Origin of the sequence: Streptomyces sp. A0642, assembly GCF_004795105.1 — a bacterium.
GTDB lineage: Bacteria > Actinomycetota > Actinomycetes > Streptomycetales > Streptomycetaceae > Streptomyces.
Window position 1 is genome coordinate 454,436 of the sequence record NZ_SSBL01000003.1, and the last position, 57,671, is coordinate 512,106.

38 protein-coding genes and 2 pseudogenes (2 of these 40 running past the window's edge) are annotated in these 57,671 nt (G+C 71.5%); 14 read left to right on the forward strand and 26 right to left on the reverse strand.

Annotated features, from left to right (window positions below; genetic code table 11):
• Together lpdA and E6R60_RS09110 are read right to left on the reverse strand one after the other, a co-directional pair.
• On the reverse strand, nt 1-1,096 hold the 5' portion of the coding sequence (gene lpdA, locus E6R60_RS09105) for a dihydrolipoyl dehydrogenase (protein ID WP_136325922.1). The gene continues 308 nt to the left of window position 1, outside the view; 1,096 of the gene's 1,404 nt are visible here — the first part of the coding sequence; it begins with the start codon at nt 1,094-1,096; its stop codon lies off the left edge, out of view.
• A gap of 192 nt (nt 1,097-1,288) precedes the next feature.
• Nucleotides 1,289-1,846, reverse strand: a complete 558-nt coding sequence (locus tag E6R60_RS09110; RefSeq protein ID WP_136325923.1) for a TetR family transcriptional regulator — start codon at nt 1,844-1,846, stop codon at nt 1,289-1,291.
• A gap of 113 nt (nt 1,847-1,959) precedes the next feature.
• On the opposite strand from E6R60_RS09110, the gene E6R60_RS09115 reads away from it, so the two are divergent.
• The 5 genes and pseudogenes from E6R60_RS09115 (at nt 1,960) to E6R60_RS09135 (ending at nt 27,182) form a co-directional block, all read left to right on the forward strand.
• Nucleotides 1,960-2,652: an SDR family oxidoreductase gene (locus tag E6R60_RS09115; protein WP_136325924.1), complete on the forward strand. Its 693-nt coding sequence runs from the start codon at nt 1,960-1,962 to the stop codon at nt 2,650-2,652.
• Between the two features lie 508 nt (nt 2,653-3,160).
• Nucleotides 3,161-3,882: pseudogene (locus E6R60_RS09120) on the forward strand (NADP-dependent oxidoreductase); the annotation flags it as partial.
• Nucleotides 3,883-4,383: 501 nt separating this feature from the next.
• A complete protein-coding gene (locus E6R60_RS09125) occupies nt 4,384-4,602 on the forward strand; it encodes an MbtH family protein (RefSeq protein ID WP_136325925.1) in 219 nt (72 codons plus the stop codon).
• Between the two features lie 399 nt (nt 4,603-5,001).
• The gene (locus E6R60_RS09130) at nt 5,002-19,641 is read left to right on the forward strand and encodes a non-ribosomal peptide synthetase (protein ID WP_136325926.1); all 14,640 of its coding nucleotides are present in this window, start codon (nt 5,002-5,004) and stop codon (nt 19,639-19,641) included.
• Nucleotides 19,638-27,182, forward strand: a complete 7,545-nt coding sequence (locus E6R60_RS09135; protein ID WP_136325927.1) for a non-ribosomal peptide synthetase — start codon at nt 19,638-19,640, stop codon at nt 27,180-27,182. The genes E6R60_RS09130 and E6R60_RS09135 overlap by 4 nt, the downstream gene beginning before the upstream one ends.
• Nucleotides 27,183-27,607: 425 nt before the next feature.
• Here the strand turns inward: E6R60_RS09135 and E6R60_RS09140 are convergent, their stop codons facing one another.
• The 10 genes from E6R60_RS09140 to E6R60_RS09180 all read right to left on the reverse strand — a co-directional run bounded on the left by E6R60_RS09140 (nt 27,608) and on the right by E6R60_RS09180 (nt 35,997).
• Nucleotides 27,608-28,822, reverse strand: a complete 1,215-nt coding sequence (locus E6R60_RS09140) for a glycosyltransferase (protein WP_136325928.1) — start codon at nt 28,820-28,822, stop codon at nt 27,608-27,610.
• A complete protein-coding gene (locus tag E6R60_RS09145; RefSeq protein ID WP_136325929.1) occupies nt 28,819-29,619 on the reverse strand; it encodes a MerR family transcriptional regulator in 801 nt (266 codons plus the stop codon). The genes E6R60_RS09140 and E6R60_RS09145 overlap by 4 nt, the downstream gene beginning before the upstream one ends.
• A gap of 519 nt (nt 29,620-30,138) precedes the next feature.
• Nucleotides 30,139-30,921: a sulfite exporter TauE/SafE family protein gene (locus E6R60_RS09150; RefSeq protein WP_136325930.1), complete on the reverse strand. Its 783-nt coding sequence runs from the start codon at nt 30,919-30,921 to the stop codon at nt 30,139-30,141.
• A gap of 613 nt (nt 30,922-31,534) precedes the next feature.
• The gene (locus tag E6R60_RS09155; protein WP_136325931.1) at nt 31,535-32,293 is read right to left on the reverse strand and encodes an SDR family oxidoreductase; all 759 of its coding nucleotides are present in this window, start codon (nt 32,291-32,293) and stop codon (nt 31,535-31,537) included.
• A 24-nt stretch (nt 32,294-32,317) separates the two neighbouring features.
• Nucleotides 32,318-32,509 carry a hypothetical protein gene (locus tag E6R60_RS37260; protein WP_240802465.1) on the reverse strand — a complete coding sequence of 64 codons (192 nt, stop codon included), beginning with the start codon at nt 32,507-32,509 and terminating at the stop codon, nt 32,318-32,320.
• The gene (locus tag E6R60_RS09160; protein ID WP_240802466.1) at nt 32,452-33,693 is read right to left on the reverse strand and encodes an MFS transporter; all 1,242 of its coding nucleotides are present in this window, start codon (nt 33,691-33,693) and stop codon (nt 32,452-32,454) included. Before E6R60_RS09160 ends, E6R60_RS37260 begins: the two co-directional genes overlap by 58 nt.
• A gap of 124 nt (nt 33,694-33,817) precedes the next feature.
• Nucleotides 33,818-34,402 carry a TetR/AcrR family transcriptional regulator gene (locus tag E6R60_RS09165; protein ID WP_136325932.1) on the reverse strand — a complete coding sequence of 195 codons (585 nt, stop codon included), beginning with the start codon at nt 34,400-34,402 and terminating at the stop codon, nt 33,818-33,820.
• Nucleotides 34,403-34,435: 33 nt separating this feature from the next.
• Nucleotides 34,436-35,008, reverse strand: coding sequence for a hypothetical protein (locus E6R60_RS09170; protein WP_136325933.1), 573 nt, complete (start codon nt 35,006-35,008; stop codon nt 34,436-34,438).
• Nucleotides 35,009-35,249: 241 nt separating this feature from the next.
• Nucleotides 35,250-35,426: a hypothetical protein gene (locus tag E6R60_RS36620; RefSeq protein WP_168713566.1), complete on the reverse strand. Its 177-nt coding sequence runs from the start codon at nt 35,424-35,426 to the stop codon at nt 35,250-35,252.
• A gap of 211 nt (nt 35,427-35,637) precedes the next feature.
• Complete coding sequence (locus E6R60_RS09180) at nt 35,638-35,997, reverse strand: helix-turn-helix domain-containing protein (RefSeq protein ID WP_168713567.1); 360 nt, start codon at nt 35,995-35,997, stop codon at nt 35,638-35,640.
• Between the two features lie 107 nt (nt 35,998-36,104).
• Here E6R60_RS09180 and E6R60_RS09185 point away from each other — a divergent pair, with 107 nt between their 5' ends.
• Nucleotides 36,105-36,509 (forward strand): STAS domain-containing protein, encoded by a 405-nt coding sequence (locus E6R60_RS09185; RefSeq protein WP_346766064.1) that lies wholly within the window; start codon nt 36,105-36,107, stop codon nt 36,507-36,509.
• A gap of 419 nt (nt 36,510-36,928) precedes the next feature.
• Here the strand turns inward: E6R60_RS09185 and E6R60_RS09190 are convergent, their stop codons facing one another.
• A complete protein-coding gene (locus E6R60_RS09190; protein WP_240802467.1) occupies nt 36,929-37,264 on the reverse strand; it encodes a hypothetical protein in 336 nt (111 codons plus the stop codon).
• A 380-nt stretch (nt 37,265-37,644) separates the two neighbouring features.
• Nucleotides 37,645-38,892, reverse strand: coding sequence for an MFS transporter (locus tag E6R60_RS09195; protein WP_136325937.1), 1,248 nt, complete (start codon nt 38,890-38,892; stop codon nt 37,645-37,647).
• An 85-nt stretch (nt 38,893-38,977) separates the two neighbouring features.
• Here E6R60_RS09195 and E6R60_RS09200 point away from each other — a divergent pair, with 85 nt between their 5' ends.
• Entirely contained in the window at nt 38,978-39,433 is a 456-nt protein-coding gene (locus tag E6R60_RS09200; RefSeq protein ID WP_136325938.1) for a helix-turn-helix domain-containing protein, read from the forward strand.
• Between the two features lie 726 nt (nt 39,434-40,159).
• Here the strand turns inward: E6R60_RS09200 and E6R60_RS09205 are convergent.
• From E6R60_RS09205 to E6R60_RS09220, 4 genes are all read right to left on the reverse strand, one after another.
• Nucleotides 40,160-40,513 (reverse strand): STAS domain-containing protein, encoded by a 354-nt coding sequence (locus E6R60_RS09205; protein ID WP_136325939.1) that lies wholly within the window; start codon nt 40,511-40,513, stop codon nt 40,160-40,162.
• Entirely contained in the window at nt 40,510-41,799 is a 1,290-nt protein-coding gene (locus tag E6R60_RS09210; protein ID WP_136326033.1) for a SpoIIE family protein phosphatase, read from the reverse strand. The genes E6R60_RS09205 and E6R60_RS09210 overlap by 4 nt, the downstream gene beginning before the upstream one ends.
• 2 nt (nt 41,800-41,801) lie before the next feature.
• On the reverse strand, nt 41,802-42,602 hold the full coding sequence (locus E6R60_RS09215; protein WP_136325940.1) for an alpha/beta hydrolase: 801 nt from the start codon (nt 42,600-42,602) through the stop codon (nt 41,802-41,804).
• A gap of 421 nt (nt 42,603-43,023) precedes the next feature.
• The gene (locus E6R60_RS09220) at nt 43,024-43,749 is read right to left on the reverse strand and encodes a class I SAM-dependent methyltransferase (RefSeq protein WP_136325941.1); all 726 of its coding nucleotides are present in this window, start codon (nt 43,747-43,749) and stop codon (nt 43,024-43,026) included.
• 607 nt (nt 43,750-44,356) lie between these two features.
• Between E6R60_RS09220 and E6R60_RS09225 the strand changes: the two genes are divergently transcribed.
• The gene (locus E6R60_RS09225; RefSeq protein WP_136325942.1) at nt 44,357-44,752 is read left to right on the forward strand and encodes a hypothetical protein; all 396 of its coding nucleotides are present in this window, start codon (nt 44,357-44,359) and stop codon (nt 44,750-44,752) included.
• A 727-nt stretch (nt 44,753-45,479) separates the two neighbouring features.
• Here E6R60_RS09225 and E6R60_RS09230 read toward each other — a convergent pair.
• Nucleotides 45,480-46,046 (reverse strand): TetR/AcrR family transcriptional regulator, encoded by a 567-nt coding sequence (locus E6R60_RS09230; protein ID WP_136325943.1) that lies wholly within the window; start codon nt 46,044-46,046, stop codon nt 45,480-45,482.
• 86 nt (nt 46,047-46,132) lie between these two features.
• Between E6R60_RS09230 and E6R60_RS09235 the strand changes: the two genes are divergently transcribed.
• The 3 genes and pseudogenes from E6R60_RS09235 (at nt 46,133) to E6R60_RS09245 (ending at nt 47,948) form a co-directional block, all read left to right on the forward strand.
• Complete coding sequence (locus tag E6R60_RS09235; RefSeq protein WP_136325944.1) at nt 46,133-46,594, forward strand: nuclear transport factor 2 family protein; 462 nt, start codon at nt 46,133-46,135, stop codon at nt 46,592-46,594.
• A gap of 205 nt (nt 46,595-46,799) precedes the next feature.
• A pseudogene (locus tag E6R60_RS37265) lies at nt 46,800-46,996 on the forward strand (hypothetical protein); the annotation flags it as partial.
• A 91-nt stretch (nt 46,997-47,087) separates the two neighbouring features.
• The gene (locus E6R60_RS09245) at nt 47,088-47,948 is read left to right on the forward strand and encodes an alpha/beta hydrolase (RefSeq protein ID WP_136325945.1); all 861 of its coding nucleotides are present in this window, start codon (nt 47,088-47,090) and stop codon (nt 47,946-47,948) included.
• Nucleotides 47,949-48,241: 293 nt separating this feature from the next.
• Here the strand turns inward: E6R60_RS09245 and E6R60_RS09250 are convergent, their stop codons facing one another.
• From E6R60_RS09250 to E6R60_RS09275, 6 genes are read right to left on the reverse strand one after another with little or no spacing between them, the layout of a single operon-like run.
• Nucleotides 48,242-49,474 (reverse strand): cytochrome P450, encoded by a 1,233-nt coding sequence (locus E6R60_RS09250; RefSeq protein ID WP_136326035.1) that lies wholly within the window; start codon nt 49,472-49,474, stop codon nt 48,242-48,244.
• 12 nt (nt 49,475-49,486) lie between these two features.
• Nucleotides 49,487-50,695, reverse strand: a complete 1,209-nt coding sequence (locus E6R60_RS09255; RefSeq protein WP_136325946.1) for a cytochrome P450 — start codon at nt 50,693-50,695, stop codon at nt 49,487-49,489.
• Nucleotides 50,692-51,318 carry an ATP/GTP-binding protein gene (locus tag E6R60_RS09260; protein WP_168713568.1) on the reverse strand — a complete coding sequence of 209 codons (627 nt, stop codon included), beginning with the start codon at nt 51,316-51,318 and terminating at the stop codon, nt 50,692-50,694. Before E6R60_RS09260 ends, E6R60_RS09255 begins: the two co-directional genes overlap by 4 nt.
• On the reverse strand, nt 51,296-51,622 hold the full coding sequence (locus tag E6R60_RS09265; RefSeq protein WP_168713572.1) for a DUF742 domain-containing protein: 327 nt from the start codon (nt 51,620-51,622) through the stop codon (nt 51,296-51,298). The genes E6R60_RS09260 and E6R60_RS09265 overlap by 23 nt, the downstream gene beginning before the upstream one ends.
• A gap of 23 nt (nt 51,623-51,645) precedes the next feature.
• A complete protein-coding gene (locus E6R60_RS09270; protein ID WP_136325948.1) occupies nt 51,646-52,074 on the reverse strand; it encodes a roadblock/LC7 domain-containing protein in 429 nt (142 codons plus the stop codon).
• A 2-nt stretch (nt 52,075-52,076) separates the two neighbouring features.
• A complete protein-coding gene (locus tag E6R60_RS09275) occupies nt 52,077-53,435 on the reverse strand; it encodes an ATP-binding protein (RefSeq protein ID WP_136325949.1) in 1,359 nt (452 codons plus the stop codon).
• Nucleotides 53,436-55,157: 1,722 nt separating this feature from the next.
• Here E6R60_RS09275 and E6R60_RS09280 point away from each other — a divergent pair.
• From E6R60_RS09280 to E6R60_RS09290, 3 genes are read left to right on the forward strand one after another with little or no spacing between them, the layout of a single operon-like run.
• On the forward strand, nt 55,158-55,571 hold the full coding sequence (locus E6R60_RS09280) for a phage holin family protein (protein ID WP_136325950.1): 414 nt from the start codon (nt 55,158-55,160) through the stop codon (nt 55,569-55,571).
• Nucleotides 55,568-56,035 (forward strand): DUF3618 domain-containing protein, encoded by a 468-nt coding sequence (locus E6R60_RS09285; RefSeq protein WP_136325951.1) that lies wholly within the window; start codon nt 55,568-55,570, stop codon nt 56,033-56,035. The genes E6R60_RS09280 and E6R60_RS09285 overlap by 4 nt, the downstream gene beginning before the upstream one ends.
• Nucleotides 56,032-56,298, forward strand: coding sequence for a DUF4235 domain-containing protein (locus E6R60_RS09290; protein WP_136325952.1), 267 nt, complete (start codon nt 56,032-56,034; stop codon nt 56,296-56,298). Before E6R60_RS09285 ends, E6R60_RS09290 begins: the two co-directional genes overlap by 4 nt.
• Before the next feature lie 543 nt (nt 56,299-56,841).
• Here the strand turns inward: E6R60_RS09290 and E6R60_RS09295 are convergent.
• A protein-coding gene (locus tag E6R60_RS09295; protein WP_136325953.1) for a chlorophyllase crosses the window boundary here: on the reverse strand, nt 56,842-57,671 show its 3' portion. The gene runs 94 nt beyond the window's last position; only the last 830 of its 924 coding nucleotides appear in the window; the start codon falls outside the window, past its right edge; the stop codon is at nt 56,842-56,844.

The window sequence follows — 57,671 nt, forward strand, 5'->3', positions numbered from 1 at the left end:
GCTCGGTCAGCCCGAACGAGGCGACCTGCGGCTGGCTGAACGTCGCGCGGGGCATCATCCGGTAGTCGCCCAGCGGCATCGTCTCGGCCCCGGCGAGGGTCTCGGCGGCGACGACGCCCTGCGCCTCGGCGACATGGGCGAGTTGGAGCTTGGCGGTGACGTCGCCGATCGCGTACAGGTGCGGTACCGAGGTCCGCATGTGCTCGTCGATCGCGACGGCGCCCCGGTCGGTGAGGGCGACGCCCGTGTTCTCCAGGCCGTATCCGGTGGTGCGCGGGGCGAAACCGACCGACATGAGGACCTTGTCGGTACGGATCTCCGACCGCTTGCCGTCGGCCGTGGTGTACGTGACCGTGACGGAGGATCCCTCGTCCTTGACGGCCTCGACCTTGGCGGAGGTCAGGAGGGTGACGCCGAGCTTCTTGTACTGGCGCGTGATCTCCTTCGACACCTCGGCGTCCTCGTTGGGCAGGGCCCGGTCGAGGAATTCGAGGATCGTGACCTCGACACCGTAGTTGCGCAGTACGTAGGCGAACTCCATGCCGATCGCTCCGGCGCCGACGATGACGATGGAGGCGGGCAGCTCACGCTGAAGGATCTGCGTCTCGTAGGTGACGACGTTCTCGCTGAGCTCGACGCCCGGCAGCAGCTTCACGGTGGAGCCGGTGGCGATGACGGCGTCGTCGAAGGTGACGGTCTGCCTCCCGCCGGCGGTGAGGGCGACGTCGATGGTGCGGGCGTCGGTGAAGGTGCCGTGGCCGTCGATCTCGGTGATGCCGTTCTTCTTCATGAGGAAGTGCACGCCTTTGACCCGGCCGTCGGCCACCTGCCGGCTGCGGTCGTAGGCCGCGCCGTAGTCGAAGCTGACGTCGCCCGAGATGCCGAACTGCGCGGCCTGGTGGTGGAAGGTGTGGGCGAGTTCGGCGTTGCGCAACAGTGCCTTGGAGGGAATGCAGCCGACGTTCAGGCAGATGCCTCCCCAGTACTGCTTTTCGATGACGGCGACACTCTTGCCCAGCTGGGCGGCGCGGATCGCGGCGACGTAGCCGCCGGGCCCGGCGCCGAGGACGACGACGTCGAAGTGCGTGCTGCTCATGGACGTTCTCCTTCTTGTTGCCCCGGGTCATCGTCCTGCCGGCGGCAGGCAGTCACATCGCGGGACGACGAGCCGCCCACTGTCCCGGTCTGGTGGAGGGGCGGCTCGTGCACGCTGGGGTCAGGCGTGGACCAGGGGCGGGCAGTGGGTTGTCCCGCCTCGCCGCCGCCGTACAGGGTAGCCGGGAGGTGATCAGTCTCCTTCCGTCAAAGCCGCGTGCGCGGCCTCGAGAATCTCCTCGGAGAGGGGGGAGCCGTTGGTGGCGCGGGAGAGGACCAGCGCGCCGAACAGGGTGCAGAGGCGGACGAGGCCGTCCTCGTCGTCGGTGGCGAGGAAGCCGGCGAAGCCGGCCACCCCTTCGGCATAGACACGACGGGCCTCCGGCCCGCCGCCTTCGCGCGCGATGTCGCCGGCGAGCGCGGCGACCGGGCAGCCCCCCGCCGCGTCGTCGCGGTGCTCGACGGAGAGGTACGTGTCGATCAGCGTCTGCTGGGCCGCCCCGCGCCGCCCGTCGTGCTCGAGCCCGGCGGTGTAGCGCTGCGAGAGCTGGGCGAAGGCGTGGGCGGTGGCCTCGTCGACGAGCGCCTCCTTGGAGGCGAACTGCTTGTAGAAGGCGCCGTGGGTGAGGCCGGCCGCTTTCATCAGGTCGGCGACGCTGACCTGTGTGCCCTGCTCCCGGAACAGCCGGGATGCGGTGTCCACCACCCGCATGCGATTTTCCTGCGCCTGTGCCTGCGATACGCGGCCCATGACCGCCTCCCATTTGGATGTCGACTGGCATCTATCATAGGCCTGTGTTTAGATTGGATGCATAATCTAAATCGTGCGGGTGGCCCGAGGCGCCTGCTGGACCAGGAGCGGACATGGAACTCGACAATGCGGTAGCGGTCGTCACCGGCGCCAACCGGGGGCTTGGCCGGCACCTGGCCGCCCAGCTCATCGAGCGCGGCGCGAAGGTGTACGGCGCGGCCCGGCGCCCCGAGACGGTCGACGTGCCGGGCGTCATCCCGCTGAGGCTGGACGTCACCGACGAGGCGTCGGTCAAGGAGGCCGCACGCGTGGCGTCCGACGCGACCCTGCTGATCAACAACGCGGGCGTCTCCACCGGCGCGACCCTGATCGGAGGCGACACGGTCGAGGTCCGCCGGGAGATGGAGACGAACTTCTTCGGCCCGCTCGCCGCGACCCGCGCATTCGCCCCCGTCATCGAGGGCAACGGCGGCGGCGCCGTACTCAACGTCCTGTCCGCCCTGTCCTGGTTCCACCCGGCCGGTCTCGGCTCCTACGCCGCGTCCAAGGCCGCAGCGTGGGCGCTGACCGACGCGACCCGTGAGGAGCTGGCACCGCGCGGCATCACCGTCTCGGCGCTGCACGTCGGCTACATGGACACCGACATGGCCGCGGCCGTGCCCGCCGATCAGAAGGTCGCCGCCGCCGAGGTCGCGGCCCAGGCCCTGTCCGGCATCGAGACCGGCCTGCCCGAGATCCTCGCGGACGAGACCAGCCGGTACGTCAAGCAGAGCCTGTCCGCGGCACCCCAGCCGAACGCGGGCTGACGCTCACCCCTCCACCCCGGCGCGGCCGCCTCCCCGCCCCTCGCGCACGGACCTCCCGTGTGTGGCACGGCCTTCGGACACCGGACCCGACCGCGTGTCTCCGAGTACGCGCTCGGCATCGCGAACTCCCGCCCAGCGGGTGTTCCGGGTGCGCGAGCGCGCCACCCGTTCCGTGGCGGCCGCGAGCGCCCCCATCATCGGCCCGCGACCTCTCCCGGCTCCGCAGTCACCTCGGCGCCTTCGATGTCCAGCTGACCGACGAGCAGGACACCCGTCCGATGCCGGAGCAGTGTCGCTCGGCGTGCCGTACGAGGGGAGCGCCGCCTCCCCGGACCGGCTCCAGGGAGGCGGCGTCGATCGCGGCACCGGCCCCGTGACCTGAGGGGGGAACGCGGGAGCGCGCGGTGCGCCCGCGCCGCAGCCCGGAAACAACACAACTGTCTCGTACGGGAGAAGCCCGGCGCGAGTGGAACCCCGCCTTCTCACGGACGGGAACAGAACGGAGACGATGAGGAAGGCCTTCATGGTCGAGAAGTACGGCGGCCGGGCCGGGATGCGCGCCGCCGAGGTACCCGAACCGGAGGTGGGTGCCGACGACGTCCTGGTCAGGATCCACGCGGCCGGCGTCAACCCGCTGGACCTCAAGGTGCGCAAGGGCGACTTCAAGGCGTTCATGCCGTACCGCCTTCCGCTCGTGCTGGGCAACGACCTCGCCGGGACGGTCGTCCGGGCCGGCCCGTCCGTCACCCGCTTCGCGGTGGGCGACGAGGTCTACGCCCGCCCGGACAAGGACCGCATCGGGACGTTCGCCGAACGCATCGCCGTCCACCAGGACGACCTGGCGCCCAAGCCGGCCACCCTCACCATGGCCGAGACCGCCTCCCTAGCTCTGGTCGCCCTGACCGCATGGCAGGCCCTGGTCGAGCGGGCGCGGATGCGGCCGGGCCAGAAGGTCCTCATCCACGCGGGCGCCGGCGGCCTGGGCTCCATCGCCGTCCAGCCGGCCAAAGCGCTGGGCGCGCACGTGGCCACCACCGTGAGCACCGCCAAGGTCGGCCTGGCCGGCGACCTCGGTGCCGACGTCGTCGTCGACTGCCGCACCCAGGACTTCGAAGAGGTCCTCGGGGGTACGACGTCGTCCTCGACAGCCTCGGCGGCGAGAACCCCGCCAGGTCCCTGCGCGTGCTCAAGCCCGGCGGCCTGGCCATCAGCGTGGCGGGACCGCACCCGACTTCGCCCGGCCGGGCAGGGGTGGGGCGCGTGACCGGCGCACGGGGGCGCGGCGGATTTTGTTCGTGCCGGAGAGTCTGCGGGCGCACGCCGACGGTTATCCGGATTCGTTCGGGTCGTAATCAGTGATACGCGCACAATAGGGGCACCGGGTGGCTGGATGTTTCCCCTGAGGGCGCGTTGGCATATGTCGGGGGCGAGCCGGGGAGTGGTTGCCGGATTGCGGACTCGCAGGCAATGGGCTGGATTTCGCGTCTTCGGCCGTTGAGGGTCCTCTATTGTGATTGCACGGGACGGGTCAATCCGGGCAAGTCTTGGTGGGCCCGTCGGCGCGGCCTCCCTGTATCCAGGTCCACCGTAATTCCGTCGTGCGTGGCCGTTAGTGCTCCGCAACGGGGGGTAGGCGGGGGCGTGGACGGAGGGAATTGATCTGCGCAAGCGTGTCCGAAAATCGCTGATGAACATGTCGTGGAAAGCGTGAGAACGGGACAGGGGGCGGTCGTGAGCAATCCTTTTGATGACGAGTCGGGGCGGTTCGTGACGCTGGTGAATGGTGAGGGTCAGTACTCGCTGTGGCCGGCGCATCTCGACATCCCGGGCGGCTGGAGTGTGGGGGGACCGGAGGGATCGCGTCAGGAGTGTCTGGATGCGATCGAGGCCGCATGGACGGACATGCGACCCGCGAGTCTGGTGCGGGCGATGGAGGCCGGCACGGGATAGGGCCTCCGGGCCGCGAGAGAGCCCCGGGTCGTCGGGGGTGTCCGCTCGCCTCTGGGTGTCTGCGGGTTCTGAGACTTCTGCCTGATCGAGTGTGCTCACATTCGGGCAAAATCGATCAGGTAGAAGTGGTCATCGATCATATCGTGTCCGCAAGATTTCATGCCGCTTTCATATGGCTGTCGTGAATCACCGGTTGACTTCCGCGTGATTCCTCTCTGATTCATGAAGGCCGCGAAGTGCCTTGCCGAGTGCCGGAGTCGGCAAGGATCCCGGTGCTGCCCTCTGTCATGGGCGCCGCGTTGTGCCCGGCCATTGCCAGCTATGCGTGCTGCACCGGAGTGGTCGGCTTCGGCCTGCCTTCTTCGTCCCCCGAAACTCTCCCCAAAGGTGTGACTCGGCATGCGTGAAAACGACTCCCCCTCTTCCCGCACGGCTCCAGCAGAGCCCTTTGGGATCACTGCGGCTCAACAGGGCGTCTGGTACGGGCAACTGGTGGATCCGGACAGTCCGAAATACAACATCGGGGAGTGCTTCGAGATTCGTGGAGGCCTCGACGAGCCGTTGTTCGCCGCGGCGCTGGACCGGGCTGTAGCGCTGTGCGACAGCCTCAACGTGGAGTTCGTCGTCAGTGGCGAGAGTGTCCGTCAACAGGTCGTCCGCCGCCCCCTGGCGGGAACCAGCCGGCTCCGTGTGGTCGACCTGTCCGACGCCGAGGATCCCGTAGGGGAGGCCGAGCGCTACCTCGCGGACGACATGGCGACCGTCCACGGGCTCGACGCCCCTCACTACCACTTCGCGTTGCTGCGCCTCGGCCGGCGACTGCACTACTGGTACGTGCGCTTTCACCACATAGTCGTCGACGGCCTCGGCGGCGCCGTCTTCGCCCGCACCGTGGCCGACCTCTACGCGCGTGCTGTGCGCGGAGAGAACCTGGCGGAAGCCGAGCTGCCGGCCGCGCCCCTGCGCGACCTCGTCGCCGACGAGGTGGCCTACCGCGGCTCGGAGCGGTACGAGTCCGACCGGGCGTACTGGACCGGCCGGTTCGCGGACCTGGCCACCGACCGCGTCGTCGGCCCGCCCGGTGCCGGGGGCGAAGCGGACGCACACGGCGGCCGGGCGCTCATACGCCGGCCCACCGACGCTCCGCCGCCGGCGGCCCTCGCCGGACCGGACAGCCGGCTGCACACCGGTGAGACGCTGCCCTTAGCCGTCTTCGACAGCCTGCGCCGGCTCGCCTCCGCCAACCGCACCACCTGGAGCGCCGTCCTCGTCAGTGCGGTCGCAGCCTACGTCGGCCGGGTCACCGGAACGCAGGAAGTCACCGTGGGCCTCGCCTCCAACGGCCGGCACGGCGGTCTGCGGCACATCGTCGGCATGACCGCCAACATCCTGCCGCTGCGCCTGCCGGTCGCCGCCGACATGACAGTCGGCACGCTCGTTCGCGCCGTCGCCGACGACATGCGCGGCGCCCTGCGTCACCGCCGGTTCTCCCGTGAGCAACTCGCCCGCGAACTGAACATGACCGACGACGCGGCCCGCCTCACCGGTGTCGTCGTCAACATCATGGGCTACGACTACGACCTCGACTTCGCCGGAAGCCCCGGAGCCTCGCGCGTGCTGTCGGTCGGCCCGGTGGACGACCTGTCCCTGTTCGTCTCCGAACGGGGCGAGGGAAAAGGGCCGTTGATCGGGTTCGATGCCAACCCGGAGCTGTACCGTCCCGAGGACGTGCGGCTGCACCAGCATGCCGTCGTCTCCTTCCTGACGGCTCTGGCCGACGCGGACCCCGACACCCCCCTGCGCGACGTGCCGTTCCTCGACGAGACCACCGCCGCGGCCCTCCATGCGCAGGGGCGCGGCACCGCCCTGCCCGTGGAGACCGTGTCCACGAGCCTCCCGGAGGCGTTCGGCGCACAGGCGCGCCGGACACCGGACGCGCCCGCGGTGGTGGACGGCGCCGTCACGCTCACGTACCGGGAGCTGGCGCGGACGGCCAAGGACCTGGCGGGTGCCCTGGCGGGCTGGGGCGTCGGCGCCGAGGACGGCGTCGGCGTCCTCGTGGGCCGTTCGGCGGCCGTGGTGTCCGCCACGCTCGGCGCAGTCGGCGCCGGAGCGGCGTACGTGCCCATGGACCCCGCCTGGCCGGCCGAGCGGCTCGCCCGCGTGGCCGAGGCCGCGCGTGTCCGTGCTCTGGTGGTCGACGAGGCCGCTGCCGGTCAGCCCTGGGTGCGGGAGACGGCCGCCGACCTGCCGGTGATCGTCGTCGACGCCCTGGGCGGCGTCTTACGAGGAGCGCCCTCACGGCCGGGCCCGCTGCCGTGTCTGACCCGCGGCGACCGACTGGCGTACGTGATGTTCACCTCCGGCTCCACCGGCCTGCCGAAGGGGGTCGGCGTCACGCATGCCGACGTCCTCGCGCTGGCGGCCGACACCACCTGGAAGGACGGCGTGTGCGACGCGGTGCTGATGCACTCCGCGTACGTCTTCGACGCCTCCACGTTCGAGACCTGGGTGCCTCTGCTGAACGGCGGCCGCGTGGTGGTCGCCCCCGGAGGCGTCGTGGACGCGCGGGTGCTGCACGACACGGTGGAACGGCACGGTGTCACCGCGCTCTTCCTGACGACGGCCCTGTTCAACGTGGTGGCCGAGGCGGATCCGACGGCGTTCGCCGGACTGCGCATGGTCGCCGCGGGCGGTGAGGCGGCCACCCCGGACCTGATGCAACGGGTGGCGGCCGCGGTGCCCGGGGCACTCGTCCTGCACGTGTACGGCCCCACGGAGACCACGACCTTCACCGCCCGCCACCCGGTCGCCGCCGGCACCGCGGGCGTGCCGCCCATCGGCCGGGCCCTCGACGGGATGGGTCTGTACGTCCTGGACGACTCCCTCGCCATGGTGCCGCCCGGCGTCGTGGGGGAGCTGTACGTGAGCGGCCACGGCGTCGCCCGCGGTTACCAGGGGAGCCCCGCGCCGACCGCCACCCGGTTCGTCGCCGACCCGTACGACCCACACGGCGGCCGGATGTACCGCACCGGCGACCTCGTGCGCTGGACCGCGAGCGGCGACATCGAATACGTCGGACGCGCGGACGGCCAGATCAAACTCCGCGGGTTCCGCATCGAACCGGCCGAGACCGAGAACGTCCTCCTCACCGACCCGGATGTGCGCGGCGCCTGCGTCGTGGTCCGCGAGGACATACCCGGCGACCGCCGGCTCGTGGCCTATGTCGTGCCCGCCCCCGGCGCCACGCCGGAGGGCTCCGCCCTGGCCCGCCGGGTCGGGCGCGCCCTGCCCGCGTACATGGTGCCCTCCGCGTTCGTCTCCCTGGACGCACTGCCCCTCAACGCCAACGGCAAGGTCGATCGCCCCGCCCTGCCGGCCCCTCGGGCCGTCACCACCACGGGCCGCGCACCGCGCACCGCCTACGAGGAGGTCCTGGCGGGCCTGTTCGCCGATGTCCTCGGCCTGACCGAGGTCGGCGTCGACGACAACTTCTTCTCCCTGGGCGGCCACTCGCTTCTCGCCACCCGCCTCACCGGCCGGGTGCGGACCGCCCTGGGCGTCGAAGTCGGCCTGGGCACGCTCTTCGACCATCCCACGGTCGCCTCCCTGGCCGCGGCCCTGGACTCCGGCGCCGCGGCCCGGCCCGCCCTCCGGCCGCAGCCACGGCCCGAAGCGGTGCCTCTCTCCTTCGCGCAGCAGCGCCTCTGGTTCCTCAACCGGGCCGAGGGGCCCGGTGACACGTACAACATTCCGCTCGTCCTGGAGCTGGACGGCCCGCTGGCCACGGACGCCCTGCGCGACGCTCTCACCGACGTGGTCGTGCGCCACGAGAGCCTGCGCACCGTCTTCGTCGAACACGACGGCATCGCCCGTCAAGAAGTCCTCGACGCGGACGCTGCCGCAACGCTCGTGCCTCTCGTCGTCGAGCACGCGCCCGCCGAGGAGACCGCCGGTTCCTGGGCAGACGAGAAGCTGCGCCGGCTGACCACCATGCCCTTCGACCTCACGGCCGACGGCGCGGTCCGCGCCCATCTGCTCCGCCTGGGCCCCGCCCGCCACCTCCTGGTCCTCGTTCTCCACCATGTCGTCGCCGACGGCTGGTCGCTCGCCCCGCTCAGCCGGGACCTGGGCACCGCCTACCGCGCCAGGAGCGAGGGCACGGGCGCGCCCGACTGGGCCCCGCTGCGCGTGCAGTACGCCGACTACGCCCTCTGGCAGCGCCGGCTGCTGGGCGACGATCGCGATCCCGACAGCCTGGCCGCGTCCCAGCTCGCCTTCTGGAAGGACGCCCTGCAGGGCGCGCCCGACCTCCTGGACCTGCCGCTCGACCGGCCCCGTCCGCCTGCGCCCAGCCACCGCGGCGCCGCCGTGCCCTTCGACCTGCCCGCCCCCGCGCACGCCGCACTCATCCGGCTCGCCCGGACGGCAGGGTGCACCCCCTTCATGGTGCTCCAGGCGGCTCTCGCGGTGACTCTCCAGGCGCACGGCGCGGGCTCCGACATCCCACTGGGCACAGCGGTCGCCGGACGCACCGAGGAGGCCCTCGACGATCTGGTCGGGTTCTTCGTCAACACGGTCGTCCTGCGGGCCGACCTGTCCGGGGACCCCACGTTCCGCGAACTGCTCGACCGGGTGAAGGAATTCGACATAGCCGCCTTCAGCCACGGCGACGTCCCCTTCGAGCGGATCGTGGAGGCCCTCAACCCAGAGCGGTCCGGCGACCACCACCCCCTCTTCCAGACCATGCTGGTCCTGCAGAACCAGGAGCAGGCGGCTCTCGACCTGCCGGGCATCACCGTCCGCGACCGGTCCCGGCACCGCGGGGGCAGCAAGTTCGACCTGACGTTCTCGCTCACCGAAGTCACCCACGTCGCCGAAGACATCGAAGCCGCCGAAGACATCGAAGGCACCAGATCCGCGGGGAGACCGGCCGGGGAAACCGCCGAAGCCGCCCGGCCCGGCGAGACCACCGAGCCGGCAGCGCGCGGTGCCGCGGACACCCGGCACGGGGCCGGAGGCATCGGCGGGTACCTGGAATACGCCACCGACCTCTTCGACGCCGCCACCGCCCGCGCGCTGTGCGTTCGCTTCGCCCGCCTCCTCACCCTCGCCGTGACCGACCCCGACCAGGCCATCAGTGAGCTGGACCCGCTGGGCCCGGGGGAGCGGGACCGTCTCCTGGCCCAGGGGTGCGGCGAGCAGCAGCCGCCGCCCGTGCGAACAGCCCCCGAAGCGGTCCGGGAACAGGCCGTGCGTACGCCCGACGCCGTGGCCGTGCGCGACGCGCACACGAGCCTCACCTACGCCGAACTCGACGCCCGGGCCGACGCCCTCGCCCACGTCCTGCGTGAGCGCGGCGCGGACCGCGAGAACCGGGTGGCCATCGCCGCACCGCCGTCCGTGGACACCGTCGTCGCCATGCTGGCCGTACTGCGGGCCGGTGCCGCCTACCTGCCCGTCGACCCGCAGTATCCGCCCGCCCGGATCAGCTACATGATCGCCGATGCCCGCCCCGTGCTGCTGCTCACCACCAGAGACGTCCACGCGGGCCTGCCCCCCTGCGACCTTCCGTGGATAGCCCTCGACGGCCGGGAGGCCCGGCCCGCACACCCCGCCGGGCCCCTCGGGGACGCACCCGGCCCGGCGGACCCCGCCTACGTCATCTACACCTCGGGCTCCACCGGCCGGCCCAAGGGCGTCGTCGTGTCCCACGCCGCCCTGGCCCATCACATGGCCTGGATGGCACGGCACCTGACGGTCACGCCCGACGACCGGGTCCTCGCACGCACCTCCTCCAGCTTCGACGCTTCCGTGTGGGAGGTGTGGCTCCCGCTGCTGAACGGCGCCGAAGTCTGTGTGCTGCCGGACGGCGCGAACACGGAACCCCACAGCCTGGTCTCCTGGATGAGCCGGTTCGGCGTCACCGTCGCCCAGTTCGTGCCCTCGCACCTGACCCTCGTGCTCACCGAGGCGGCACACGCCGCGCCGCTGCCCGGCCTGCGCGCCGTGCTGTGCGGTGGCGAGCCGCTGCCGCGCACCCTCGCCGACGACATCGCCGAACTCTGGCGGGCCGAGGTGCACAACCTCTACGGGCCGACCGAGGCGACCATCGACGCGACCGCCCACCGCGTGACCGGCCCGGAGAACAGCCGGCAGCAGGGCAGCGTCCAGGACAGCCGCCTGGAGGGCAGTGGCCCGGAGAACAGCGGGCAGGAGCACAGCCGCCTGGACAGCAGAGGGCAGGCGGAAGGGGCACCGTACGAGGCCGTGCCGATCGGCCGCCCCGTCGACCGCATGCGCGCCTACGTCCTGGACAGCCGGCTGCGGCCCGTACCACCAGGGGTCACCGGCGAGATGTACCTGTCGGGTCCCCACCTCGCCCGCGGATATCTGGACCGTCCGGGCCTGACCTCCGCTCGCTTCGTCGCCGACCCGTTCGACGGCACGGGCGCGCGGATGTACCGCACGGGCGACCTCGTGCGCTGGAACCGCGACGGTCTGCTCGACTACGTGGCACGCGCCGACGACCAGGTCAAACTCCGCGGATTCCGGATCGAGCTGGGAGAGGTCGAGGCCGCGCTCCTGGCGTGCCCCGGTGTCACGGCCGCCTGCGCCGTGATCCGTGAGGACGCGGCTGCCGGGCGCCGCCTCGTCGCCTATGCCGTCACCGGCGACCCGGCCCCGCGCTCCGGCGACCTGCGTGCCGCCCTCGCCGAGAGTCTGCCCCCCTACGCGGTGCCGGGGGCCGTCGTCATCCTGGACGACCTTCCGCTTCTGCCCAACGGCAAGGTGGACCGGCGGGCCCTGCCGGAGCCGTCGGCGGGGACCGACCCCGCCGACGGCTCCGGGCTGCACACGCTCCGGGAGGGCCTGCTCGCCGGCATTTTCGCCGATGTCCTGCAACGGCCCCTCGTGAAGCCGCACGACAGCTTCTTCGACCTCGGCGGGCACTCGCTCCTCGCCATGCGGGTCGTGAGCCGCGTCCGGGCCGTCCTGGGCGCCGAGATCGCCGTCCGCACCCTCTTCGAGCATCCGACCGTCGCGGGCCTGGCCCGCGTCCTCGACCTGCAGGGCCGCGCCCACCCGCCGGTGGTGGCCGCCCCACAGCGGCCCGATCCGCTGCCGCTCTCCTTCGCCCAGCAGCGCCTGTGGTTCCTGAACCGGCTCGAAGGCCCCAGCTCCGCGTACAACATCCCGCTCGTCCTCGAACTCGACGGCGCTCTGGACACCGATGCCCTGCGCGCCGCCCTGCGCGACGTCGTGGAGCGGCACGAGGCGCTCCGCACGCTGTTCCCCGAACGCGACGGCGTCCCCAACCAACTGGTGCTTCCCGCAGCCGCGGTGACACCCCGTCTGCCCGTCGTCAGCACGGCGCCCGCGGACCTGGAGGCGGCCGTCCTGGCCGCCGTGCGTGAACCGTTCGACGTCGTCACGGATCCGCCGCTGCGGGCCCTGCTGCTGCGCTCCGCACCCGGCCACCACGTACTGGTGCTCGTCCTGCACCACATCGCGGGCGACGGGTGGTCCCTCGCCCCGCTCACGCGCCACCTCGGCGAGGCCTACGCCGCCCGTCTCACCGGCCGCGAGCCCCAGCTCTCGCCCGGCACTCCGCTCCAGTACGCCGACTACACCCTCTGGCAGCACGCCGCCCTCGGCGACGGCGGCGCACCGCAGAGCCTTCTGCGCAGGCAGCTCGACCACTGGAACACCGCCCTCGCGGGCCTTCCCGGGCTGATCGACCTGCCGCTGGACCGGCCGCGTCCGGCCACCACCGACCCGAGGGGCGCCGTCCACACCTTCGACGTACCGCCTCCCCTGTACGCGCAACTCCTGCGCCTGGCGCGCGAGTCGGGAAGCAGCCTGTTCATGGTGCTGCAGGCGGCGGTGGCCACCCTGCTGCACCGCCACGGCGCGGGCGACGACATCCCGCTCGGCTCGCCCGTCGCCGGCCGCACGGATGAGGCGCTGGAGGATCTGGTCGGCTTCTTCGTCAACACGCTCGTGCTGCGCACGGACCTGTCCGGCAACCCGACCTTCCTCGAACTGCTCGAGCGGGTCAGGGAGTTCGACCTGGCCGCGTATGCGCACCAGGAGGTGCCCTTCGAGCGCGTCGTGGAGAGCGTCAACCCCGTCCGGGCGCGCGATCACCACCCGCTGTTCCAGACCATGCTGGTCCTCCAGAACCAGGAGACCGCCCGCCCCGACCTGCCCGGTCTCACCGTCGTGGACCGGCTCGTCCACAACGGGCTGAGCAAGTTCGACCTCACCTTCGCCTTCCACGAGGAGCGGGGCGAGGCCGGCCTCACCGCCGGGATCGAGTTCGCTACCGCCCTCTTCGACCGCTCCACCGTCGAGGCACTCGCGGACCGCCTGATCCGGCTCCTGGAGCGGGTGACCGCGGAGCCGGCTCTTCCCGTCGCGAGCCACGACCTCCTGACGCGCGGCGAGCACGCCCTTGTCGCCGGCTGGGGGACCGGCCGGGGCCTCCCCGCCTCCGACGCCGGCACTCTGCCCGCCCTCTTCGCCGCGCAGGCGCGCCGCACCCCGGACGCGGTGGCCGTCGCGGGCCACGGCGGGGCCCTCACCTACGCCGAACTCGACCGGATCTCCGCCGATCTGGCCCGCGCCCTGGCGGGCCTCGGCATCGCCCCGGAGTCAGGCATCGGGGTGCTGCTCACCAGGTCGCCCGCTGTGGTGTCGGTGTCGCTCGGAGCGGTCCGTGCGGCCGGCGCCTACGTCCCGCTGGACGCGCGCTGGCCGGGGGAGCGGCTCGAACAGGTCGCCGGGGTGGCGGCCGTGCGCGTCCTCGTCGTCGACGAAGCCGCCGCCGCCTCCCCGTGGGTGGCCGCGATGGCCGAGCAGGTGCCGGTCGTCGTCGTGGACCGGCTCGGCCGGATCCTGCGGGGCGCGCCGGAGCGGCCCGGCCGTCCCGCTGTGGTGCCGGGCCCCGGGACCCTCGCCTACGTGATGTTCACCTCCGGCTCGACCGGACTGCCCAAGGGCGTCGGGGTCACGCACGCCGACGTGGTGGCGCTGACGGCCGACTCGGCCTGGCAGGGCGGCGCCGCCGACGTGGTTCTGATGCACTCCGCGTACGTCTTCGACGCCTCCACGTTCGAGATCTGGGCCCCGTTGCTGCGTGGCGGCAGGGTGGTGATCGCACCCGAGGGCGTCCTGGAGGCCGCCGTCCTCGGTGACGCCGTGCATGAGCACGGCGTCACCGCCGTCTTCCTGACGACCGCCCTGTTCAACGTGATCGCCGAAACCGATCCGGGCGCCTTCGCCGGCCTCCGGCTCGTGTGCGCGGGGGGTGAACTGGCCTCCCCGGACGCGATGCAGCGCGTGGCCGGCGCCGCGCCGGGCGTGCGCGTCCTCCATGTGTACGGGCCCACCGAGACGACCACGTTCGCCACCCGCTACGAGGTGGCGGCCGACCTGCCGGCGGGCCCGCCGCCCATCGGACGGCCCCTGGACGGCATGCGCGGTTATGTCCTCGACGACTCCCTGGGTCCGGTCCCGCCGGGCGTGGTGGGTGAGCTGTACCTCGCCGGCCGCGGTGTGGCGCGCGGGTACAACGGGCTGCCGGGCCTCACCGCCGCACGCTTCGTCGCCGACCCGTTCGACGCGGGCGGCGGGCGCATGTACCGCACCGGAGACCTCGTCCGGTGGACCGATGACGGGCAGATCGCCTACGTGGCCCGCGCGGACAACCAGGTGAAGCTGCGCGGCTACCGCATCGAACCCGGCGAGATCGAGGGCGTGCTGGCCTGCTGCGACGGCGTCGCCGACTCCTTCGCCGTGGTGCGCGAGGACGTGCCCGGTGACCGGCGTCTCGTGGCGTACGTGGTGCCCGCCTCGGGAGCACGCCCCGAATCCGCCGATCTGGCCCGGGCGGTCGGCCGGTCCCTGCCCGCCTACATGGTGCCCTCCGCGTTCGTCCTGATCGACGCGCTCCCGCTGACGCTCAACGGCAAGGTGGACCAGCGCGCTCTGCCGGAGCCCGCACACCACGGCCCGGTCCCCGGGCGCGCCGCCCGCACCGTGCGCGAGGAGATCCTCTGCGCACTCTTCGCCGACGTGCTCGGCCTGGACGCGGCGGGAGCGGACGACGACTTCTTCGCCCTGGGCGGTCACTCCCTGCTCGCCACCCGGCTCGCCGCACGCATCCGTACCGCGCTCGCCGTGGAGGTCCAGGTCAGGGCCGTCTTCGAGCACCCCACGCCCGCCGCCCTCGCCGCCGCTCTGCACGGCGCCGAAGAGGCCAGGGCTCCGCTGGAGCGGGCCCGGCGGCGGCCCGATCCACTGCCCCTGTCCTTCGCCCAGCAGCGCCTGTGGTTCCTCAACCGGCTCGAAGGCCCCAGCGCCACGTACAACGTGCCGATGGTGCTCCGCCTGGAGGGCCCGCTCGACGAGGACGCCCTGCAGAGCGCCCTCGCGGACGTCGTCGAACGCCACGAGAGCCTGCGTACCGTCTTCCCCGAGACCGACGGCGTGGCGCGCCAACTGGTCCTCGACGCCAGTGGCGCCGATCTCGACCTGACGCCCAGGGACACCGACCCCGACCGGCTCGACGAGGTCCTGACCGAGGAGGTGGCACACGCCTTCGACGTGAGTGCCGACCTGCCCGTACGAGCCCGCCTCCTGCGGCTCGGCGCGGAGATCCATGTCCTCGTGCTGCTCGTGCACCACATCGCGGGCGACGGCTGGTCCCTGGCCCCCCTCGCCCGCGACCTCGGGGACGCCTACCGGGCGCGCGGCGAGGGCGGGGAACCGTCCTGGACGGAACTCGGCGTCCAGTACGCCGACTACACCCTGTGGCAGCGCGCCCTGCTCGGAGCGGAGGACGACCCCACCAGCCAGGCCGCCCGTCAGCTGGACTTCTGGCGCACCGCACTCGCCGGTGCGCCCGACCTGCTTCCTCTGCCGTACGACCGGCCGCGCCCCGCCGTCACCACGTACCGCGGCGACGCGTTCGCCTTCCCCGTCGACGCGGACACCCACCGGGCCCTCGCGGATCTCGCCCGAGCCCGCGGGTGCAGCCTCTTCATGGTGCTCCAGGCGGCCCTGTCGGTGCTCCTGTCCCGGCACGGCGCCGGTGAGGACATCCCGCTCGGCACGGCCGTCGCCGGCCGCACCGACGAAGCGCTCGACGACCTGGTCGGCTTCTTCGTGAACACCCTCGTCCTGCGCACCGACCTGACCGGAGACCCCACCTTCTCCGAAGTGATCGACCGCGTACGCGAGTTCGACCTCGCGGCCTACGCCCACCAGGACGTGCCGTTCGAGCGGCTCGTGGACGTCCTCAGCCCGGCACGGGCGCAGGACCACCACCCGCTGTTCCAGACCATGCTCGTCCTCCAGAACCAGGAGGACACCACCGTCGGCCTCCGCGGTCTCACGGTCACCCCACAGCCCGTGCACACCGGGATCAGCAAATTCGACCTGACGTTCACCTTCACCGAGACCCGGGACGGCGCGGGCCGCCCCGCCGGCCTCGGCGGAGTCCTGGAGTTCTCCACCGAACTGTTCGCCCACACCACCGCCCACGCCCTGGCCGAGCGCCTCACCCGCCTGCTCGCCTCGCTCGCCGCCGACCCCGGCCGGCGTGTCCACTCGGTCGACGTGCTGGACGCGGCCGAGCAGGCAAGCCTGGAGCGGGCCTCGCACGGCCCGGTCCGGCCCCTGACGACGCGCACGGCGCCCGCGGCGTTCCGCGCACAGTGCGCCCGGACCCCCGGCGCGATCGCCGTACGCGACGGCTCGCACCGGCTCACCTTCGGAGAGCTGGACGCGCTGTCCGACGACTTGGCGCACCACCTGTACGACCGGGGCATCGGACGCGGCGACCTCGTCGCACTGGCCCTGGAAGGGACCGCCGACCAGGTCGTCGCGATGCTGGCGGTGGTCAAGGCGGGGGCCGCCTACCTGCCGGTCGACCTCGCGTACCCCGAGGCCCGGATCACGTACATGCTGGACGACGCCCGCCCGGCGCTGCTCCTCACCCACGGCACCGCCCGCGCCGCACGGTACGCCTCGTCCGTGCCCTGCCTGGCCCTCGACGACCGGGCATCGTGGTCCACCGGACGCGCGGCACCGTCCGCGCCGGAGCCGGACCCGCTCGACGCCGCGTACGTCATCTACACCTCGGGTTCCACCGGCCGCCCCAAGGGTGTCGTCGCCACCCACGCGTCCCTCGTCAACCACATGGCGTGGATGGCCGGTCACCTCGGCCTCACCGGCGCGGACCGCGTGCTGGCCCGTACCTCGCCGAGCTTCGACGCCTCGGTCTGGGAGACCTGGCTGCCGCTGCTGCACGGCGGCTCCACCTGCACCGTCCCGCCCGCGCTCAACCACGACCCGGCCGGACTGCTCGCGCGCATGCGCGAATCCGGGGCGACCCTCGTGCAGTTCGTGCCCTCGCACCTGTCGCTCGTCCTCACCGAGACCGGTCCCGACCGGGCGCCGACGACCCTGCGGGCCGTCCTGTGCGGCGGCGAGCCCCTGACCCGGTCCCTGGCGGCGCGTGCCGGCCGGGCCTGGCAGGTCGAGGTGCACAACCTGTACGGACCCACCGAGACGACGATCGACGCCACCGCCCACCACCACCGCGGCCGGGAGGCGGACGCCGCAGGGGAGGGCGGGGTACCGCTCGGCCGCCCCGTCGACAACACCCGGGCCTACGTCCTGGACGCCGGGCTCCGGCCGGCGCCGCCGGGCGTCACCGGCGAGCTCTACCTCGCGGGCGACGGCCTCGCGCGCGGCTACCTGGGGCGCCCCGGCCTGACCGCCGCGCGGTTCGTCGCCGATCCGTACGGCCCCGAGGGGAGCCGCATGTACCGCACGGGAGACCTCGTGCGGCGGGGTGCCGACGGCCTGCTCACCTACGTCTCCCGCGCCGACGACCAGGTCAAGCTGAACGGCTTCCGTATCGAACTCGGCGAGATCGAAGCCGCGCTCACAGCGCTCGACGGCATCACCGCCGCCTGCGCCGTCGTCCGCGAGGACCGGCCCGGCGAGCGGCGCCTGGTCGCCTACACCGTCGCCGACGGGCACAGCGGCGCGCAGAGCCCGGCCGACGGCGAACTGCGCACCCGGCTGGCTTCGGCCCTGCCGCCGTACATGGTGCCCGCCGTCTTCGTCGCCCTGGACGCGCTGCCGCTCCTGCCCAACGGCAAGACCGACCGCCGAGCCCTGCCCGTTCCGGAGCGCCCTGCCGCCACCAGGCCGGGCGGCCAGCCGCGCACCGCGCAGGAACGCGTCCTGTGCGACGTGTTCACCTCCGTCCTGCGCAGCCCGTCCGTCCGCACGGACGACGACTTCTTCGCGCTCGGCGGCGACAGCATCCTCTCCATCCAGCTCGTCAGCCGCGTCCGGGAGGCCGGGCTCGCGGTCACCCCGCGTGACGTCTTCGTCCACCGCACCCCCGAGGCCATCGCGGCCGTCGCCACCCCACTCGGGCAGACCGCCGCCGCACCGGCCGAACAGGGCACCGGCGAGATGCCGCCCACGCCCATCGCCGCCTGGCTCCTGGAGCGGCCCGGCGGCACGGACGGCTACAACCAGTCCGGGGTGCTGCGCACGCCCGTGGGCGCTGACGGGGACACGCTCGTCGCCGCCCTTCAACTCCTCATCGACCACCACGACATGCTCCGCCTGCGCGTCAGCCGCCCGGCCGCAGGCGAACCCGTCCTCGAAGCACTGCCGCCCGGCGCCGTGGAGGCCCGAAGCCGCTTCACCCGGATCGACATCGCCGGCCTCGACGCGGAAGCCGCCCGCGTCGCCGTCACCGCAGCCGGCGAACAGGCGCGCGGCCGCCTGCGGCCCGCGGACGGAAACGTGCTCGAGGCCGTCTGGGGCGATGCCGGACCGCACTCCCGCGGGCGTCTGCTGCTCGTCGTGCACCACCTGGCCGTCGACGCGGTCTCCTGGCGGATCCTCGCAGCCGACCTGGCCCGTACATGGCAGACGGTCACGGAAGCCGCGGACACGGACGAGCGCCGCGCCCCGGCCCCCGCGCTGCCCGCCGTCACCACGCCCTACAGAGCCTGGGCGCACCTTCTGACGTCCCAGGCGCGCAGTGCCGCCCGGGAAGCCGAACTCCCGCTCTGGCAGGGCGTACTGAGCACACCGGACCCACAACTGGGCTACCGGCCGCTCGACCCCCATCTGGACACAGCCGACGGGACCCGCACTCTGGTCACCCACCTGCCCGCCACCTGGGCGAAGTCCCTGCTCACCACCGCCCCCAGCGCCTTCCACGCCGGGGTGGACGACGTCCTCCTCACCGGCCTCGCTCTCGCCGTCTGCTGCTGGCGGGCGGAACGGGCCGCCGGCCCCGGCGGGTCCCGCCCGGACGGCACGCCCGTGCTCCTCGACCTGGAGGGCCACGGCCGCGAGCAGATCGCCGACCACCTCGACCTGTCCCGCACGGTCGGCTGGTTCACCAGCCTCTACCCGGTCAGGCTCGACCCCGGGCCCCTCGACGCCCGCGACCCCGCCCGCTTCGACGCCGCTCTCGTCGAACGAGCCGTCAAACGCGTCAAGGAACAGCTGCGGACCGTGCCCGACCACGGCGTCGGCTACGGAATGCTGCGCCACCTCAACCCGGGGACGCGCCCCGGGCTGGCCACCGCGGCCGAACCCCAGATCGGCTTCAACTACCTCGGACGCTACGCCGCTTCGCAGGACCCGACGGACCACACCGAAGGCGCCGACTGGGACGTCCTGCTCGACGGCGGCGGACCACGAAGTCAGGACCCGGACATGCCCGTCCACCACGTCATCGACATCAACGCGCACACCGAGGACCTGCCCGACGGCCCGCGCCTGGTGACCCGCTGGACCTGGCCGAGCGACCTTCTCAAGGAGGAGGACGTGGGCGCCCTGTCCGAGGCGTTCGGCCGCGCGCTGCGCGCCATCGCGGAACACGCACAACGACCCGACGCGGGCGGCTACACACCGTCCGACCTTCCCCTGGTCTCGCTCGACCAGGCACAGATCGACCGACTGCAGAACAAGTGGGGTGGCCGCAAGTGACCGGGTTCCAACTCGAGGACGTACTCCCGCTGACGCCGCTTCAGGCCGGCATGCACTTCCACGCCCTGTACGACTCCCATGCCGTCGACGTCTACACCGCGCAGTTCGTCTTCGACCTCGAAGGCCCCGTCGCCGTTCCCGCGCTGCGCGCCGCCATCGGGAGCCTGCTGCGCCGGCACGCCAACCTGCGGGTCGGCTTCCTCCACGAGGACCTCGACCAGGCCGTACAGGCCGTCGCCGCCGAGGTCCCCGTGCCGCTGGAGGAACGGGACCTGACCGCCGCGGAAGGCGCCGGCACCACGGAGGAACGCCTCACCGCCTTCCTCGCCGCCGACCGCACCCGCCGCTTCGACCTGACGACTCCGCCCCTGATGCGGTTCACGCTGCTGCGCACCGCGCCGCGGCGTCACCGCCTCGTCATGACGAGCCATCACATCCTCTTCGACGGCTGGTCGATGCCCCTCCTCGTACGGGAACTGTTCCAGCTGTACGCATCGGAGGGCGACGACAGTGCCCTGCCCCGCGTCACTCCCTATCGCACCTACCTCCAGTGGCTGGCGCAGCAGGACCGCTCGGCCGCCCTGGAGGCCTGGTCCACCGCCCTGGCCGGAATCGAGGCCCCGACCCTGCTCGCCGGGGGACGCGGCGTGACCCCCGACTCCGCCGAACTGCCCGAGACGCTGGTCCTCGAGCTGGACGCCGCCACGACGCACCGGCTCCGCGAGACCGCCCGCGTCCACCGGCTCACCGTCAACACGCTGGTCCAGGGCGCCTGGGGCCTTGTGCTCGGCCACCTCACCGGACGCTCCGACGTCGTGTTCGGCGCCACCGTGTCCGGCCGCCCGCCGGAGATTCCCGGTATCGAAACGATGGTCGGCCTGTTCATCAACACCGTGCCGGTACGGCTGCGCACCACACCGGGTGAAACCCTGGCCGCTCTCCTGACCCGGCTCCAGGAGGAACAGAGCCGCCTCCTCGGCAGCCAGCACCTGGGACTGACCGAGATACGCGGTGTCACCGGCCTGGACGAACTCTTCGACACCCTGACCGTGTTCGAGAACTACCCCATGGACGACGAGGCCCTGCGCACCGCGCAACAAGCACTGCCCGGCCTCGCCGTCACCGGATTCAGCGGCACGGACGCGGCCCACTACCCCCTCACCCTCACCATCGCGCCGGGCGACACCCTGAGGGTCACCTTCGGCTACCGGGCTGCCGTCCTGAGCCGCGAAGAAGTGGCCCGAGCGGTCGCCCGTACACAACGCCTGCTGATGGTGATGGCGCAAGGGCTCGACCGCCGCACCGACGCCCTGCCTCTCCTCCCGGACAAGGAGCGCGAGGCACTCCTCGCCCTGGGAACCGGCGCCGAGCCGCGCCGCGCGGCAGGGGAGCAGAGCATCCCGGACGCCGTGGCCGAGCGCGCGGCCCGGCACCCCGACACGGTGGCCGTCACCGGTGCGGGCGAGCAAGTGACCTACCGGCAGCTCCGTGACCTCTCGGACCGTCTGGCCGGCGCCCTGACCGGACTGGGGACCGGATCCGAGGACGGCGTCGGTGTCCTCGTGGCCCGCTCGACGGCCACGGTCACCGCCTCCCTGGGCGTCCTGCGCGCAGGCGCCACCTACGTACCTCTCGACCCACGCTGGCCCACCGAACGGCTCGACCGAGTCGCCGAGGTGGCCGCCCTGCGCGTCCTGATCGTCGACGAGCGCGCTCGCACGCACCCCTGGGTGCGGCAACTCGGCCCGGACATCACCGTGCTGACCGTCGACGCCGCAGGCCGCGTCCGCCAGGGCGGCCCGGCCACCCCGGGAGCCCTCCCCGCCGTCACGGGCGGACCCCGGCTCGCGTACACGATGTTCACCTCCGGCTCCACCGGACTGCCCAAGGGCGTCGGCGTCACCCACGCGGACGTGACGGCCCTCGCGGCCGACCGGAACTGGGACGACGGCGCGGCCGACGCCGTCCTGATGCACTCGGCGTACGTCTTCGACGCCTCCACCTTCGAGATCTGGGCCCCCCTCCTCAACGGCGGCCGTGTCGTCGTGGCACCCGAGGGCACGCTCCAGCCCACCGAGCTCCGGGACCTCGTCGCCCGGCACGGCGTGACAGCGGCGTTCCTGACGACCGCCCTGTTCAACGTCCTGGCCGAAACGGACCCAGGAGCCCTCGGCCTGCTGCGCCTGGTCGCCACCGGAGGCGAGGCCGCCGCGCCCGGCGTCCTCCAACGCCTCGCCGCCGCCCACCCGCACACCGTCGTCCTCCACGTCTACGGGCCCACGGAGACCACCACCTTCGCCACCACCCGCCGCGTGCGCCCCGACGACGCTCCCGGCGGCCCGGCCCCGATCGGCCGGCCGCTCGACGGCATGCGCGCCTACGTCCTGGACGCGGCGATGCGGCCCGTACCGCCGGGCGCCGAGGGGGAGTTGTACGTGGCAGGCGCCGGTGTCGCCCGCGGATACCTGGGACGGCCCGGCCTCACCGCCACCCGGTTCGTCGCCGACCCGTTCGCCGGCACCGGGGCACGCATGTACCGCACCGGCGACCTGGTGCGGTACACCGCCGACGGCACCCTGCACTACCTGGCCCGCGCCGACCAGCAGATCAAACTGCGCGGCCACCGCATCGAACCCGAAGAGATCGAGACGGTGCTCCGTGCCGACCCGTCCGTGGCCGCCGCCTGCGTACTCGTCCGCGAGGACCTGCCCGGCGACCGGACCCTCACCGCCTACGTCGTACCCGCCCCCGGACACACGCCGGAACCCGGCGCGCTCGCCGCGCACGTCGCACTCCACCTGCCCGACTACATGGTGCCGGCCGTCATCCAGCCGCTCGACGCGCTCCCCCTGACTCCCAACGGCAAGATCGACCGAGGCGCCCTGCCCGCACCCGCCGCCCTGCCCGGCACAACGGGCCGGACGCCACGCAGCGCCCTCGAGGAGATCCTCGCCGGACTCTTCGCCGACGTGCTCGGCATGCCGAGCGTCGGGGTCGACGACAACTTCTTCGCCCTGGGCGGCCACTCGCTGCTCGCCACCCGGCTCGTGGGCCGCGTGCGCACGACCCTGGACACCGAGACGGAGATCCGCACCCTCTTCGAGAACCCCACCGTCTCCGCGCTCGCCGCCGCCCTGGAGAACGAGAACCGCCCCGCCCGCCCCGCCCTCGGCCCGCAGGAGCGCCCTGCCAGGCTCCCGCTGTCGTACGCCCAGCAGCGCCTGTGGTTCCTCCACCGACTCGACGGCCCCTCCTCCACGTACAACATCCCCCTCGCCGTCCGCATCGACGGACCGCTCGACACGGAGGCCCTGCACCGGGCCCTGGGCGACGTCGTCCGGCGACACGCCGCCCTGCGCACCGTCTTCCCCGAACACGAGCACGGGCCGCACCAGCACATCACCGCCCCGGACGACGTCCGCCTCCCGTTCGCGACGGAAGCCGTCGACGAGGACAAGGCCGCCGACCGGATCAGGGCCGCCGTGGCCGAACCGATCGACATCGAGCACAGTCTCCCGCTCAGGGCGACCCTGCTCCGACAGGCCGACGACACCCACTTCCTGGTGCTGGTGATCCATCACATCGCCGCCGACGGCTCGTCCCTGGCACCCCTGGCCCATGACCTGCGCGCCGCCTACCGGGCCCGGGCCCGCGCGGAGGACCCCGCGCTGACCGCACCACCCGTCGACTACGCCGACCACACCCTCTGGCAGCGCCGCCTGCTCGGCGACGAACACGACCCCGAGAGCATCGCCTCACGTCAGCTCGCCTACTGGAAGAGCGCGTTGTCCGGGCTCCCGGAGATCATCGAACTGCCCTGGGACCGAGCCCGCCCGGCCGTGCCCCGGCACACGGGAGCCACCTACGACTTCGCCCTCGACCCCACCACCTCGCGACAGCTCGCGGACCTCGCCCGCACCAGCGGATGCAGTCTCTTCATGGTGCTCCAGGCCGCCCTGTCGACCGTGCTGTCGCGGCACGGCGCCGGCGACGACATCCCGCTCGGCACGGCCGTCGCCGGGCGCACCGACGAGGCCGCCTCGGACCTCGTGGGCTTCTTCGTGAACACGCTCGTGCTGCGCACGGACCTGTCGGGCGACCCGACGTTCCGCGAACTGCTCGCGCGCGTACGGGAGTCCGACCTGTCTGCTTACGCGCATCAGGACGTTCCCTTCGAGCGCCTGGTGGAGCTGCTCAACCCCGCGCGCTCGCAGAGCCACCACCCGCTCTTCCAGACCATGCTCATCCTCCAGAACCACACCGCCGCCCCCGCCCTCGACCTGCCCGGCCTCACGGTCAGCGGCGTCCCGGTCGATGCCGGGGTCAGCAAATTCGACCTCTCGTTCACCTTCACCGAGACGTACGACGACGACGGAGCCCCCGGCGGCATGCGGGCCGCCGTCGACTACGCCACGGAACTCTTCGACGCGACCACGGTCCACGCCCTCGCCGACCGGCTCGTCCGGCTTCTCGGCGCCGTCGGCGCGGACCCGGATCGCCCCCTGCACACCTACGACGTCCTCGCCACCGCCGAGCGCGACCGCCTGGCCGCCTGGGGGACCGGCCCTGCCGGGGAACTGCCCGGGCCGACGCTTCCCGTGCTCTTCGACCAGTGGGTACGGCGCACGCCCCGGGCACCGGCGGTCCGCGACGCGGACACCACGCTCACCTACGACGAACTCGATGCCCACGCCGACGCCCTCGCCGGCCACCTCACCGCCCGGGGCATCGGCCCCGAGGACCGAGTGGCCGTCGCCCTGCCCCGCACCCACCGACTCGTCGTGGCCCTGCTCGCCGTCCTCAAGACCGGGGCGGCATACGTGCCGCTCGACCCCGACTACCCGGCCCGGCGCCTGTCCCACATGCTCGAGGACGCCCGGCCGCGCCTCCTGCTCACCACCCCCGCCATCCACCGCCGTCTCCCCGCGTCCTCCGTGCCGCACCTGTACGCCGACGAGCCGGGGAACAGCCCCGCGGCGGGCGCGCTCTCCGCTCCCGCTCCGTCCCCGGACCCGGCACACCCGGCGTACGTCATCTACACCTCGGGTTCCACCGGCCGCCCCAAGGGCGTCGTGGTGACCCACCGGGGCGTCGGCGCCATGGCCAGGACCCAGAGCGAGCGCCTGCGGGTCACCCCCGGCAGCCGCGTGCTGCACATGGCGTCGGTCAGCTTCGACGCCGCGTTCTGGGAACTGTGCATGGGCCTGCTCTCCGGGGCGTGCCTGGAGATCGACGAACGCGAGGCCCTGCTGCCCGGCCCCAACCTCGCCGCCCTGGTCCGCGAGCGGGGCATCACCCACCTCACCCTGCCGCCGGCCGCCCTCGCGGTCATGCCGCCCGGCTCACTGCCCACCGGCACCACGCTGGTCCTCGCCGGCGAGGCCTGCCCGCCCGCCCTGGTGCACGCCTGGGCGACGGAGCGGTTCCTGGTCAACGCGTACGGCCCGACGGAGACCACCGTGTGCGCCACCATGAGCGGCTTCCAGCACGCGGACGGTCCCCTCGCGCCCGACCGCACCGTGTCCATCGGCGCCCCCGTCAACGGTACGCGCGTCCACGTCCTCGACGACCGGCTGGAGCCCGTGCCGCCCGGCGTGGCCGGTGAACTGTACGTATCCGGTGACGGAGTCGCCCGCGGCTACCACGGCCGGCCCGCTCTGACCGCCTCCCGCTTCGTGGCCGACCCGTTCGACCGCGCGGGGGGCCGTATGTACCGCACCGGCGACCTGGTGCGCTGGACGGCCGACGGGGAACTGGTCTACGTCTCCCGAGTCGACGACCAGGTCAAACTCCGCGGGTTCCGCATCGAACTCGGTGAGATCGAGGCGGCCCTCACCGCCCTGCCCGGCGTGGCCGCAGCCTGCGCCGCCGTCCGGGAGGACCGCCCCGGCGACCGGCGCCTGGTGGCGTACACCGTCCCCGCGGACGGTACGGCGGGGCCGGACGAGACCGAAGTACGCGCCCACCTCGCCGCGACCCTGCCCGAGCACATGATCCCCGCCGCCCACGTCAGTCTCGCGGCCCTGCCCGTCACCCCCAACGGCAAGACGGACCGCCGCGCTCTGCCGGCGCCCCGCCACACGGTGCCGACCGGAGGCCGCAAGCCCAGCACCACGCGCGAACGCGCCCTGTGCGAGGTGTTCGCCGAGACGCTCGGCGTGCCCGAGGTGGGCGTCACGGACGACTTCTTCACCCTGGGCGGCCACTCACTGCTGGCCGTGACCCTGGCCCGCCGCATCGGCGAGCGGTGCGGCGTACGCCCCTCCCTGAGGGCGCTGTTCGCGGCACCCACCGTCGAGGGCGTCGACCGCTTGCTGGGATGCGAGGCCGGGGAGGAGCACCAGCAGGAGGCGGTCACCCCGGACCTCGCCGCCGAGGTCCGACTGGCATCGGACATCTCCGGGGTGAAGCGCGAAGCCGCGACCCCCGCACGCAGGCCCCTGCGCCCTTCCGCCCGCCCGCTTCTGACCGGCGCCTCCGGCTTCCTCGGCGCCTTCCTCCTGCGCGACCTCATCGAGACGACCGGCGGCCCCGTCGACTGCCTCGTACGGGCCGAGGACGAACACCGAGCGGCACACCGCCTGCGGGCCAACCTGGAGCACTACGGCCTGTGGCGCCCCCGCTACGCGGACCTGATCAACCCGGTGCCGGGCGACCTCGCCGCCCCGGGCCTCGGACTCTCACCCGCCGGCCGCACCGCCCTGGTCCGCCGCCTCGGTCCGGTCCTGCACAACGGCGCCCGCGTGAACTTCGCCGCCGCGTACGGTGATCTGCGCGCCCCCAACGTGGCCGGCACCGAGGAGCTGCTGCGTCTGCTCGCCGACTCGGCCTCACCCGGCATGCACTACGTCTCGACCACCGGCGTGTACGCCCCGGCCTCCGGTCCCCGTGCCGTCACGATCACGGAATCGACCCCGACGGGCCCTTCTCCCGCCCTGCCGGACGGGTACGCACAGAGCAAGTGGGTCGCCGAGCAACTCGTCGGCCTGGCACGTGAACGCGGCCTGCCGGTGACCATCCACCGGCCGGGACGCATCAGCGGCGACACATCGACCGGCGCCTGTCAGGACCGCGACCTGCTCTGGCAGCTCATCAAGGGCTGCCTCCAGGCCGGCGCGGTCCCGGACCTGCCGTACGGGTCGACGGACTGGGTCCCCGTGGACTACGTCAGCGCCGGGGTCGTGGCCCTCGCCATGTCCGGCCCGTCCGCTGTGGAGACGTACCACTTCACCAACCCGGATGCGCCGGGCCTGGACCGGGTGTTCGAAGCGGCCGGGAGCCTCGGGCACGAACTGCGCACCGTTCCCGCGGAGCAGTGGCGGGCCCGCGTCGCGGCGCAACCCGACAACGCGGCACAGCTGTTCCTCGGCGACGAGGCACAGACCGGGCACGAGGCGACGGACCGACGCCGCTTCGACTCCCGGCGCACGGCCGCCGCCGCGGCGGCCGTGGGCGTCCGCCAGCCACCGTTGACCGACGAGATCCTGATCCGCTACCTGACGTACTTCCACGAATCCGGCTTCCTGCCTGCTCCGTGTTGAGTGCCGAGGTGGGAGTGCTCAGTGGGCGGGGCCGGCCGCCGGTGAGCGGTTGCCGCCGGACAGGCCGGCCCCGCGCTGATCCACAGGGTTCCGCCACGCGACCTGATCGTCGGCCAGTGGCTGCTCCATAGCCGTGGGCTTGCGATCGCGGTCGTCGTTCCCTGTCGAACAGGCCGTTGTATCGAGTGAGTTCGCCCTTGCGTGCCCATGAAGAAGGGGTCTTCCGGCAGCTCGGGGTTGTCGAAGCCGGAGCGACGGGGAGGCTGCCCCGCGCCCCGCGCCAGGCAGCGGCCGTTCGCTCCGCCGAATGCGGGCGCTGGGCGACCGGCCCGAGCCCGGCGATCCGTGCTACCAGGTCGAGCTCGGCAGGCGAGACGGGAAGGTGCCGCGGCGGTCGGTGGACGAGCACGAGGAACGGAGTGGCGTCATTCCTCGGTCAGCCGCTGGATGGCCCTCAGCGCCTGACCCGCTCCGTCCTCGGCCGTCAGATGTTGCGCCGCTCTCGCGGCGGCTCGACTGTGTGCCTGCTCCTTCACTGTGTGGTGAAGCGAGTCGGCAAGCCGTTCGGCGGTGAGGGACCGGAAGGGGATCGGGTCGGTGGCGGCGCCGATGGCGGCAAGTCGCCTCGCCCAGAAGGGCTGGTCCGCCGTCACCGGGACGGTGACCGCGGGCACTCCAGCGCGCAACGCGGCCGCGGAGGTGCCGGCACCGCCATGGTGGACCACCGCGGCCAGCCGTGGAAACAGCAAGGCGTGGGGTACCTCCCCGATCGTGAATACGTCGCTCCCCTCGGCGGCCAGCCCGGCAGCGCCGGCTTGCAGGATGCCGCGCAGTCCGGCCCGGCGCAGGGCTTGCACAGCGATCCCGCTGAGCCGCTCCCCGTCACCGGACGCCATGCTCCCGAAGCCGATGAGGACGGGGCGGGGTCCGGCACGCAGGAAGTCCTCCAGATCAGCGGGCAGCCGTTCGGCCGCCTCGTGATGGGGCCACCAGTTGCCCACGACCTCCAGGCCGGGGCGCCAGTCGGAGGGACGAGGCACCAGGGCCCTGCTGAAGCCGTGCAGGATGGGCCAGTTCGCCTGTTCCTGTCGTCGACGCATCCCGGAGGCCGAGGCCGGGGGCAGGTGGAGGCGGTGGCGCAGCTTCGCGACAGCCTGTTCGTAGACGCGGTCGGCCATGCGCAGCACGAGGCGTCCGGTCGCTCGGTTGGTGAGACGGCCCAGTGAGCGGAAGCCTGTGACGACCGGCGGGAAGTCGGCGGTCGGCGTTGTGGGTTGCAGGTACACGCCGAGGCTCGGTGTGCCTGTGGCCTCGGCGAGGTGCCAGCCGAGCGGAGCCGTGGTAGCCGACAGCAGAAGCAGGTCCGTGCCGGCGTCCATCACGTCGGCGAAGCCCTGCCCCAGTTCGGTGATGAAGGCGGCGGCAGTGCGCATGAGTTCACGTTTGCCCGTGACGCCGCTACGCACCCGTGTGTCGGCGGGAAGGCTGCGGAATTCCAGGCCTGCGTCGCGTACGAGTGGCGCGAACACGTCCGTGGTGGCGAGGGTGACGTCATATCCGGCCCGGCGCAGTTCGGCGCCCAGACCCGTGTAGGGCGCGACGTCGCCGCGCGATCCGGCTGCGGCGATCAGGATCCTCATCGGTCCTCCTCGGAACCGGTACGGCCACCCGTGTGGCGGGCGGCGTTGGCGTGAACCGCCTTGCGCGTATAGGCGGCCAGGCCCGGACGTTGCTGCGACGGCGGTACGACCAGAGCGAATGCGCGCGGGTCGGCGACGAAGTCGTCCGCGATGCGCCGGTGCATGTCGGGTGGGCAGGAGGTGAACCAGCGTGCGACGTGCAAGCGGTGCTCCTCGGCGAGGTCCATGGCCCGCTCGCCGTTGCTGAGCTCTCCCTCGTCGAAGGCTTCGAGCAGCTCCGCCCGCCAGGCGGCGGCCTCGCCCATGAGCTGATGCCAGTCCTCTTTCGTGTGAGCGGCCGCGCGCGCCATCGCCTCGCGCTGTCCCTCCGAATGCGCCCACTTCAGTTCTGCCTCGGTGGCATAGCTCAGGTCGAAGGTGATTTCACCGAAGACCTCGAAGCGTTCCTCAGGAGTCAGGGGGACTCCGGTCTTCTGCACCTCTATCGCCCGTTCCGCCACCTCGGCCAGCCGTTGCAGCCTGGCGATCTCCTCACTCAGCTGCCGCTGCCGGGCCCGGAGTCGCTCCACGGCGTTCACCTGCGGATCCTTGAAGATCGCGGCGATCTCGTCGAGAGGGAAGCCGAGCTCACGGTAGAAGAGGATCTGCTGGAGACGAACCAGATCAGCCTCACTGTAGAGCCGGTATCCGGCGGGGCTGCGCTCGCCGGGCGAGAGCAGCCCCGCCTTGTCGTAGTGATGCAGTGTCCGCACCGTCACCCCGGCGAAGGCCGAGACCTGCCCCACGGAGTAGCTCATCCACCCGCCCTTTCGTCGGTACACAGCCTCAAGCCTGACGTAAGGGGAGAGTCAACTCCCGCTGGGGCGTGCTTCGGGAGGTAGCGCCGTCCGCCCGGAGGACGGGCTCGGCGGCGTCTGTTGCGTGCGATCGCAAGGCGGAGGCTCGCCCCATACTGGTGGTATCGGCGGTGATCCCGACAACGCGGCGAGCATGGGGATCTCCCTCGCTCGAGCGAAGCCGCGAGCTCGGGGAAGCGGCAGGCGTCGCCGAGCAGGCGGGACTTTCGAAGCACGCCTAAGGGCTGTCCCGCAATTCCTGGCGGGCGCACGACGACAGCCACGGCACCTCGCCGCGTTGTCGAAACGCCCGAATACATCCAGTATGCGGGCGCCTCTCCGCCTTGCGATGCACCGCATCCGACGCCGCGCGCTGATCCACCAGGAATTGCGGGACAGCCCTTAGTGGCTGGCACCGGGCCGGTGTGTTCAGGCGTTTCGACAGCGCCCCAGTGCCCGGCGCGGCTGGGCACTGTACGGTCAGCTGAGGATCTGGACTGCGTAGAGCGCGCCGATTCCGGTTGCCAGGGTGCCGAGCAGGAGCCGGAGGGACGTCTCGGGCACATGCGGCTGGAGGCGTGCCCCGAGGTATCCGCCGAGCAGGCCTCCGGCGCCGCAGGAAAGGCCCAGCAGCCAGTCGGGGGCGATATCCCCGGTGACGGCGAGGGAGAGCAGCGCGTAGGTGGCCGCGCCAACGATGGAGGTCACAAAGGTGGAAGCCAGGGCGGCGGGTGCGACGGTGGCGACCGGTGCGCCGCGGCTGACCAGGATCGGGCCGAGCAGCGAGCCGCCCCCGATTCCGTAGATCCCGCCGGCCACGCCGACGGCAAGGGCCAGCGACGTCGTCGCCCGGGGCGAAGGCTGAGCGTGGGTGCGGGACGGGGTCGGGCGTACGGTCCGCAGCCACAGCCACAGCCCGAGCGGCAGGAGCAACGCGGCTATGAGGAGGCGGAAGACGCGCGGGCCGGGAACGGCGAAGACGCGGATCACGGCGCCGACGACGACGCCAGGAACGGTTCCCGCGATCAAGAGCCGGGGCAGCGGTCCGCCAAGCTGTCCAGCCCGCCAGGGGCGCAGGAGGGCGCCCGGGCCGGCCACGACGTTGTAGAGCAGGTTCGTGGGGGTCACGGCCGGGCTGGGTACTCCCAGCACACTGACCTGGACGGGTAGCAGAAAGACCGCTCCGGAGACACCCACGGGGGCTGTGGTGACGGATATCAGGAGCCCGGCGGCGAACCCGAGCAACCCCGTCGACCACCCCACGACAATCCCCTCAGTACTTACCGACCGGCCCCCGGCACAGGTGGCGGATCAGACGCCTCTCGTTCTCGTGCACGTGGGCCCCGCGCCGATTCAACCGTCTCCCGAGACGGTGAACAACCGCCGTCCACACTCGTGAACGAAGCCAAGACGCCGACGGCCGCGCGAGCCTGTCGGCCGGACCGGGCCGAGTGCTCTGAACTCGGGACCGATCGTGATGCCCGCCGCCGTGCTCGTCGTACTCGCCGGACCGCCGGCGTGGGGCAGGACGTTGTGAACTGTTAGCGCAGGGGTGGTTCGCCGGCGGACGCCGTCCGTCCTGCGCTTCCCCAGGAGGAGGCCGTCCTGCCGGTCGGAACGAGGAGCGGAAGAGACAGGAACGTCTCCGTCGCGGACGTCCGCGGCTACGGCGCCCTCATGAGGCGGGACGCGGCACTGCCCGCCTGCGGGGCGAAGGCACCGCCCACGTGCACGACGTGCCCGGCCGGCGGCAGGGGGCACACCCGCGGAGGCCGCCCGTCGCTTCCCGCCTCGGCCGTCCCCGGCCCCTCCTTCTCCGCGGTGGTGCGGTCCTCGCCGCCGTGGTGAAGGAGGGTGTCGCTGAGCCCAGGAGCTGTCAGGCCGACGCCCCGCTGTCGATGACCAGGTCCGTGCCGACCACGGAACCGGCCAGGGGCGAGGCGAGGTAGAGCACCGCGGCCGCCACCTCTTCCGCCTCCGCCACCCGGCCGAGGGGGTTCTGCGACTTCACCCGCTCGGCACGCTCGGCCTCGGTCTCGCCCGGCCGTAGGGACATGGGGGCGGCGGAGGCGCCCGGGCTGACCGCGTTGATGCGGACGCCCTGGTGGATGTGGTCGAGGGCGGCGGCGCGGGTCAGCGCGGAGACCGCGGCCTTCGAGGTGATGTACGCGGCGAGGTTCGGGATGCGCACGTGCGCTCCCAGGTTCGAGGAGATGTTGACGATGACTCCGCCCCCGTTCTCCCTCATGTGGGCGATCTCGTGCTTCATGGCCAGCCAGACACCGGTGACGTTGGTCCGCAGCACCGCGTCCCAGTCCTCTTCGCTCACGTCCGCGGCGGGGACGGCGCCGCGGAGTATTCCGGCGTTGTTCACGGCGATGTCGAGCCCGCCGAAACGGGCGACGCCCTCGCGTACGAGGTCCCGGACCCGGCCGGAGTCGGTGACGTCGGCGGTGATGCCGGCGGCCGTGCCGCCGGCCGCCCGGATCAGACCGACCGTCTCGTCCAGGGACGCGGTGGTGCGGCCTGCGGCGATCACGGACGCGCCCTCGGCGGCGAAGGCGAGCGCGATGGCGCGGCCGAGACCGGATCCTGCGCCGGTGACGAGCACGGTCTTTCCGGTGAAGCGGTTCATCGTTCTGCAACTCCCTTGACGGGTTCAATGGCTGGCGCGGTGGTTCAGGAGGGCGGTGAGGGCGAGGGCGGAGCCCGTCGCGGCGAGGGACAGGGCGTCGCTGCCGAGCGTGAGCAGGAGGGCGAACAGGACGGTGGGGCCGAACTCCATCGCGCTGTTCAGCACACCGCCCGCAAGCCCGCTCTGCGTCGGCGGTACGCCTGCGGTGGCGAGCACGGCGGCTCCTCCGAAGGAGGCCGCTGCGCCGGCCGCCAGCAGGACGAGGCCTGGCAGCAGCCCGTACGCGTACGGGGCGTGCGCAGGGAGACCGGTGGCGGCGAGAGGCCGAGCCCGGCCGCCGCGGCGCCGAGCCCGGCGGTCGTGACGGCCCCGGGCCCGTACCGGCGGACGAGCGGCCCCGCCGCCCGGCCGGAGGCGATCAGTACGACGGCGAACGGCACGAAGGCGCCCGAGGTCCGCAGCGGGGACCAGTCGCGGGTCTGCTGGAGGTGGAGGGAGAGGAGCACGAAAGTCATCGCGGTCCCACAGGCGCTCAGCCCGATGGCGGCGAGGGCGGCCGCCCGTCGCCTGTTGAGCAGGAAACGGGCCGGCAGCAGCGGGTCGCGGGCGCGACGCTCGACGTACAGGAACGCGCCCAGCAGTACGGCCCCGCCGAGCAGGGGCACGAGCACACCGGCCGACGACCAGGGCCGGACGTCGGTGACGACGAGTCCGTAACTGCCGAGGGTGATCCCGGCGGTGGCGAGCAGGGCCCCCGGCAGGTCGAGGGCCCTGACGCGCTGCGGGGCGGTGGACGGCAGCAGCGGCGCCGCGAGGGCCAGGGCGGTGAGCGCGACCACGAGCGGCACGGCGAAGGTCCAACGCCAGGAGAGACACGACAGGATGACGCCGGAGAGCAGGTTGCCGGCGGTCGCGCCGAGCACGGAGAGACCGCCCCAGGTGGCCATGGCCTTGCCGTACGCGGCGGGGGAGGGGAAGACGCCGCGCAGCACCGCCATGGCGGCGGGCGCGACGAGGGCCGCACCGGCGCCCTGGACGAGACGGGCCGCGAGCAGGGTCCGGATTCCCGGAGCGAACGGGGCGGCGGCCGAGGCGGTTGCGAAGAGGAGGAGGCCGACGGTGAGGGCGCGCCGCCCGCCGTAGCGGTCGGCGAGGCGGCTGCCGAAGAGCAGCAGCCCGGCGAACGTCAGCCCGTACGAGGCGCTGAGCAGAATCAAGTCCGGCCGTCGTAAGCCGAGTTCGTGCCCGATGACGGGCAGGGGCACGGCGATCGAGGCGAGTGTGAAGATCAGCGTGGTCTGCACGCTGCCGAGAAGGGCGAAGGCGGCGTCGGGGTGCCGAACGACGGCGACGTGCGTGCCTTCCGTGGCGTCTCCGGGTGCGCATTCCCCAGCGCTCATGCCATCCCCTCATATTTGATCGATCGGTCCATTATCTAGTCATGGGAGAGGAGTGGCGGGACCGGTCAGGGGCCGGTCATGACGGCGTCTGCGCCCCTGAGGTCTGCACCCCGTGCTGCGTGCTTCAATCCAGCAGGGTCAGCGCCTGCTCGGCCGCGTCCCGCACCCGGGCGGCATCGCTGGACGCCTTGCCCACCACCCGTACGCCCTGCAGCAGGACGAGCAGCATGCGGGCCAGTGCGCGCGGGTCCCGGCTCCCGGGCAGCTCGCCCTGGGCCTGGGCCCGTACGAGCGCGGAGTGCAGCAGGACCTCCAGGTGTTCCCAGCTGAGCTCGACCCGGCGGGCCGCCGCGCGGTCGTGGGGGGCCAGTTCGGCGGCGGTGTTGGTGATCAGGCAGCCGTTCAGCCGACTTTCCGGCGAGGCGGCCTCCGCCGCGAACCGGCGGACCATCGTCCGCACCGCGGGCAGCGCCGGCCCCGGCTGGGACAGTTCGGTGAGCAGGTGCGGATCGCGCCCCTGGGAGTAGCGGTCCATGGCCTTCAGGTACAGCTCGTGCTTGTTGCCGAAGGTGGCGTAGATGCTGGCGCGGCCGATGCCGAGGTGTTCGACGAGATCGGCGATCGACGTCGCTTCGTATCCGCGCCGCCAGAACAGCTCAAGGGCTGACTGCAGTACGGCGTCCGGATCGAACCCCTTGGTCCTGGCCATATGGAGGACCGTAGCCTCATGCAGAACGATCGGTCAAGAATCGTTCGTGAATCCCGCTCGGCGGCCCGTATCCGTCGGCCTTGCGGCTGCCACCCCGGACCCGCTCCCACGCGTTCCCTGCGGCGCGCCGCCGCGCTCCGCCCTCATCTCCGCCCGTGCCCGGTACTCGTCCGCGAAGCCGAGGGCGAGCAGCGACAGCACCGCTGTCAGGGCGAAGGCGGCGGCCAGGGCGTTCAGCAGGCCGTAGGGGCCGCTGCCCTCCACGACGCGGCCGCCGCCCAGCAGGCAGTCGAAGCCCAGGGGGAAGTAGGACGGTTCATGGCCTGTGAGCCGGTCGAGCGTGCCGGGCGGAAGGGAGCGGCAGGGGGTGGCCGGGGAGGAACTCGCGCCCGACTCGGCTTCGTGCGCGTCCCATTGGACCAAGCCCAACCCGATCGCGTACACGATCACGGCCGCGACGGCCGCCATGCCCGCGCTCCAGCGCACGAGATCCCTGGCCCAGTGCGGTCGGCGGCCTGGGAGGGCGACCGAGATCAGCTTCACCGCGACAGCGATGGCCCAGAACGGTACGGCGAGCAGGGCGGCGTACATCAGGAGAACGAACATCGTGCGGCCGCCTTGCGGGTGTTCCGCGAGCTCCACCGACGGCGGGCCGTTCTGTGTCGGACGTCAGGCACCGCCCCGCCGGTTCCCCGCCGGGAGCTGCTCAGCCCGGGGGCCCGCGCCCACGAGAAGGCCCGCGCGCACCCGCGGCTGGTGCGGAGCAAGGCTGCCCTCGTACGGATCAGCCGTTCACCGCTGCCGCACGAGACCGTCCTCATCCACCGGCGGACGAGGAGGCAACGGCTCAGAAGGCCGAGGCGACGAGGCCGGCGAGCCAGGTGCCGTAGACCTTCAGCCGATGCGAGGTACGGCAGTACAGTCGCGGCTTACGACGCCCCGCCTGGTCCAGGCGTGCGTCGCACCACCGGCACGGCAGCTGACCGCGATACCGGCCGTCTGCTCCCAGCTCCGCTCCACTCATGAACGGGCATCCTATCCGGCTCCCGGCGCGTGTCTCAGGTACCGGCCCTTGCCGCATCACGGAAGCGAGGAGGGAGCGCGGTGCGGGCCGACAGGCTCCGGCCCGGCACCTTCGCGACGGCTTCATGGTGACCTCGGCGTCGTTGGGCGGCCCGTGCCGACCGGGCCCTGTGGGCGGGCGCAGGGGAACGCCACCCCGGGGCGGCCCTGTGCTACCTCGGGGCGATGTCCACCGGGGGCCGGTTGTGGGCGTCCGGTGCGCGGGTGCGCTCGGATTCGTCATGCACGAGCAAGGAGAGCAGCGAGGCCACGGGCAGGCCGGCTTCGGCGGGATGGCGTAGCACCTTGTCGGGATCGACGCGGTAGGTGTTGGTACGCCCCTCACGGGTGTGTGAAAGGTACCCGTCCTGCTCCAGGTCGGAGATGATCCTCGACACGGCACGCTCGGTCAGCCGGCAGTGGGCGGCTATCTCGCGGATGCGGATGTTCGGGTTGTCGGCGATGGCTGCCAGCACGCGCGCGTGGCTCGTGATGAACGTCCATCCGGTGTGGGACTCAGGTACTGCGGCCATGTCGAGCATTTTAGGCGACATCATTTGCCGGAAGCGATTTACATGACATAGTTTTCAGGTAATTGATGGCATGCTCCCGCACGGGAGAATCACAGAAGGAGCTTGAGGTGCCCTGGAACGAGGCCGCCTTGTCGACGTGCACGAGCAGCTTCAGCGGGACGCCGGCCCCGGCGCAGACCACCGCGGACGCCTCGTACGCTCCCGAGGTGCGGCAGTACGAGTACCGCGGGACCTGGGTGATCGTTGCTGCCGACGAGTACGACTTGGGCTCGATCACTCCGCTGCGTCAGGCACTGCACACCGCGGTGAGGCAGTACCCGAAGGTCGTCCTCGATGCCTCCGCCATTACCTTCGCCGACTCGACGTTCCTGAACCTGCTGATCCTGGCCCACCGGACGGGGAAGCTGCGCCTTGTCGCACCCTCCCCGCAGGTACGACGCCTCTGCGAGATCACTGGTGTCGACAGTGTCTTGGAGATCCGGCGGACGATCGAGGAAGCGGCTGCCTCGTGACCCACCGTGCTCCGGCGGCGTTCCGCAGGGCCGGAAGGTGACGCCGGGGCAGGCTCGATCGCGCCGGGCCAGGGGGGCTCTGGGCAGCGGAGCGGGCCTACGGCCGGCTGATGCCAATATCCTGAAAAACCTACCCGCGCGGCCGACCGCAGGACCCCACACCGAGAACACGCCGGCAACGGCCGAGCCCTGCGGACGAGGGCGCCGGACCGGCGAGGAGGGTTCGCCGGTCCGGCAACGTTTCGATCAGGCCGCACGCTCCCTCGGACCTGAACCCGCGAGCGGTCGGAACCCTGCGGCCGGCCCGACGGACGTACGGGGCACGCACCTGTGAGAGTGCGAGAGGGCGCCACCGCTACGGCACACCGGCGGCCCGCTACGAGACGGCTGCGGTGCTCGCAGCGATCAACACGTGGTTGTCACCCCGTCCCACGCGTCATCACGTACGTGTTCCCGCCATCGGGATCGCCGTAGAGGAAGAACAGCTCCCACTCGTGCTGGTCCCGGTCGCGGTCCACATAGAAGGACCACGAGTAGGTCGACGGTGGTTCATCAGCCGAGGCGTCCGGGGCCGTTGCGGCGGCACGGCTCTCCACTCGGGTCCGGGCAGTCAGCGCGAGTCGGACGACCTGTCCGCCCTCCACGTCAACCAGGAGCCAGGTCCCCGTGCCGGAGAGGCGCCAGCCTTCCTCGTAGTCGAAGTCGTGCCCGTCGAGTCTTTCGACAAGCGCCGTTCCGTCCTTGCGGAGCATCACGCGGGTCCCCCCGACGTTTTCCCAGCCTCCGGCGACTTCGGCCGCCGTGGCGTCGTGGACCCCTGTTCCTCCGTAGTACTGAGAAGGGCCGGCGCACGAAGTCAGAGCGGCCAGGCACACCGTCAAACCACCGAAGGCCGCCACCCACGCGCCCAGCCTGTTTCCGCCCGCCATTGGGGACCTCCCCGTCTCAGCCCACATCGGCCAACCGATAGGAGTGGGCCGTGGAGAGATACCCTGCCAGATCCGTTGAACGTGTTCAGCTCTGGGGTTGGGGAGGGGGCGCTTCCGCCCCGGTGTGTGCATCCAGCGCTGCGTGTTCGCACGGCGGTCCGACCTCTCGGCAGCGTCTCCGACGGCGCCTCCCGCGCCCAGTGGCATCATCCGGGCGACAGGGGGGCACCGTCATGCCGGCCCCGGAGGTCAGTGGTCCCCTTGCAGGACCCCGAAACCCGGCGCGGCAGGTTCGGGCGGGTGGGGGAGAGGAGTCGGTCGGCTGCCCAGACGGCCAGGGCGCAGGCGGCGAAGCCGGCGCCGAGGAGGCTGGATCCCGCCCAGCCATGGGCGGTGAAGACGGCGGTGGTGGCGGCTGCGCCGAGGGCGGAGCCGAGGGAATAGAAGACCATGTAGCTGCCGAGGGTGCTGCTGACGCGGTCCGGATGGGCCGTCGTGAGCAGGTGTTGACTGCTCACGTGCACCGCCTGGACGGCGAAGTCGAGCAGCACGATTCCGACGACGGGGATCCACAGAGACCACGGAAGTTGAGCGACGACGACCCACGCGAGGATGAGCAGGCCGAGCGCGAGACCGGTGACCGGCTCAGCCCGCCCCGCGTCGGCCCATCGGCCGGCGCGCGCCGCGCCGAGTGCGCCGGCGAGGCCGACGAAACCGAACAGTCCGATCTGGCTCTCACTCAGTTGCCAGGGTGCGTCCGCCAGCGGCAGGGACAACCCGCTCCAGAGGGTCCCGAACGAGGCGAAAAGGAAAAAGGCGATGAGGCCGCGGCTCAGGAACAGGCGTTGCCTGAACAGTGCGCCGAGCGAGGAGACGGCCTGTACGTACCCCGCGGACCGACTGCGGCGTTCCTCCGGCGGCAGTACGCGAAGGACGAGAGCGGCGAGCGACAGCGACAGTACGGCGAGCACGACGTAGACGCTGCGCCAGCCCCAGACTTCGGCGAGGGCCCCCGTGACGGCCCGCGCACCGAGGATGCCCACCACGACGCCCGAGGTCACGACGCCGATGGTGCGCCCGCGTTCGGCGGGCAGGGAGACGGACGCGGCGTAGGCGACCGTGGTCTGCACCACGACCGCGAACATCCCAGTCGCCGCGAGGCCGGAGAACGCCACCCAGGAGGCTGACGCCGACGCCGTCAGGATCATGCTCCCTGCCGTGATCGCCAGGTGCGCGCCGATGAGCCGGCGCCGGTCGACCACATCACCCAGGGGCACCAGGAGCACCAGCCCTGCCAGATAGCCCAACTGGCCGGTCGCGATGATCCAGCCGGCACGTCCCGGCGGCACTCCCAGATCCTGGCTCATCGGCGCCAGGACCGGCTGTGCGGCATAGATGCCGGCCACAGCGACACCACACACCATTGCGAGCACCAGGCGTCGCCATGCGGTCATCGGGCCTCCTTCAATCGGTTGCAAATTGCAACTGATTCGACGCTACGGCAAGATGGTTTCAATCTGCAACTCACTGGGAGGCGTCATGCCACGGACCGCCACGCGCTCTCCGAACCTGGAGTGGACCGACCCCGACTGTCCCGTCGCCCGCACCCTCGACCTCGTCGGCGACAAGTGGACCCTGCTCGTCATTCGCGACGCGATGGACGGGGCACGCTCGTTCACCGAGTTTCAGCGGCGCACCGACATCGCCCGCAACATCCTCAGCGACCGGCTGCGCAAGCTCGTCGGCCACGGGCTCCTCGCCCAGTGCACCGCGCCGTCAGGCCGTCGCCAGGAATACGTCCTCACCGACGTCGGCCGCGATCTCTTCCCCGCCATCCTCACGCTCCGGCAATGGGGAGAACGCAACACCTTCGCTCCCGGTGAGACCCACTCCACCCTCGTCGATGAGCACGGCGCACGGATTCCGGAGATCGTGCCGACCGGTGCGGACGGTGCCCCCGTCGACGCCCTCACCTCCCACGTCCGCACACCCTGAGAGGCGCGTCCCGTCCGGCCCGCTGCGCGGGATGTGAGGGGCGTACCCCCGTTCCCGGCCGCGCTGTCACCGGTGACCGGATGATGCGGTCCGCCGGGTCGGTGGAGGGGAGTCTTCGCAGCGGGATGAGGCGATCCCTCATGCACCGCGCCTCGGCCCGGGCGGGCCTCCGGCTGAGAGACGGGTCGCACACCAGGGAAATCGCGTCGGGTGCCGGGCGTCTCCCTGTGCCGAGTGGGGAAGGCTTCCCAGGGCCGCGTGCGGAAGGGAGGCAGGTTCTTTTCCGGCAACGGCCGTACGTCGCCGCCGAACCACTTGGTCGCCCGACCTTCGCCTTTTCGGCGAGCCCGTAGATACGAATGGCGATGCCTCCTTGCCATCCGCTCGGCCTCGGCGCGCTCCCACCGTGCCGACGCGTCCAGCCCGTCGGCCGGGTCCGCACCACGGTTGGGTACCTGGCTCACCGCCTCGGCGGCCCGCACGCCGGCGTGAGCCGCGTCGGAGCGACGAATTCGCAGTAGTCCTCGAAGCGACCCCCGGCCGCCGCAAGCAGCGTTTTCAGCTCCGCTGGGGCTCGCGATCGTTCGTCACGACAGCAGACCGTCCGGGGTGGCAACCGCGCCTATGCCCTGACCTGCGCAGTCAACCCGGCCCGCCGTGATCGCCTCCATCCGGTCGGCTTCCTGTTGCTCGGCAGGTCGGCGTGGGGAAACCACGTCGTCCATCTCAGCTGGCGACGGAACGGCCGGCGGTGGCGGTCGCGGCGTCCGGATGGATCGTGAAGACCTGGTCCAGGCCGACAATGCCCAGGATGCGGGCGGTGGTGGCTGGGACCGCGGCCAGGGCTATACCGCCGCCATGCGCGATGGCCCAACTTCTGGCAGAGAGCAGCGCGCTGATCCCGCTGGAGTCGCAGAAGTCCAGGCCGGCCAGGTCCAGGACCAGCAATTGCCCCGCAGCAAAAGGCAGGCCGTCCATGGATGCGCGCAGTTCGGGCGCCGTGGCGTGGTCGAGGTCACCGATAATCGCCAGGACGGGACCGGTGTCGGCGTCTCGGGTGGTGATCGTTAGTGGGCTCATGTCAGGTCTTCGCTCGCGGGGGTGGGAAGGGAGGCGGGCACGCCGAGGGCGAGCAGCGCGGTGTCGTCGTCGAGTCCGTCGCCGAAGGAGGCGAGCAGCCCGCTCAGGGCGGTGATCAGAGCCTTGGGGCCCGTCGGCGGCTGGGCGACGGTGAAGGCGCGCAGGGCGTCCTCGCCGTACAGCTCACGATCGGGTCCGATCCTGGCCTCGGTCAGGCCGTCCGTGTACAGGAGCAGGGTGTCGCCGGGCAGCAGGTCGACACGGGCGGCGGTGAACGGGGCCTGGGGCAGGACGCCGACGAGCAGCCCGCCGGGGGTGGGGAGGTAGTCGGCGCTGCCGTCGGCGCGCTGGATCAGCGCCGAGGGATGACCGCCGGAAGCCAGGTGCAGGCCGACGGTGCCGCCATCGGTGGGTTGGAGGACGCCGAATATGGCGGTGCAGTAGCGGCCCTCACCGCTGGCGTACCGGTCGTGCAGCACCGTGTTCAAGGTGGTCAGCACGCTGATGGGGTCGGCGTCGTGCAGGGCGGCGGCGCGCAGGGTGTAGCGGGCCAGAGAGGTGATCGCGGCGGCCTGGGGGCCCTTGCCGCACACGTCCCCGAGGAAGAACGCCCACCGGCCGCCCTCCAGGGGGAACAGGTCGTAGAAGTCTCCGCCCAGCAGATCGGGGGATGCCGTGTGGTAGTAGGAGCCGGCCTCGATCCCCGGTACCTCGGGCAGTGCGGCGGGCAGCAGGCTCTGCTGGAGGACGGCGAAAGCCTCCTGGAGCCGGGAGCGGTCGGCTTCGGCCTGCCGACGGGCTTCCTCGGCCGCCTGCCGGCTGCGCAACAGTTCCTTCTCGTAGGCGCGGCGGTCGCGGGCGTCGAAGACGGTGGTACGGATCAGCAGGGGCTCGCCGTCCTCGCTGGACTTCACCTTCGAGGTGACCAGCACCGGCATTCGCTGCTTGCCGGCTGCCTTGATGTCCATGGCGATGCCGCTGACCTCGCCCTTCATCTGCAAGAGCGGCGCGAAGTGCGTCTCGTGGTACAGCTTGCCGCCCACGGTCAGCAGGTCGGCGAACCGCATCCGCCCCACCACCCGGGACCGTTCCAGGCCCAGCCAGTCCAGCAGGGTGGTGTTGATCTTGGCGATGGTGCCGTCCATCAGCGTCGACAGGTACCCGCAGGGGGCCTGCTCGTACAGCTCCTCGGTACTGTCCTCCAGCAGCGAGGTGAACACCGCGTCTGTGGCGTCCGCGTCCTGCTCCCCACCCGGCTCGGGCACCGACTGGTCGGTGCGGCACATCATCAGGCCGCTCCGACGAAGTCCGCGATCGCCGCCGTGGTGGCCTGCGGGGCGCTCAGCTGCGGGCAGTGCCCCGTCGCCTCCAGGGTCACCAGCCGGCTGCCGGGAATGGTGTCGCGGACGTAGGCGCCGACCTCGCGGGGGGCGATCACGTCCTGCCGGCACTCCAGGATCAGCGTCGGCACCGTGACCGTCTTCAGGTCCTCGCGGCTGTCGGACAGGAATGTCGTGCGGGCGAAGACGCGGGCCATGTCCGGGTCGGTCGCACAGAACGAGGTGGTGAGCTCCTGGCCGAGTTCCGGCCGGTCCGCGTTGCCCATGATGACCGGCGCCATCGCCGCAGACCACCCCAGGTAGTTCGACTCCAGCGATTCCAGCAGCTCGTCGATGTCCTCGGCGCTGAACCCGCCCCGGTAACCCTCGTCGTCGATGTAGCAGGGCGAGGGAGCGACCATCACCAGCCGGGACAGCCGCTCCGGGGCCTTCGCCGCCGCGAGCACCCCGACCATCGCGCTGACCGAATGCCCCACGAACGCGACGTCCCGCAGATCCAGCTCCTCGCAGATCTCCAGCACATCCTGTGCGTAGCCCTCCAGGGAGCTGTACCGCCGCTCGTCCCAGGAGGACGAGTCCGCCCGGCCCGAGCCCACGTAGTCGAAGAGCACCACCCGGTAGCTCTCGGCAAGCGTGGGAACCACCAGGCGCCACATGTTCTGGTCACAGCCGAACCCATGGGCCAGCAGGAGCACTGGCCCGTCCGCACGGCCGGTGACGGTGACGTTGTTCCTGCGACGGGTATCCATACCCGCCAGTTTCCCATCCCCCCGCGCCACCTCACGCAGGGCCCCCGGTGCCTCGGTGCCCCCACGGCAGGTCCCCGGCGTCCGGGGCTGCCGGTCAGGATGCGGTGCATGGACGCCCGTGTGCGATCGCCTTCCTCGGGTGCGGGGCTCACGCGAAGGGCTCCTGAGCCGTGCTGGCACGGCCTGCGAGGTTTCCTCCCGGCACGGGCCGTGGTGCACCGGAAGGGAGCGCTGCGGATCGTCGTCCCTCCTCGCAGGTGCGACGCCTCTGCGAGATCACGGGGGTCCACGGCGTCGTGGAGCGGAACCCGTGACCGTCGCCCGCGCGATGCACGCCGAGGAAAGGGCCGCCGGCCAGGTGGCCGTCCTGGGCCAGTTGCTGGCAGTGGTCAAACCGCTCCCGCCCTCGCGGCCGTGTGAGTCAGGGGCGGCGTGCGAGGAATACGAACTCACCGCCTGGCCGGTCAGGCGCATCGCGCACCTCTTCCACCACGTAGCCGCGGGCGACCAGGTCCGCGTCGATCTCGTCGCGCTCCCGGAAGCGCAGCGTCGAATCAGAGGTCAGCACCTGTCCGTCCGCTGCGAAGGCGTAGGTCCAGCGAAAGGCCACCAGGGGCCAACTCACGTCGATCAGCTGGACCCAGCTCTCGACGGAGCCGAGACCCGGGATGTCCGTCACACGGTAGGAGTTCTCGCGGGTCCACTCTTCCCAGACGCGTCCGGCCGGATCACGGGTCTCGAAGACCAGGTGCCCGCCGGACCGTAGTGCCTCGTAGGCGGCCCGCAGTGTCTTCTGCCAGGTCTCCGGATCTGCGATGGCCTGGGCGACATTCGCCGTCATCGTCGCGAGGTCGACGTGCAGTGGCGGGAGGGCTGCCGCGTCACCGCAGATCCAATGCACTCGTTCGCTGCCCGGTTTGGACCGGGCGACGTCGACGGACGCCTGGGCGGGATCAATGCCGACGACCTCGATACCGCGGTCGGCCAGGAGCAGTGCGAATACCCCGGTGCCGCAGCCGATGTCCAGAACGCGGCGCGCCTCGAGCGTTTCCGCCATCTGTAGGTAGGCATCGAGATCACTGCGGTCGGGGTCGAGTGGATCGTAGAGCGCAGCGAGTCGGGGATGCCCGAAGCAGTCGTCAGCCATGCCGCCGAACGTATGCAGAGCCGACCTCGAAGAGCTATTGAGTTTCGCCGGACACCCCCGGCACGGGCTCCGCGGGACGGTCAGTCACAGAGGGCTCGCCAGGATCATGCGGACCTTCGAGACGCAGGAGACGGGGTTGCGCCGTCGGCACCACACCACCGTCCCCGACCCGGCCGTAGCTCAACGAGCGGTCGTGCCGAAGCTGAAGCGCGATTGCGGCCCCCGCTGACGTGGCAACTTGCCCAGGGCCCCAGGAGGGAGCCGGCTTCTCGGAGCCGTGCCCTCGATCAGCGCCCCGTGCCCGGCGATCCGGCCCGGCAGGGTACGCGGTGGTCGGCGCGCGGGGGCCTGCCAGATGCCCGGGGAAACCCGGTGGCGGTGTTCTTGTGTGCGCCCGGGGGCGGTGCCGACTGCGAGGACCGATGGCTGCGGGCGGGCGGGCCGGCGTACGGGACGGGACGGTTTTGGCTGCCTGTCGTGAAAATCAGGGTGAGTATTCGGGGAAAGATCACAACTGTGCCTCCACATGACGCTGAACGCGGAACGAAGATAAAATGAGAGTGGTCGTCACACCCTCCGAGTGCGTTGCCGCTTCACGGGAGCAGCCATGACCGACGTGGTTTTTGCCAACAGCGAGAATCCGATAACCCCGAGCATATCGATCATCCATGATGATGAATCCTTCCGGGTCGAATGGGTGGCGCTCAACGTCAGCGCCCAGGACCTCCCGTCCTTCGTCGACCGTCTGCTCGTAGAGAGGATCCCGGAAGGCTGCCCCGGATCCGACGATGTCTCACACGAGGCCGTCTTCGACAGCGACGTGGACGGGGACCCGGATGACTTCACCGAACCGGATCTGCTCGCAGGCGAGACCGGCCCGCTGATGGAGCCGCAGGTGGGGCCGTTTCCGGTCGGGGACTATCGACTCACCGTGACGTTGGCCAACGACCTGGGAGTGGGGCACACGACATTCCACTGCGTTCCCGTGGTGGCCGCAGTCTGAGCCGGCGGTGCGGCGCGGACAGAGGCAGTGGCCAGAGCGGAACCGGACGACCGATCCGGTGATCCGGCAAACCGCACGAGCCGAGGAGGGATCATGCCGTACGGCGGAGCAGCCGCAGGCCCCACGTGTCCGGGAGCGGCGACGGCGGACACCAACGTATCGCTGAGCAGTTCCCATTGGTACGAAATTGTCAATGACACGGACGACCCGATCATCGTGGAAATCGTCTGTGAATTGTCCGATTCAGAAGGACATACCGCGTCCGAGGTGCGCCGTGAGTCGATAGGGCCGCAGAGCGACACGACCGCCACGCAGCAGTGCTATCTCGTTGCCGCTTATCCCTTGCCGGGCCCGGTGACCGTCACGGCAACCACGACTCTGTCGGGCGATGTCTCGACGAGTGGGTCCAACGTGTGCATCTTCAGCGTTTCGGAGGATGCCCTGTCCACGAGGTCTCCCTCAGGGTGAACGCGGGGGGTCCGCGGCTCTTCCGTCGTGCGAGGCGGAAGGCGTGGCCCAGGAATCATCGTCCTGCCTCTGTGAACGGCCTGCGCGAGGCGCTCGCTGGGGCTCGGGTCCGACCCCTGGGACGGGTTCTCCCGCGCCGCCTGCCGTCGGCTCTTCGACGGCATTGCCCTGTCCGGCCCCAAGCCGCTCGGGGCCGATGTCGACTCCGACCCGGTGGTGCCCGTGGCCGGAGCGCCCGCGGAGGCTGACCCCGGACAGATCAAAGCGTCGCGAGCAGCGTCGCGACGGCTGCGCGTGCATGGCGGGCCGCGGCTGGGTCGCCACTGATGCCCGCTGTCACGATGGCTCCTTCGGCCAGCAGGAAGACCGGTTCGGTCACCGGCAGCCCGGTGGCGTGGACCCACACCGCGATCTGATCGCGGAACGCCTGCTTGTGCGCCCGGACTTCGGCCAACACCGCCTCGGACGACGGGCCGAACTCGCCGTACGCGTTGATCCAGGCGCAGCCGCGGAAGCCGGGTTCCGCGAACCATCCGGAAAGCCAGTCGAAGATCGCGAGTACGCGCTCGCGAGGATCCGGAACCTGCTCCACATGAGAGGCCAGGTTCCCCCTCCATCGCTGGTCGCGACGTTTGAGCATGGCCACCACCAGGTCTTCCTTCGCGGAGAAGAACCGGTAGATCCGCTTCAGTGGCAGCCCGGATGCCGCACGAATCTCGTCCATCCCGACTGCCTGGATGCCTCGTGCGTAGAAAAGTCTCTCCGCTGTGTCGAGCAGCGCTTCGCGGTCCAGACGATTCTGCTCGTCGGTGATCGGGGCTGGCATCCGGGACTCCTTGACGTGAGAACGCTCGTTCCCTACCTTAGGCTCCACCAGTAGAGAACGCACGTTCTCCACATGAGGAGGTCGCAGTGCCGGAAGACCGCCCGCCCTACCCACCGTTCACGCAGGAGACGGCCCTGCGGAAGGTGCAGGCGGCCGAAGATGCCTGGAACACCCGCGATCCCCGCCGAGTGGCGTTGGCCTACACACCGGACTCGACGTGGCGGAACCGGGACACGTTCGTCCGTGGCCGCGATGAAATCGTCACTTTTCTGACGAAGAAGTGGGAGCGCGAACTGGACTACGCGCTGCGCAAGAGCCTGTGGGGCTTCCACGAGGACCGGATCGCCGTCCGCTTCCAGTACGAGTGGCACGACAGGGAAGGCCAGTGGTGGCGTAGTTACGGCAACGAACTGTGGGAGTTCGACGAACGCGGTCTCATGCGGCGTCGGGAGGCAAGCATCAACGACGTCGCCATCTCCAGGGCCGATCGGCGGATCTACGGTCCCCGGCCCGTGGACGAGCACGGAGTCGACTTCCCACTCCGGTAGCGCCCCGCCGCTACGCCGCCCCAAAGCGGCGGGCTCTGCCGGGCCGTGCCTGGCGGTCCGGTCGGCCGATGCGCGCATCCAAGGTGGCTCCGGGGCTGAGCCGGGGACGCGATGGCTGACATCTGGCCACCCATGCGGGAACGGGACGGCTCACGATGCTCCCGGCGGCGGATGGGTGTCGGTGGCATCGGGTGGGATGGTGCTCGTGACTGTCTACGACGTAGCCCGCCAGCTCCCCCTATCGCCGTTCTGCGGGACTTGTGCCGTTCGCTGGCGATGCTCGACGCGATCCTGAGCCCGGCCTGCGAAAGGCGGTCCTACTCCTTCAACGCCGGCTGGGCCGACGGCGAGGAGATGGCCTCGATGCGCAACGGGTCGGGAGACGAGTACTCGATCGTGTTCCAGGTGATGAGCTGCACGTACCGGGGCCCAGTCCGGGGCACGCGGGACAGGGGGTACCGGGGACTGGCCCCGGAGCGGAAAGAGGTGTCGCATGTTCGAGGAGTTCGCTACCAGGACGGTACGCACCGGTGAAGCGTCCGTCTTCGTTCGGTACGGGGGCGAGGGACCGCCTCTGCTGTTGTTGCACGGCCACCCGCGTACGTCGGCGACCTGGCACCGGGTCGCCCCCCTCCTGGTGCGGCGGGGTTTCACGGTCGTCTGCCCCGACCTGCGCGGTTACGGGCGCTCCCGCGGCCCGGCGCCCACTGCCGATCATGGCTCCCACTCCAAGCGCGCCGTCGCCCAGGACATGGTCGAAGTCATGGAGGCGTTGGGGCACGAGCGCTTCGGGCTCGTCGGCCATGACCGCGGGGTCGCCGTGGCGCTCCGGCTGGTGCTCGACCACCCCTTTGCGGTGACCCGGGTGGCGTTCCTGGACGGCCTGCCTCTGAGTGAGCACCTGGACCGCGCCGACGCCCGGTTCGCCACCGCTTGGTGGCACTGGTTCTTCTTCGCCCAGCCGGAGATCCCCGAACGCGTCATCAACGCCGATCCCGACGCCTGGTACCGCGGCGAACCCGAGGCCATGGGGCGGGAGAACCACGACGAGTGGCGGGCCGCCACCAGAAATCCGGATGTCGTCCGCGCCATGTTGGAGGACTACCGCGCCGGGCTCACCGTGGACCGCAGGCACGAGGAGGCGGACCGAGCCCGGGGCGCGCGGATCACCTGTCCCACCCTCGTTCTCTGGTCGCTGCGGGACGACCTGGAGGAGCTGTACGGCGACCCCCGCACCATCTGGCGCGACTGGGCCGACGACGTCCGGGGCCACGGCATCGACGCAGGCCATCATGTGGCCGAGGAGGCGCCCGGCCCGCTCTCCGCCGCCCTGGGCGACTTCTTCACCCCCTGACTGCCTCGGGGGCCACCGCCAAAACGGCACGCACATCGTCGGAGCCGCTCACACGTGGCCTGCGCAGCGCGCCGTCAACGGCCGCCGGGTCGGGCTGTCTCGCGCCGGTCAGGTGTGAGCTGGGCGCCGGGGCCCCGGACCGGGGCCCCGCACCAGGGGCCCCTCTCCGTGCCTGCGGCGGTCGGCGCGAAGCACGAGCGGGCTCCGTACGGGCCCCGCCCCTCGCATGGCGGGGCCCGTACGGAGCCCACTGATACAGCCTCACGTCCTGACGCGCACCCCGTGACGCCGGGTCAGCCGACGGCCGGGCGCAGGCGTACCGGGAGCGTCTGGTGCCCGTTGCTGATCAGGGAGGGAAGCGGCTGCAATTCGGCTGCGGGAACGGCGAGTTCGGCCTCGGGGAACCGCTCGAAGAGCTGCTGGAGAGCGGTCGCGATCTCCAGGCGGGCGAGCGGGGCGCCGAGACAGAAGTGGACGCCGTGGCCGAAGGCCAGGTGCTCCTTCGTGGGCCGGGTGACGTCGAACAGGTCCGCGGAGTCCCCGTGCAGGCCGGGGTGGCGGTTGGCGGCGGCGTAGGAGGCCAGGATCGCCTCGCCCCGGGCGATCTTCTGTCCGTCGGGCAGGGGGATGTCCGCCAGGGCGAAGCGCATGGGCAGGTGCTTGACGGCGGGCTCGTGCCGAAGGGCCTCCTCGACGACGCCGTTCCAGTCGGCGCGCCCGGCCCGCAGATGGGCCAGCTGCGCCGGATCGCTCAGCAGGGCGGTGATGGCCTGGTCGATCACGTTGACGGTGGTGTCGTATCCGGCGGAGACCATCAGGAGCAGCGTGTCGCGCAGCTCGTCGTCGGTGAGGGCGCCGCCGTCCCCCTCGTCGTCGCGCGAAGCGATGAGGAGCGAGGTCATGTCGTCGCCGGGATCCGCGCGCTTGGCCGCGATCAGTCCGTTGAGGGCCCCGTACAGCGAAGCCGTGTTCGCGGTGGCCTGCTCGACGGTGAGCGTGGTGTCGAAGACGCCGTCGACCAGCGCGCGGAAACCGTCGAGTTGATCCTCGGGGACGCCCATGAGCTGGCCGATCACCGCGATCGGCAGCGGATAGGCGAGGTCCTTGCGCAGATCGGTCACCTCACCGGCAGGCCGGGATGCGAGATCGTCGAGGAGCGTGGCGACGATCTTCTCGACCGATGCCCGCAGGTCCTGGACGCGGCGGGCGCTGAACGCCGGGGCCACCATCCGGCGGAGCCGTCGGTGATCGCCTCCGTAGGCGGTGAACATGTTGCTCACGGCGACCCAGAGGGCCAGCGGCCAGGTGGCCACGGTCTCGGCGAAGGCCGGCCAGTGGGCGCGGGCGTCCTTGGAGACCGCCGGACTGGTGAGGAGCTCCTTGAGGAGCGTCGGGTCGGTGACCGACCACGCGGTCACACCGAGAACGTCCACGCGGGTGGCCGGACCGCGATCGCGCAGCGCCTGGTATTCGGCGTGGCGGTCGGACCCGGTGGGGTCGAGGACGAGTACGGGCTGCTCGGGCATCATGTCTCTCTTTCAGCGAGCGGTGGCGAAGCGGACGGGGAGGGATTCCAGGGCGCGGTGGAAGGGGCCCGGACGCCAGCGCAGTTCGGCGGCGGGGACGGCGAGATCCATCTCCGGCAACGCGTCGAGCAGACAGGTCACCGCGGTCTCGGCGATGAGATAGGCGTGGGAGCGGGCCGGGCAGGTGTGCGGGCCGATGCTCCAGGCCAGGTGAGCACGGTTGCCCGAGATGCCGGCCGGCCCCTGGGTGAGTTCGGGGTCGTTGTTGCAGGCCGCCATGGAGATGACGACGGGCTGGTGGGCCGGGAGCAGGAAGCCGTCGATGTCCGCGGGGTAGGGCGGATAGGTGATGCAGTAGTTCGCCATCGGCGGGTCGGTGTACAGGACGGTGTCGAGCGCGTCGCGCACCGTGGACTGGCCCGCGTGCAGCCCGGCTGAGAACTCCTCGTCGGTGAGGATCTTCAGCTGGGTGTTGGCGATGAGGTTGGTCAATGGCTCGATACCGGCGCCGTAGAGAGTGACGAGCTGGTGGCTCAGCTCCTCGTCGGTCAGCTCCGTCGGGTGGGCCAGGAGGCGCGAGGTGATGTCGTCGGCGGGGTCGCGCCGGCGGAGGGCGACGAGGTCGGCGAGTGCCTGGCCGAGGATCTGGTTGCCCTTCTGGGCGTCCGTGGTGTCGAAGATGCGCGCCATTCCGTCGGCGATACGGGCTCCGATCTCGTCCGGGCAGCCCAGCAGAGCACTCAGGATCCGGAAGGCGATCGGCCAGGCGTACTGGGTGAGCAGATCGGCGCTGCCGGTGGTGAGGAAACCGCCGATGGACTCGGAGGCGATCTTCTCCACCTGGGCGCGCAACTGGTGCTGGTCGACGGCGTTGATGGCGGCCGTGTTGGCCGAGCGGTAACGGGCGTGTTCCGTACCGCCGTTGCGCAGGGCGTTGGGCCGCCACTCCATCATCGGCCGCACGGGGCACGAGGCCGGCACCTGCTGCTCCCAGATGCGCGGGTCGGGCGGGAAGTACATGGGGTCGTTGAGGACGCGGCGCGCCTGGCGGTAGCCGATCACCAGCGTGGCCGGGATGCCGGGGGACAACTCGACGGGCACCAGGGGGCCGTAGGTCCCCCGCATCCGCTCGTAGGCGGCATGCGGGTCGGCGGCGAAGCCCGGCTCGTACAGAGCGACTCTGCCCGGGGCGACCTGGGGCACGGCGCTGGTGAAGGTCATGAGGTGGGCTCCAGGGAGGGGGCTGCGCGGTGCGCGATCACGTACTCCGTGAGCGTGATCAGGGCTTGGAGGGCGGAGGTGCGGTCGCGGGCGTCGCAGGTGGTCAGCGGCGTGTGAGGGTCCAGGGCGAGGGCCTGGCGCAGTTCGGCGGGGTCGTAGACGGGCGCCTCGGGGAAGGCGTTGATCGCGACCGCGTAGGGGATGCCCTCGCCCTCCAGCAGAGTCAGAGCCTCGTGGCTCGCCTCCAGGTCGCGGGTGTCGGCCAGGACGAGGCAGCCGAGAGCGCCCTGTGCGAGGTCCTCCCACAGGGGCCTGAAGCGCACCTGCCCGGGGAGTCCGAACAGGTACAGGGCAAGGGCGCCGCCGGCCAGGTGGATACGGCCGAAGTCCATGCCCACGGTCGTCGTGTGCTTCCCCGGTGTGCCGTGCAGATCGTCTATCCCGACGCTGTCCTCGGTGATCGGCTCCTCCATCCGCAGCGGCCGCACCTCGGACACACTGCCGATGAGGGTCGTCTTGCCGACGCCGAATCCACCGGCGATCACGATCTTGGCGGACCGGGTCACCGTGGCAGGCACGTACGAGACGGTGTTCGCCGTGTCAGACCAGTTCTCGCAGTCCATCAAGCACCTTCTGCAGGAGGTCGTTTTCGGGCTGATCGTTCACAGCGGCGGCCGGGCTTGCCAGATGGCCGCTGTCCATGAGGGAGGAGACGAGGATCCGGATCGTGGAGGGCGGCAGCCGCAACGCGGCAGCGATGTCCGCGACGGCCAGCCCGCCGCCGCCCACGGCGAACAGGCTCATCACCCGCCGGGCATCGGGCCCCAGCCGGCCGGTGGGGCTGGGCGCGGCGATGACCACGCTCTCCAGAAGGACGTCCCGGCGCGGGCGGACCCGTCCGCCCGTGCGGACGTAGGGCCTCACCATGTCGGGGTCGTGCCGCGGGCCGGTCACGCCGTAGTGCCTCCGTCCGAATGGAGGGGGGGCCTGCGTTCCGTGGTGCCGAGCTGCTCGCCCAGGCGGACCACGAGCAGCGCCATGTGATGGCTGATCAGGCCGACGTCGGCGTGGGGTCCGGTCGTGACGACCGAGAGCATCGTGTTCTGGCCGGCCGCCGTGGTCAGGCCGATCCGCTCGACGCTCTCGATGAGTTGCTGGCGCACGCCCTGGCCACCGGTGAAGGCGTCCCACGCCCGGCCCGAGGCCCGCAGCGAGGCGGTCAGGGCGGCCAGCTTCTCGCCGTCCTCCTGGCCGATGGTCTTCGTCCGGGCTTTGAGCAGGCCGTCGCCGCTCATCAGCACCGCGTACCGGACGCCCTCCACGGATCCCAGCTGCTCGTCCAGCAGCCAGCCCAGGGCGTTCGAGTGGGTGTCCGACATGATCAACGTCCTTCGTCAGTGCTGGCGGTGTTCTCGTCGTCCCGGCTGCGGCGGCTGCCTGCCATCCACGCGGCCGCCACAGCGGGGGTTCCCGGCTCCACGGGGGCGGGACCCATTCGCGTCCCGACGGCGGGGCCGGTCTCGTCGGCGGGGCGCGAGGTGCGCCGCCGGACGGTGAGCCCGCTGGCCGTCGTGGGCGCGGCCGGCGGCGCCGCTTCCGGGGTTGCGGCCGGGCGGACGCTCGGCATGCTCTGCACGGACGACGGCCGGGGAGGCTGGGGCGTCGTCAGCAGGGCCTTGGGGAGCACGATGATCGCGCGCGTGCCGCCGTACAGGTTGGGCGCCGTCAGTTCGACACGGAAGCCGTACTGGTCGGCGAGCACGGACGCGACGCGCAGTCCGGTCTGCGGGTAGGCGCCGAGCTGTGTGATGTCGTCCCGCTGCTTGCCGGACATCACCTCACGGGCCCAGGTCAGCCGCTCGTCCTCGATCCGCAGTCCGGCGTCGTCCACCACCAGGAAGGCCGCGTTCGCCCCGTGCTCCAGCGAGACGTGTACGCGGGCGTTCGGCGGGGAGTACCGCAGTGCGTTGTCCAGCAGCACCGCGAGGGCGTGGACGACGGCTTCCACGGCGCGGCTCTGCACGGCGAACGATTCCAGGTCCGTGTGCTGGACGCGCTGATAGCCCTCGACCCGGCCCATCGCCGTGCGGACGACGTCGGTGAGTGTGGTCGCCGGCCAGCGACGCGACAGCTTGTCGCCGGCCAGGACGCCGTACCCGGACGCGGTGAGCAGCATCTGCTGGGCCAGGTGGTCCATCTCGACCAGCGTGGCGTACGCCTCGTCCGAGACATGGCGGCGGACGCCGGCGCTGATCGCGCTGCTCAGCTTCGCGGCCCGCTGCACGGTGCTGGAGGCGAAGGCGCGTACCGCCGCCCGGGCCACGTCCACAGACTCCTGCCGTGCCTGGGCGATGCGCTGTTCGGCTTCCGCCCGTACCTGCGCGGTCTGGTCCCGGGCGGCGTTCTGCGCCAGTTGATGGGTCTGATCGACGGCGGCGCACGCCTGACCCGCGACAGCGGCGAGAGCATTCGCCACCCGGGTGTGCACCAGCTGGGGCGGTGCGGGGAGGTCGGGCTGGTAGGCCTGTCCGGCCTGGGTATGTGCCGCGGCGGCCGGAATCACGGTGTGCGCGATGTGTTCGGCGAACTGTTCGGCCGCACGCAACTGCTGCCCGACCTGTTCGACGTGCTGCTGGAGGCTGTCCGCGCGGCGCTTCTGGGCGCGGGCCCTGCGATGGAAGTAAAGGGTCGCACCGGCGCCGGCCGCTAACGCGGCGACGATCAGTATCAGTTCGGTCATCAGGCCCTCACGAGGATCGGGGAGACGGTGCCGGTGCGTGCGCCGCCGGTCGGGCCGTGCTGCTCGTTATGGGGAGGGGATTCCATCGTGTCTGTGCTCCGTAGTGCCCGGGATCAGAGGTCTGCCGGCTGCCGAAACCGGCTGTGTGGGGACGGGGACGGGGGTGGAGACGGTCGGCTCCGGGCGAGGGGTCGGCAGTCGGCCCGCTTCCCTGCCGCCGGATACGCGGAAGGGAAGGAGGTTCCCGGGAGTCGCCGAGATGGCGGCTTCCGACGCGCGCGCCGGTCCGCGGCTGGGCCTGCCCGGGCGCTTCCTCGTGGTGCGGCCTGCGGCACCCTGCGCTCGCTGGAGCCTCGGGGGAGGTTCCCCGAGACCGAGCGCTGCCGTTTCCGGATGCACCAGTAGCGTGCGGCCGAGCGGGAATACCGGAGTCGGCCGTCTGCCGGCGATCTAATCGTGTGGCCGGCGAGATGGGCATGACAGAACTCTAGTTGGAATAACTCCTGTTGCGCACGGGGCTGTTGTGTCTGATGAGCGGTGTTGTTGTGAATTCGGCTCTTTCTCAACGGTGTTGAGGCTCGACGCGTAGCGCGGCAAAACGGTGTGAGAGGGCTCCTCGCTGACCAGGGGGCGGGGAAGGTCCGCCCAAAGTAGCTGCGTGCGACGGAAGTTCGGCGGGAGTACGGCGGGGCAGTGGCTGTCGGGCCTGTGCTGGTGAGTACGAAATCGTTCACGCCTGCACCGGTCCCGTGTACCGCTCACTGGCTGAATCCTCCTCCGCGGGGGGCTCGAACAAGACCACCGGGGGTTCGGTGCCGCCGGCGTGGTCGTGGACCGCCGTGTGGGGGAGTCGGCTACGCATGCGGGCGGGGAGAGGTGTCGAGGGCTGTGGGCGCGACGGGCTGTCAGTGCCTTCCTGCCGGGTGCGCGAGCGTCGTCGCCGGCGACGACCGTCCGGCCTCCGGGACGGGGCAAGGGCGGCCAGTGCGCGCCCTCCATGAGCCTCCGGTATCCGCTGGCCCTGAACGGTGAGGCTGGCTCCGTTGACTAAGGGCTGTCCCGCCAGGAATTGCGGGACAGTCCTTAGGTCGGGCTCGGCGCCGCCGACCGCTCCACGCCCACTCAACCGGCTCGATCAGCAGCACGTTTCAGGCGTCAGCGCTTCTCGCGCCGGCGAACCGTCACCCCCCGAAATACAGGCCTCAATCGGCGTCCGTGGTGGTGGCGCGGCTCGGTGCGATGCAGAAGGACCTTGGCGGCGTGCCCACAAAGACGCCCCGCCCCGACGGAATGCGCAGCGCGAGCGGGAGTGAGCGGCCTGGCGATGTGTCTGACCGGGACCGCCGCCTTCCCAGCAGTTGCGGGTGGAGCCGTCGCCGGGCACGCCTGAGGTTGTTCCCCACGGCCGAAGCGTGGCGGGCGCCGCACCCATGGCCGAGTGGTCGACCTGTCCGTAGCCCCGCTCGGGTGCGGAGTCCGGACCGGCAGCCCCTCCTCGCGGGCCTCCCAGGGGTGGCCGCCAAGGCGCCACGGCGCTCCGGCCAGGCGGAGTTCGGCCAGGATCCCGCCGTAGGACATGAGCTCGGCGCCTCGCCGGACGTGGCCGGCGAGGGCGTGGGTGCCGGCGAAAACGCTCGTCGAGGGGCGATACCGCAGCGAGTGCTGGGTAGTCGCGTCATGACGATGCTTGCGACGAATCGAGGAAGGCAAGGTGACTTCGCCATGAGTACGGCGGAGCGGCAGGCCCAGAAAGACGACGACCCGGTGAACGTGCTTGTTTCACGTGCCTCTCAGCAGCTCTCGGAGCTGTTCCGGGAGGAGATGCGGTTGGCCCGGGCGGAAATGACACAGAAGGGCAAACGCTTCGGCAAGGGCGGCGGTCTCGTCGGGACCGCTGGTTTCCTCGGCGTCCTGGCGACCCAGGCGCTGGTGGCCGCCTGCATAGCCGTTCTCGCGTTGGCGCTGCCGGTGTGGGCTGCGGCCCTCATCGTCGCGGCGGTGCTGGCAGCAGGGGCGGCGGGGATGGCGCTCGCGGGTAAGAAGCAGATCACCGAGGCCGGGTCTCCCGCCCCCGAACGCACTATCGACAGCGTCAAGGCCGATCTGGCCGAGCTCAAGGAGAAGGCACACCGATGAACGACGAATCGCGAACCGGCACCGACAACCCCACTCCCGAGGAACTGCGCGAGAAGGTCGAGCGCACCCGGGACGAACTCGGGCAGACCGTCGAGGCGCTGGCGGCCAAGGCCGACATCAAGGCGCAGGCGAAGGAGAAGACCGCTGCCGTGAAGGAACAAGCCGCTGAGAAGGCCGCCATGGTCTCCGACCAGATCCGCGAGAAGGCCGGGCAGGCCGTGCAACAGGTGAAGGAGACGGTGCCCGACCCCGTTCTGGCGAAGGCGACCCAGGCAGCGGCGCAAGTCCGGGCAAGCACGGGCCGGGCAGGGCAGTACGCGGCGGCCAAGACCCCCGATCCGCTCCGCGAGAAGGCCGGCAGGGCCGTGGCTGCGGCACAGGCCAACCGCACACCGCTCGTCGCCGGCGGTGTACTGCTCGCAGTCTTCCTGCTGGTGCGTCGCAGCCGGGGGAGCCGCCGATGAACGCGTTCAAGATCGCTTACAAGCCGGTCGGGCTGGCGTTGGGCGCCGCCAGTGGCTTGCTGGCGGGAGTCGCCTTCAAGCAGACCTGGAAGATCATCGAAGGCGAGGGGGACGCGCCCGATGCCATGGATGAGGACCGCTCCTGGAAGCAGATTCTGATCGCCGCTGCCATCCATGGCGCGATCTTCGCTGTGGTCAAGGCCGGAGTCGAACGCTCAGGTGCCGTGGCCACCCGACGTCTGACGGGAAGCTGGCCGGGCTGAGGGGCAGGGACGGCGGCACTGCCGTCGGCCGTATGGGGCGCGCGAGGTGCTGCGACTTATGAGCGCGCGAGGCACTCCGAGGAGACTGACCTGCGCGGAGGTCCGCGCTCGAGAGTCCGCCGGGCCTGAGGGGCGGCGGGCAACTGTGCGCCCCTCTCAATGGGCGCGGTCCGACGCCCCCGCTGCGGCGGCCCGACGTCCCCGCTGCGATGCCCACCGAAGCCACCCGGTAGCCGAGGAAGCCCAACCGCGCCTCGTGGTTCGCCCGGTCGGCGGGCGGGTCACCGGTCTCCGCCCAGCACCTGTCTGCGTAACTGCCGGTCATCCCGCACGTTCATCCCGGCTGCGTTCGGGCCGAAGAGTTCGTGCGCGCCCAGCCGCCCGCCCCGGCCGGGCAAACCCGAGTCATGGGGCTCATTCTCACTGAGGGCCAGTCCGTTCCAGGCTCTCGGGGGACTGCTCGGCAGAGGTCTGGTGCCTGCCCGCGTTGATCCTGCGGGGCGTCGCTGGGCGGACGAAGGCGCGTATGTCAACCGCCGAGGGTCACTTGCTCTCCAGCCGCCCCAGCGCGTGGGCGTCAGCGAGGACGGATCGGGCCATCTGCCAGTCGGTGTGGTCGATGCCGGTGATGTGGCGTAGGTAGGCGAGGGTGACCTGCTGGACGAGGGCGACGCGGCTGGGGTCCTCGTCGGTGGTCTCTGCTGCCCGGTAGCCGGAGATGCCGCCGAGGAAGTGCTCGCCGCCGTAGACGGTGAGCAGGCTCTTGTTGCCGCGGCTGAGGGTGTAGGGGTCGCTTGTCCAGGCGGGTCCACGGGTGGTGAGCGGGAGATCGTCCTTGTCGCCGGCGACCACCAGTCCGGGGGCGGTGATGTGGGAGAAGTCCTGGTCGCGGAGCCAGGGTAGGTTCTCGTGGGCGAAAGGGGTCAGTTCGTCGCCGCCCTCGCCGGCCGTGGCCAGCTGGATGCTGGCCATGACCCGGGAGTCGGACAGGTCGTCGGCGGTGCCGGTCTGGGGGTCGGTGACGCGCAGACCTACCAGGATGCCGGCGGTCTGGCCTCCGAAGGAGTGGCCCGCTGCGACGATGCGGCTGTGGTCGACCCGGCCGGAGAGGCCGGGCACGGATGCCTCCAGTGGCTTGAGCTCATCCAGGATGCGCTTCATGTCCTGCACGCGGTAGCGCCACAGGTGGGGCCTGCGGGAGTCATCCGCGGCGATGGCGACCCGCTTGGAGTCGAGATGCGTGGCTTGGATCACCACGAAGCCATGAGAGGCCCAGTGGTCGACCAGCGGTGCGTAGCCGTCCAGGTCGGACCCGAATCCGTGTGCGAAGAGCACGATCGGCAGGCGTGTGCCAGTGAGCGGTGCGGAAACGC

What these genes read in the sequence shown, in the direction of transcription:
- E6R60_RS09195 (WP_136325937.1), bottom strand. Translation starts at nt 38,892, where the DNA reads ATGACCGCATGGCGACGCCTGGTGCTCGCAATGGTGTGTGGTGTCGCT.
- E6R60_RS09275 (WP_136325949.1), bottom strand. Translation starts at nt 53,435, where the DNA reads ATGACCGAACTGATACTGATCGTCGCCGCGTTAGCGGCCGGCGCCGGT.
- E6R60_RS09200 (WP_136325938.1), top strand. Translation starts at nt 38,978, where the DNA reads ATGCCACGGACCGCCACGCGCTCTCCGAACCTGGAGTGGACCGACCCC.
- E6R60_RS09165 (WP_136325932.1), bottom strand. Translation starts at nt 34,402, where the DNA reads ATGGCCAGGACCAAGGGGTTCGATCCGGACGCCGTACTGCAGTCAGCC.
- E6R60_RS09140 (WP_136325928.1), bottom strand. Translation starts at nt 28,822, where the DNA reads ATGAGGATCCTGATCGCCGCAGCCGGATCGCGCGGCGACGTCGCGCCC.
- E6R60_RS09230 (WP_136325943.1), bottom strand. Translation starts at nt 46,046, where the DNA reads ATGCCAGCCCCGATCACCGACGAGCAGAATCGTCTGGACCGCGAAGCG.
- E6R60_RS36620 (WP_168713566.1), bottom strand. Translation starts at nt 35,426, where the DNA reads ATGAGTGGAGCGGAGCTGGGAGCAGACGGCCGGTATCGCGGTCAGCTG.
- E6R60_RS09260 (WP_168713568.1), bottom strand. Translation starts at nt 51,318, where the DNA reads ATGGACTGCGAGAACTGGTCTGACACGGCGAACACCGTCTCGTACGTG.
- E6R60_RS09255 (WP_136325946.1), bottom strand. Translation starts at nt 50,695, where the DNA reads ATGACCTTCACCAGCGCCGTGCCCCAGGTCGCCCCGGGCAGAGTCGCT.
- E6R60_RS09270 (WP_136325948.1), bottom strand. Translation starts at nt 52,074, where the DNA reads ATGTCGGACACCCACTCGAACGCCCTGGGCTGGCTGCTGGACGAGCAG.
- E6R60_RS09180 (WP_168713567.1), bottom strand. Translation starts at nt 35,997, where the DNA reads ATGGCCGCAGTACCTGAGTCCCACACCGGATGGACGTTCATCACGAGC.
- E6R60_RS09290 (WP_136325952.1), top strand. Translation starts at nt 56,032, where the DNA reads ATGAACGCGTTCAAGATCGCTTACAAGCCGGTCGGGCTGGCGTTGGGC.
- E6R60_RS09215 (WP_136325940.1), bottom strand. Translation starts at nt 42,602, where the DNA reads ATGGATACCCGTCGCAGGAACAACGTCACCGTCACCGGCCGTGCGGAC.
- E6R60_RS09115 (WP_136325924.1), top strand. Translation starts at nt 1,960, where the DNA reads ATGGAACTCGACAATGCGGTAGCGGTCGTCACCGGCGCCAACCGGGGG.
- E6R60_RS09110 (WP_136325923.1), bottom strand. Translation starts at nt 1,846, where the DNA reads ATGGGCCGCGTATCGCAGGCACAGGCGCAGGAAAATCGCATGCGGGTG.
- E6R60_RS09160 (WP_240802466.1), bottom strand. Translation starts at nt 33,693, where the DNA reads ATGAGCGCTGGGGAATGCGCACCCGGAGACGCCACGGAAGGCACGCAC.
- E6R60_RS09250 (WP_136326035.1), bottom strand. Translation starts at nt 49,474, where the DNA reads ATGCCCGAGCAGCCCGTACTCGTCCTCGACCCCACCGGGTCCGACCGC.
- E6R60_RS09155 (WP_136325931.1), bottom strand. Translation starts at nt 32,293, where the DNA reads ATGAACCGCTTCACCGGAAAGACCGTGCTCGTCACCGGCGCAGGATCC.
- E6R60_RS09170 (WP_136325933.1), bottom strand. Translation starts at nt 35,008, where the DNA reads ATGTTCGTTCTCCTGATGTACGCCGCCCTGCTCGCCGTACCGTTCTGG.
- E6R60_RS09265 (WP_168713572.1), bottom strand. Translation starts at nt 51,622, where the DNA reads ATGGTGAGGCCCTACGTCCGCACGGGCGGACGGGTCCGCCCGCGCCGG.
- E6R60_RS09220 (WP_136325941.1), bottom strand. Translation starts at nt 43,749, where the DNA reads ATGGCTGACGACTGCTTCGGGCATCCCCGACTCGCTGCGCTCTACGAT.
- E6R60_RS09210 (WP_136326033.1), bottom strand. Translation starts at nt 41,799, where the DNA reads ATGTGCCGCACCGACCAGTCGGTGCCCGAGCCGGGTGGGGAGCAGGAC.
- E6R60_RS09285 (WP_136325951.1), top strand. Translation starts at nt 55,568, where the DNA reads ATGAACGACGAATCGCGAACCGGCACCGACAACCCCACTCCCGAGGAA.
- E6R60_RS09280 (WP_136325950.1), top strand. Translation starts at nt 55,158, where the DNA reads ATGAGTACGGCGGAGCGGCAGGCCCAGAAAGACGACGACCCGGTGAAC.
- E6R60_RS09130 (WP_136325926.1), top strand. Translation starts at nt 5,002, where the DNA reads ATGCGTGAAAACGACTCCCCCTCTTCCCGCACGGCTCCAGCAGAGCCC.
- E6R60_RS09225 (WP_136325942.1), top strand. Translation starts at nt 44,357, where the DNA reads ATGACCGACGTGGTTTTTGCCAACAGCGAGAATCCGATAACCCCGAGC.
- E6R60_RS09205 (WP_136325939.1), bottom strand. Translation starts at nt 40,513, where the DNA reads ATGAGCCCACTAACGATCACCACCCGAGACGCCGACACCGGTCCCGTC.
- E6R60_RS09245 (WP_136325945.1), top strand. Translation starts at nt 47,088, where the DNA reads ATGTTCGAGGAGTTCGCTACCAGGACGGTACGCACCGGTGAAGCGTCC.
- E6R60_RS09145 (WP_136325929.1), bottom strand. Translation starts at nt 29,619, where the DNA reads ATGAGCTACTCCGTGGGGCAGGTCTCGGCCTTCGCCGGGGTGACGGTG.